The 53586-nt window shown below is 36.3% G+C and carries 56 protein-coding genes, 1 rRNA gene and 2 pseudogenes; 43 read left to right on the top strand and 16 right to left on the bottom strand.

Features of this window, described 5'->3' with window-relative positions:
• Positions 1-94: 94 nt before the first annotated feature.
• Positions 95-250, bottom strand: a pseudogene (locus tag LNTAR_RS26810) (tyrosine-type recombinase/integrase); the annotation flags it as partial.
• A gap of 632 nt (positions 251-882) precedes the next feature.
• On the opposite strand from LNTAR_RS26810, the gene LNTAR_RS21905 reads away from it, so the two are divergent.
• The 13 genes from LNTAR_RS21905 (at position 883) to LNTAR_RS21835 (ending at position 10588) form a co-directional block, all read left to right on the top strand.
• Positions 883-1233, top strand: a complete 351-nt coding sequence (locus tag LNTAR_RS21905) for a hypothetical protein (protein WP_007280952.1) — start codon at positions 883-885, stop codon at positions 1231-1233.
• A gap of 141 nt (positions 1234-1374) precedes the next feature.
• The gene (locus LNTAR_RS21900; protein WP_052607318.1) at positions 1375-2544 is read left to right on the top strand and encodes an IS91 family transposase; all 1170 of its coding nucleotides are present in this window, start codon (positions 1375-1377) and stop codon (positions 2542-2544) included.
• Complete coding sequence (locus tag LNTAR_RS21895) at positions 2537-2755, top strand: hypothetical protein (protein ID WP_007278963.1); 219 nt, start codon at positions 2537-2539, stop codon at positions 2753-2755. The genes LNTAR_RS21900 and LNTAR_RS21895 overlap by 8 nt, the downstream gene beginning before the upstream one ends.
• Positions 2756-2879: 124 nt before the next feature.
• Positions 2880-3377 (top strand): hypothetical protein, encoded by a 498-nt coding sequence (locus tag LNTAR_RS21890; RefSeq protein WP_007279341.1) that lies wholly within the window; start codon positions 2880-2882, stop codon positions 3375-3377.
• 1116 nt (positions 3378-4493) lie between these two features.
• Positions 4494-4862, top strand: a complete 369-nt coding sequence (locus LNTAR_RS21880) for a hypothetical protein (protein ID WP_007280177.1) — start codon at positions 4494-4496, stop codon at positions 4860-4862.
• A 72-nt stretch (positions 4863-4934) separates the two neighbouring features.
• Entirely contained in the window at positions 4935-5297 is a 363-nt protein-coding gene (locus tag LNTAR_RS27670) for a hypothetical protein (RefSeq protein WP_007280951.1), read from the top strand.
• A gap of 80 nt (positions 5298-5377) precedes the next feature.
• Entirely contained in the window at positions 5378-5884 is a 507-nt protein-coding gene (locus tag LNTAR_RS21870; protein ID WP_007279342.1) for a DUF2262 domain-containing protein, read from the top strand.
• A gap of 414 nt (positions 5885-6298) precedes the next feature.
• Complete coding sequence (locus LNTAR_RS21865) at positions 6299-6658, top strand: hypothetical protein (protein ID WP_007280950.1); 360 nt, start codon at positions 6299-6301, stop codon at positions 6656-6658.
• Between the two features lie 421 nt (positions 6659-7079).
• Positions 7080-7706 (top strand): hypothetical protein, encoded by a 627-nt coding sequence (locus LNTAR_RS21855; RefSeq protein ID WP_157473784.1) that lies wholly within the window; start codon positions 7080-7082, stop codon positions 7704-7706.
• 90 nt (positions 7707-7796) lie between these two features.
• Positions 7797-8309: a hypothetical protein gene (locus LNTAR_RS21850; RefSeq protein ID WP_007280949.1), complete on the top strand. Its 513-nt coding sequence runs from the start codon at positions 7797-7799 to the stop codon at positions 8307-8309.
• Positions 8310-8382: 73 nt separating this feature from the next.
• Positions 8383-8664 (top strand): antitoxin Xre/MbcA/ParS toxin-binding domain-containing protein, encoded by a 282-nt coding sequence (locus tag LNTAR_RS21845; protein ID WP_007280948.1) that lies wholly within the window; start codon positions 8383-8385, stop codon positions 8662-8664.
• Between the two features lie 927 nt (positions 8665-9591).
• Positions 9592-9981 (top strand): hypothetical protein, encoded by a 390-nt coding sequence (locus tag LNTAR_RS21840; protein WP_007280947.1) that lies wholly within the window; start codon positions 9592-9594, stop codon positions 9979-9981.
• A gap of 100 nt (positions 9982-10081) precedes the next feature.
• Positions 10082-10588, top strand: a complete 507-nt coding sequence (locus LNTAR_RS21835) for a hypothetical protein (protein WP_162026446.1) — start codon at positions 10082-10084, stop codon at positions 10586-10588.
• 461 nt (positions 10589-11049) lie between these two features.
• On the opposite strand, the pseudogene LNTAR_RS21825 reads toward LNTAR_RS21835, so the two are convergent.
• Positions 11050-12215 (bottom strand): annotated as a pseudogene (locus LNTAR_RS21825) (IS256 family transposase).
• Positions 12216-12586: 371 nt separating this feature from the next.
• Here LNTAR_RS21825 and LNTAR_RS21820 point away from each other — a divergent pair.
• From LNTAR_RS21820 to LNTAR_RS21770, 10 genes are all read left to right on the top strand, one after another.
• The gene (locus tag LNTAR_RS21820; RefSeq protein ID WP_007280942.1) at positions 12587-13075 is read left to right on the top strand and encodes a hypothetical protein; all 489 of its coding nucleotides are present in this window, start codon (positions 12587-12589) and stop codon (positions 13073-13075) included.
• A gap of 87 nt (positions 13076-13162) precedes the next feature.
• Entirely contained in the window at positions 13163-13612 is a 450-nt protein-coding gene (locus tag LNTAR_RS21815) for a hypothetical protein (RefSeq protein WP_007280941.1), read from the top strand.
• 318 nt (positions 13613-13930) lie between these two features.
• Positions 13931-14284 carry a hypothetical protein gene (locus tag LNTAR_RS21810; protein ID WP_007280940.1) on the top strand — a complete coding sequence of 118 codons (354 nt, stop codon included), beginning with the start codon at positions 13931-13933 and terminating at the stop codon, positions 14282-14284.
• 303 nt (positions 14285-14587) lie between these two features.
• Positions 14588-14836, top strand: a complete 249-nt coding sequence (locus tag LNTAR_RS21805; protein ID WP_007280939.1) for a hypothetical protein — start codon at positions 14588-14590, stop codon at positions 14834-14836.
• Positions 14837-15871: 1035 nt separating this feature from the next.
• Entirely contained in the window at positions 15872-16300 is a 429-nt protein-coding gene (locus tag LNTAR_RS21795; protein WP_007280937.1) for a hypothetical protein, read from the top strand.
• 48 nt (positions 16301-16348) lie between these two features.
• Positions 16349-16867, top strand: a complete 519-nt coding sequence (locus LNTAR_RS21790; protein WP_040915576.1) for a hypothetical protein — start codon at positions 16349-16351, stop codon at positions 16865-16867.
• 57 nt (positions 16868-16924) lie between these two features.
• Positions 16925-17212 (top strand): hypothetical protein, encoded by a 288-nt coding sequence (locus LNTAR_RS21785; protein ID WP_007280935.1) that lies wholly within the window; start codon positions 16925-16927, stop codon positions 17210-17212.
• Positions 17213-17289: 77 nt separating this feature from the next.
• Positions 17290-17799, top strand: coding sequence for a hypothetical protein (locus LNTAR_RS21780; protein WP_007280934.1), 510 nt, complete (start codon positions 17290-17292; stop codon positions 17797-17799).
• A gap of 575 nt (positions 17800-18374) precedes the next feature.
• A complete protein-coding gene (locus LNTAR_RS21775) occupies positions 18375-18794 on the top strand; it encodes a hypothetical protein (protein ID WP_157473780.1) in 420 nt (139 codons plus the stop codon).
• Positions 18795-18797: 3 nt separating this feature from the next.
• The gene (locus LNTAR_RS21770) at positions 18798-19376 is read left to right on the top strand and encodes a DUF6940 family protein (protein WP_007280932.1); all 579 of its coding nucleotides are present in this window, start codon (positions 18798-18800) and stop codon (positions 19374-19376) included.
• Positions 19377-19706: 330 nt separating this feature from the next.
• On the opposite strand, the gene LNTAR_RS21765 is transcribed toward LNTAR_RS21770, so the two are convergent.
• Positions 19707-20795 (bottom strand): IS91 family transposase, encoded by a 1089-nt coding sequence (locus LNTAR_RS21765; protein WP_007279325.1) that lies wholly within the window; start codon positions 20793-20795, stop codon positions 19707-19709.
• A complete protein-coding gene (locus LNTAR_RS21760) occupies positions 20792-21679 on the bottom strand; it encodes a tyrosine-type recombinase/integrase (protein WP_040914789.1) in 888 nt (295 codons plus the stop codon). Before LNTAR_RS21760 ends, LNTAR_RS21765 begins: the two co-directional genes overlap by 4 nt.
• 262 nt (positions 21680-21941) lie before the next feature.
• On the opposite strand from LNTAR_RS21760, the gene LNTAR_RS21755 reads away from it, so the two are divergent.
• Both LNTAR_RS21755 and LNTAR_RS21750 read left to right on the top strand, forming a co-directional pair.
• A complete protein-coding gene (locus LNTAR_RS21755) occupies positions 21942-22295 on the top strand; it encodes a ribonuclease E inhibitor RraB (protein ID WP_007280931.1) in 354 nt (117 codons plus the stop codon).
• Positions 22296-22379: 84 nt separating this feature from the next.
• Complete coding sequence (locus tag LNTAR_RS21750) at positions 22380-22865, top strand: hypothetical protein (protein WP_007280930.1); 486 nt, start codon at positions 22380-22382, stop codon at positions 22863-22865.
• Here the strand turns inward: LNTAR_RS21750 and LNTAR_RS21745 are convergent.
• Complete coding sequence (locus tag LNTAR_RS21745) at positions 22862-24028, bottom strand: IS256 family transposase (protein WP_007277098.1); 1167 nt, start codon at positions 24026-24028, stop codon at positions 22862-22864. The genes LNTAR_RS21750 and LNTAR_RS21745 overlap by 4 nt on opposite strands.
• Before the next feature lie 169 nt (positions 24029-24197).
• Between LNTAR_RS21745 and LNTAR_RS28480 the strand changes: the two genes are divergently transcribed.
• From LNTAR_RS28480 to LNTAR_RS21730, 4 genes are all read left to right on the top strand, one after another.
• Entirely contained in the window at positions 24198-24347 is a 150-nt protein-coding gene (locus LNTAR_RS28480) for a T6SS immunity protein Tdi1 domain-containing protein (RefSeq protein ID WP_007280929.1), read from the top strand.
• A gap of 141 nt (positions 24348-24488) precedes the next feature.
• A complete protein-coding gene (locus tag LNTAR_RS21740; RefSeq protein ID WP_007280928.1) occupies positions 24489-24734 on the top strand; it encodes an AbrB/MazE/SpoVT family DNA-binding domain-containing protein in 246 nt (81 codons plus the stop codon).
• Positions 24734-25132 carry a PIN domain-containing protein gene (locus tag LNTAR_RS21735; RefSeq protein WP_007280927.1) on the top strand — a complete coding sequence of 133 codons (399 nt, stop codon included), beginning with the start codon at positions 24734-24736 and terminating at the stop codon, positions 25130-25132. Before LNTAR_RS21740 ends, LNTAR_RS21735 begins: the two co-directional genes overlap by 1 nt.
• Positions 25133-25228: 96 nt before the next feature.
• On the top strand, positions 25229-25501 hold the full coding sequence (locus LNTAR_RS21730) for a hypothetical protein (protein WP_007280926.1): 273 nt from the start codon (positions 25229-25231) through the stop codon (positions 25499-25501).
• A 372-nt stretch (positions 25502-25873) separates the two neighbouring features.
• Here LNTAR_RS21730 and LNTAR_RS21725 read toward each other — a convergent pair whose 3' ends face one another.
• The gene (locus tag LNTAR_RS21725) at positions 25874-27328 is read right to left on the bottom strand and encodes an IS1380-like element ISLar2 family transposase (RefSeq protein WP_007280925.1); all 1455 of its coding nucleotides are present in this window, start codon (positions 27326-27328) and stop codon (positions 25874-25876) included.
• Positions 27329-27437: 109 nt separating this feature from the next.
• Between LNTAR_RS21725 and LNTAR_RS21720 the strand changes: the two genes are divergently transcribed.
• The 7 genes from LNTAR_RS21720 to LNTAR_RS21690 all read left to right on the top strand — a co-directional run bounded on the left by LNTAR_RS21720 (position 27438) and on the right by LNTAR_RS21690 (position 32630).
• A complete protein-coding gene (locus tag LNTAR_RS21720; RefSeq protein ID WP_040915575.1) occupies positions 27438-27938 on the top strand; it encodes a hypothetical protein in 501 nt (166 codons plus the stop codon).
• A 63-nt stretch (positions 27939-28001) separates the two neighbouring features.
• Positions 28002-28211, top strand: a complete 210-nt coding sequence (locus LNTAR_RS21715; RefSeq protein ID WP_007280923.1) for a hypothetical protein — start codon at positions 28002-28004, stop codon at positions 28209-28211.
• A 69-nt stretch (positions 28212-28280) separates the two neighbouring features.
• A complete protein-coding gene (locus tag LNTAR_RS21710; RefSeq protein ID WP_007280922.1) occupies positions 28281-28886 on the top strand; it encodes a hypothetical protein in 606 nt (201 codons plus the stop codon).
• Between the two features lie 225 nt (positions 28887-29111).
• Complete coding sequence (locus LNTAR_RS21705; RefSeq protein ID WP_007280920.1) at positions 29112-29621, top strand: zinc ribbon domain-containing protein; 510 nt, start codon at positions 29112-29114, stop codon at positions 29619-29621.
• 177 nt (positions 29622-29798) lie between these two features.
• Entirely contained in the window at positions 29799-31076 is a 1278-nt protein-coding gene (locus LNTAR_RS21700) for a Gfo/Idh/MocA family protein (RefSeq protein ID WP_007280919.1), read from the top strand.
• A gap of 127 nt (positions 31077-31203) precedes the next feature.
• Positions 31204-32301, top strand: a complete 1098-nt coding sequence (locus LNTAR_RS21695) for a Card1-like endonuclease domain-containing protein (RefSeq protein WP_040915573.1) — start codon at positions 31204-31206, stop codon at positions 32299-32301.
• Positions 32302-32303: 2 nt separating this feature from the next.
• Positions 32304-32630, top strand: coding sequence for a hypothetical protein (locus LNTAR_RS21690; protein WP_007280917.1), 327 nt, complete (start codon positions 32304-32306; stop codon positions 32628-32630).
• Positions 32631-32637: 7 nt separating this feature from the next.
• Here the strand turns inward: LNTAR_RS21690 and LNTAR_RS21685 are convergent, their stop codons facing one another.
• Positions 32638-32955, bottom strand: a complete 318-nt coding sequence (locus LNTAR_RS21685; RefSeq protein ID WP_007280916.1) for an HNH endonuclease — start codon at positions 32953-32955, stop codon at positions 32638-32640.
• A 104-nt stretch (positions 32956-33059) separates the two neighbouring features.
• Here LNTAR_RS21685 and LNTAR_RS21680 point away from each other — a divergent pair, with 104 nt between their 5' ends.
• The 7 genes from LNTAR_RS21680 to LNTAR_RS21650 all read left to right on the top strand — a co-directional run bounded on the left by LNTAR_RS21680 (position 33060) and on the right by LNTAR_RS21650 (position 40144).
• A complete protein-coding gene (locus tag LNTAR_RS21680) occupies positions 33060-33269 on the top strand; it encodes a hypothetical protein (protein WP_007280915.1) in 210 nt (69 codons plus the stop codon).
• Positions 33270-33346: 77 nt separating this feature from the next.
• The gene (locus tag LNTAR_RS21675) at positions 33347-34036 is read left to right on the top strand and encodes a hypothetical protein (RefSeq protein WP_007280914.1); all 690 of its coding nucleotides are present in this window, start codon (positions 33347-33349) and stop codon (positions 34034-34036) included.
• A complete protein-coding gene (recJ, locus tag LNTAR_RS21670) occupies positions 34036-35754 on the top strand; it encodes a single-stranded-DNA-specific exonuclease RecJ (RefSeq protein ID WP_007280913.1) in 1719 nt (572 codons plus the stop codon). The genes LNTAR_RS21675 and recJ overlap by 1 nt, the downstream gene beginning before the upstream one ends.
• Positions 35755-35756: 2 nt before the next feature.
• Positions 35757-36455, top strand: coding sequence for a ribonuclease III (gene rnc, locus LNTAR_RS21665; RefSeq protein ID WP_007280912.1), 699 nt, complete (start codon positions 35757-35759; stop codon positions 36453-36455).
• A complete protein-coding gene (gene rlmN / locus LNTAR_RS21660; RefSeq protein WP_007280911.1) occupies positions 36452-37489 on the top strand; it encodes a dual-specificity RNA methyltransferase RlmN in 1038 nt (345 codons plus the stop codon). Before rnc ends, rlmN begins: the two co-directional genes overlap by 4 nt.
• 63 nt (positions 37490-37552) lie before the next feature.
• Positions 37553-38674, top strand: a complete 1122-nt coding sequence (locus tag LNTAR_RS21655; RefSeq protein ID WP_007280910.1) for a hypothetical protein — start codon at positions 37553-37555, stop codon at positions 38672-38674.
• Between the two features lie 51 nt (positions 38675-38725).
• Positions 38726-40144, top strand: coding sequence for an aldehyde dehydrogenase family protein (locus LNTAR_RS21650; RefSeq protein WP_007280909.1), 1419 nt, complete (start codon positions 38726-38728; stop codon positions 40142-40144).
• Between the two features lie 52 nt (positions 40145-40196).
• Here LNTAR_RS21650 and LNTAR_RS21645 read toward each other — a convergent pair whose 3' ends face one another.
• From LNTAR_RS21645 to LNTAR_RS21605, 9 genes are all read right to left on the bottom strand, one after another.
• The gene (locus LNTAR_RS21645; protein WP_007280908.1) at positions 40197-41147 is read right to left on the bottom strand and encodes a hypothetical protein; all 951 of its coding nucleotides are present in this window, start codon (positions 41145-41147) and stop codon (positions 40197-40199) included.
• A gap of 17 nt (positions 41148-41164) precedes the next feature.
• On the bottom strand, positions 41165-43606 hold the full coding sequence (locus LNTAR_RS21640) for a hypothetical protein (protein WP_007280907.1): 2442 nt from the start codon (positions 43604-43606) through the stop codon (positions 41165-41167).
• A gap of 9 nt (positions 43607-43615) precedes the next feature.
• A complete protein-coding gene (locus LNTAR_RS21635; RefSeq protein WP_007280906.1) occupies positions 43616-46093 on the bottom strand; it encodes a tetratricopeptide repeat protein in 2478 nt (825 codons plus the stop codon).
• 14 nt (positions 46094-46107) lie between these two features.
• The gene (locus LNTAR_RS21630) at positions 46108-48768 is read right to left on the bottom strand and encodes a type II and III secretion system protein (RefSeq protein ID WP_083800115.1); all 2661 of its coding nucleotides are present in this window, start codon (positions 48766-48768) and stop codon (positions 46108-46110) included.
• Between the two features lie 31 nt (positions 48769-48799).
• The gene (locus LNTAR_RS21625; protein WP_007280904.1) at positions 48800-49816 is read right to left on the bottom strand and encodes a thrombospondin type 3 repeat-containing protein; all 1017 of its coding nucleotides are present in this window, start codon (positions 49814-49816) and stop codon (positions 48800-48802) included.
• Between the two features lies 1 nt (position 49817).
• A complete protein-coding gene (locus LNTAR_RS21620) occupies positions 49818-50792 on the bottom strand; it encodes an Amuc_1100 family pilus-like protein (protein WP_007280903.1) in 975 nt (324 codons plus the stop codon).
• Positions 50789-52564 (bottom strand): type IV pilus assembly protein PilM, encoded by a 1776-nt coding sequence (pilM, locus tag LNTAR_RS21615; RefSeq protein ID WP_007280902.1) that lies wholly within the window; start codon positions 52562-52564, stop codon positions 50789-50791. The genes LNTAR_RS21620 and pilM overlap by 4 nt, the downstream gene beginning before the upstream one ends.
• Before the next feature lie 9 nt (positions 52565-52573).
• On the bottom strand, positions 52574-52897 hold the full coding sequence (locus tag LNTAR_RS27410; RefSeq protein ID WP_162026444.1) for a hypothetical protein: 324 nt from the start codon (positions 52895-52897) through the stop codon (positions 52574-52576).
• A 339-nt stretch (positions 52898-53236) separates the two neighbouring features.
• Positions 53237-53586: ribosomal RNA gene (locus LNTAR_RS21605) — 16S ribosomal RNA — on the bottom strand; the annotation flags it as partial.

The raw sequence follows: 53586 nt of genomic DNA, 5'->3' as shown, positions 1-53586 counted from the left end.
CACATTACAGTTTCCCCCTTTCCCACAAAAGTGCTTTAACCACTTTTGATGCGGAGCCTGCCTGTCTTTTAATTTTTAATTCCTGATTCCTCAACTACAAATCATCTAAAGGGCTGCGCGTCCCAGATTGGTTCAAACTCAGCACATGGGTATAAATCTGCGTCGTACTTATATCCTCATGCCCCAACAACTCCTGAATCGTCCTCAAGTCAGTCCCACGCTCCAACAAATGCGTCGCAAAACTATGCCTCCGCCGCATTCCCCGACTTATGCATACTACACATAACCCCCGCATTTCCGGTTTATTCATACTCAATAATGCAATAAAATACAACTACTTTTAAGCCCTTTTTTGGCTCTTCATAATACAACCCCCGACTTATGCATACTACACATAACTCCCGTATTCTCGGGTTATGCGTACTGGCTACCACAGATTACTACTTAGCAAAGACTCACTTATTGACTTTAAACATCGTGAATGCATTACAAAACTCACAACATCACTGCTATCTTAAAACCATGAAAAACTTAACCATCCCCGACAAACTCATCGTACGCACAAAACCATGTTAGATCAGAATAAATTTAAAATATATTTTATCTTATTACGTCATCTACTTAGCAACTCACTTTATTCTTGGAATCACAAAATTAAGCTGAGTAAATGCGAACTCAGCAATTCACCAGAAGTAAACGCAAACTGTGCATCGAATACGATTCCAAGTATATGCGGAATCAGCAAATAAAAAGAAATAAAAATCTAATTATCAACAGTAAAAAAGAAAAGATCTAACAAATCACTGGAGTAGATACTTTCGTTTGGAGTCAAATTTTAAATAGAAAGTACTACTCAGTTCAGACGTTAGATTAGGAACATAAATGGACATACAAATCAAATTTTTTACCTTAGTAGCATACATAGATATTGTACCAATCATCTTACTCTTTTTGATCAGTAAACTCCTTTTACAGAAGTTCAATAATTCAAAAATAAACGTAGCTAAAAACTTACTGATTGTATCGATTGTAACATCAATCATCAGAAAAACATGTGATTTTTTACCAGTTTTCACAGACTCCAATGAAAAATATACAGAACTATTAATGAGTAGTATTTATACAACATTCTGTTTTATAGATTTAACTATTTATCTAGTTGCAATCATTCTTCTCTACAGAGGAGTAAAATCAGAAATTAAAAACGAAAAATCTAACAAGAAACTGGAGTAGATACTTTCGTTATGAGTCACAATTTAAATAGAAAGTACAACTCAGTTTAGACGTTGTACTAAAAAACAATTAAAAAAACATACTAAGAATTGTAAGCTAAGCTCACATGTATTATTTACCTAAATAAGGTAGGTAAAAGGTATGAAACAAAGGACAGAGCATAGTGTAGGAGAGGTTTTTCGACGATTTGGTCAAGCTTACGAAGCCACACACGGATTGCAAAAAGAGCAACGAAAAACATTACAAGATATAGCTATGTGCCGAACTGCCTACCTTGGAGGACATAAGGAAATATGCTGTAAATGCGGAAATGAACGGCCAGTCTATAATTCATGCGGAAACACCAACTGTCCAATGTGTCAGGGTATACGCCGAAGAAGATGGTTAAAAGACCGATTAGATGAATTATTACCCGTATCTTATTTCCATAGTATTTTCACCCTGCCTCATGATCTGAACCCGATAGCAAGATTTAACCAAAGAGAGATTTATAACTTACTCTTCAGAACTGCCGCAGACACACTGCTTTATCTGAGTCAAAAATATCATGATGCGACTCCCGCAATTATCGCCACACTTCATACTTGGGGTCAAGATTTATGTCTCCACCCTCATGTACATATTCTGGTCACAAGTGGGGGAATGAAAAAAGATGGGACATGGAAAGCTGGAAGAAACGACTACTTATTTGACGTTTTTGAAGCCTCAGAAGAATTCAAAAAAAGGTTTCTCCGAAAACTCAAAAATCTCAACAAACATAAGAAGTTAGTGAATGCGCAAGGCTTCCCTGAAATATATAAAATCATCGAAGAGAAACCCTGGGTCGTGAATATTCAAAAACCCTTTTCAGGTGCTGAAGTTGTTGTCGAATACTTGAGTCGTTATGTTTATCGAAGTGCCATCGCTAATGGTAGAATTACAGCAGTTGAAAATTCATTCATAAGTTTTGATATCAAAGATTATAAAGATTTGGACGAGAAAGGAATTCCTCGACATAAAGATATCAGAATGAAACCTCAGGAATTCATCAGAAGATTTATGCAGCATGTACTACCCAAAGGATTTCGAAGATCAAGGTTTTATGGCCTTTTTGCAGGAGCTCAACGAACCACAAGTAAGGAATACTGTAAGATACTCTTTGCTGAACTACTCAAAGAATTCACCGGTAGCGAACGATTCAAAGAAGATGCTTGGCAACCCAAAGTCTGTGATTGCTGTGGCTACAGTGATTTTAAACGCGGCCAGGATATCCAGAATGAGAGACCTCCTCCAATACTCTTTCACTATCAGGGGAGAAGGTTACATGCATAAGAAACGAATCAGAGAGTCAACAATCCCTGACAAGAAGTACTTGATGCCGAAGTCGATAAAAAGAGCTCTTTATAAGGTAATGAAGCCTCTAATAGATGAAAATTTAGAGCCACATAGTTTCGAAGCCCGCCTAGACAGTAAAAAGCACCTGATCACAGCATCAACTACACCCATATTAACTTGTTCAACAAAACAAAAACAGTTAGTTTAGCACCATAGGGAAAGGAAATATGGGATCATCAATAATTGAAATAAAGTACAACAAATCGTTGGAACTGAGGTTCTCGCTTAGGCTCGAACACAGCTCAACTCGAACGTTAGGTGATCAATAATAAATGAATGAAATTAAAATATTAAGAAAGAAGAAATTAAGAATAGGATATTTATTTTTTTCTATAATTGCTCTACTTTTTTTATTCATACCTTTGAAAATTCTGTCTGAAGAAAACATTGAAGAGTTTCATCTAGGTTTGTTAACTTTTTTGTTTATATGGTCACTCATTCCCTTAGGTATTTCTTATTTTAGCTTATCATATGCAGTTCTACCTTTCAGGATAATTGAAAAAGAAAATAATCTTTATAAACAATCATATTTTCATCATTTGATAAAACCTCAACTAATTGGTAAACCCAATCTAGTTTATATCATAAATCTCAATCATTATCGTAAAAACCATATCAATATTTATCCCACATTAATAATTTCTAACACAGAAAATAAGAGATATATAATTGGATCTAAAGAAAGTTTTTTAAACCTTGAAGAAACAATGGAATCGATAACTAAAAGGTTTAATTCTAAAACTAAAATAATAAAAACAATTATTGGGTAGAAACACACCTAACAAATCACTGGAGTAGATACTTTCGTTTGGAGTCAAAATTTAAATAGAAAGTACTACTCAGTTCAGACGTTAGATTGTAATAAAATTAAAAATATATTTTGTCTAAATACGTCATCTACAACGCAAGTATCACTAAGCTCAGAGTCATGTTTTTAAACACAATCTATAACACACAGTCTTAATCTGTGTAAATGCGAAGTCAGCAATTTACCAGAAATAAACGCAAACAGTGCATCAAATATGATTCCGAGTAAATGCGGAATCAGCAATTAATCGAATCAGAATTTGAATCAAAATAAATCTAATTATCAGCAATTAAAAAAAAACACAAAATCTAACAAATCACTGGAGTAGATACTTTCGTTTGGAGTCAAAATTCAAATAGAAAGTACTACTCAGTTCAGACGTTAGATTGTAATAAAATTAAAAATATATTTTGTCTAAATACGTCATCTACAACGCAAGTATCACTAAGCTCAGAGTCATGTTTTTAAACACAATCTATAACACACAGTCTTAATCTGTGTAAATGCGAAGTCAGCAATTTACCAGAAATAAACGCAAACAGTGCATCAAATATGATTCCGAGTAAATGCGGAATCAGCAATTAATCGAATCAGAATTTGAATCAAAATAAATCTAATTATCAGCAATTAAAAAAAAACACAAAATCTAACAAATCACTGGAGTAGATACTTTCGTTTGGAGTCAAAATTCAAATAGAAAGTACTACTCAGTTCAGACGTTATATGGATACAAATGAATAAATATTTAAAAGTAATTTCACTCCTTGGAACACTTTGGATAATTGGGTACAATTTTTTATCTTGTATTGCAATAACTAGAAGGTTTGATCATATCCATTCAGAAACAACTACTTTAGAAGTAATGCATAGTATAGCGAAAAAAAGTTCATATGGAATCTTTGAAATAGCCCTATCCAATTCGGTCTATGCATTAATCATTTTATTCATAATCTTAGTAACAAAATCAAATAAGAAATCGAAAGACATATAACAAGAAACTGGAGTTGATACTTTCGTTGTGAGTCACAATTTAGATAGAAAGTACAAACTCAGTTTAGACGTTCTGTGGTAATAAAAAATGAAATTCAAAGCAATAGACATAACATTCAGTGAAGATATCACCGATGATATCGTTCAATTATACATATCATCACAATATGAAGTACAAGGTGATCTTGAGTATAACTATCCATATATAAACCTTAGTAGGAACTACGAATTCCCAAACTCACCAGCTACTATTCAATGGTATGACTCAAATGACAAAGAACATCACGGAAGTAACTCTATTACAGAAATAATAATTTCTAGAGACTGTATTCTTATAAAATTGAATGACGGAGAAATCATTGAAATCTATATTGACACTTCTTATGAGATATATCTAAAACTCCAAACTTATATTCAAACTATCATTAACGGACATGGAAAATTAATTATAAAATAAACACAGAACCAAGGGTCGCAGTGAATACTCTCGTTCCTCGAGTATCACTAAACCCAGACGTTATACTAAAAAATGAAATACAAAAACATACATTCTGCAATCCATAATTTTGGTGATAGTTTTTTCAGTTTAATGAATTATGTAGATAATAACTATGTAATTGATGATTTAGAAAATATACATAGAAATGGTTATGATATAGAAATTGACTGGATAAACATATCGTTCACTCCCAAAGAAATGGTCACTAAAAGAATATTAGAATCTATTTCATATAGAGCTTCATATCTAAAGGATCATTTTAAAAGTCAAAACGTGGATATTGGTGCAATAAAATCCCTATATTTCAAGTGGCCTGCTAAAGGTAGAAAATATATGGAAGCAACGGATGATAATTCGAAAAAATATAAAATATATGTACAAGAATCAAAATAAATACAAAGTATAACCATTAGATCCACCTGATACTCTCGTACCTCGAGCACAGGTGATCTAGGACGTTATGAGAAAATAAAATGAAACAGACGATAGAAACTAAACACGGTACATTTAAGTACTCAAAAAGCTACAAATGGTTTGAAACCAAAAGACCAAATGAAGATATAAGTGTATCTGAGACATTTATTAAAGAATATTCATTTGAACAATCTACAGAAATCATTGATTATATTCTTCAAAATAAAGATGTCATTTATGCAAAAGTCGCTGATGAAATGCTCGATATTTATAATGATGATTGGAGAAGTGTTGATGTATTTATTAATGGAATACCCGAGTATGAATGGACAGGTGATCAGACAAGTCTTGATGCAGAAATAACTACAAAAGACTCACCTATTTTATCAAAAAGTGAATTCATTGAAAGGTTAAGTATTTTTGATATTGCTTTTGATCATGATGAAGATGATGACTTTTCAGAACCAGTAAATATCTATATCAAAGCAAAAGGTGATTTATTTACAGATCACAGTTTGATAGCGCATATGGATATAAATAAAACAATAAAATATGTAGGACTATAATTCAACTCATAACCAACGGATCGAACTGATGGTTTCGCTACGCGAAACTCATCACTCCGATCCGTACTAAGATCACAGCTCATCCTCAGCGTTAGATCAGAATAAATTTTAAATATATTTTATCTTATTACGTCATCTACTTAGCGACTCACTTTATTCTTGGAATCACAGAATTAAGCTGAGTAAATGCGAAGTCAGCAATTCACCAAAAGTGAACGCAAATTGTGCATCAAATACGATTCCAAGTATATGCGGAATCAGCAAATGAAAAAAAATAAAAGTCTAATTATCAACAATAAAAGAGAAAAGATCTAACAAATCACTGGAGTAGATACTTTCGTTTGGAGTCAAATTTTAAATAGAAAGTACTACTCAGTTCAGACGTTAGTCATCAATAAAACGAGATAAAATCAAATGAAAGAAATAAATTTTATTACAACTGAAAATGGTGATGACATTATTATTTCACTATGTTCACAAGGTACAAACCCTTTAGATGTTTCATCGTTTATAATGATGAGAACTCCAAAATTTGAACCGTTATTAGAACCTCACGAAAGAGGAATATGTCTTTCATGGGAAGATGAAGATGATATTGTTGTTATTGCAGACAGAATTAGTATTAATCGAAATGAAATTCATATAAAAACACGAAATAAAACCGAGAACCATAAATTCAATATAAAACAAATTTCAGACGAAGATTATAAATCACTATTAAAGCAATTAGAAATAATAAACTTTGATAAATCCGCAATAATAATAAAAGACTAACAAATCACTGGAGTAGATACTTTCGTTTGGAGTCAAAATTTAAATAGAAAGTACTACTCAGTTCAGACGTTCTGTTGAAATATGATACGAATTATAGACATTTTTAAAGGAATACTTTTCTCTTCTCTAAGCTTACTATGCCAGTCAATTGGAATTCCTTTATTAATTGGCTTTTTAAGTATTCCTCTTAAATTCATAGAAATTGAATTACAGGGTAACCATTTGGTTATAATTAGTTTTATAACCTTTCTAGCAATAAATTCTATAAGTATTTATTACTACTTTAAAACTGGCTACAAGCCAAAAATAAAAGTAGAAGGTTTAAGAAGGAGTATGACTCCATTATACACCATTTTAAATCCACATGAGTTCATACTATTTATCCTTTTTTTAATACCAAGAAGTATCGAACTAATAATTTTTGGACAAAGAATCAAAAGAAAAAACAGAACCAACGGATCGAACTGATGACTTTGCTACGCAAAGTTCATCATCTCGATCCTCAATCTTACACAGCTCATCCTCAGCGTTATACATTAATAAAATGAACTCACATATATACCAACATAAAATATCCACTTACGATATTGGTCGTAAAGATCTAAAGAAAACTATTACAATATTGGTTCTCATATTAGGCCTTTTTAATTTCTCATTTTGGGAAACTAAAAATACTCACCCAGGATTTTTCTACCCATTTAATTTAGTATCAATGGTTTTTGCTATTTATAATATTTATAAAAATGTGATCCCTAAGATGAAAGGTGATGCAGAGTTTTCATTCACCATTTATCCTGATAAAATATCATGTGTAAGTCCATCTAGATCTACTAAAGAGTCATTTATAATTCCATTATTGGACATCAAATATATTCTTGACATATACATCCCTCCCACAGGCGGCCAAATTAACGATAATAATTTCTATTATATAGTAACCGATAATAAAAAGTTTGAAATAACCCAAAAATATGACAACCCTGCTTATGAAATATGTAAGAAAATAAACAATATCAACCCCAATATTGAGATAAAAAAACAAGTATAACAAACGGATCGATCTGATACTTTCGTTGTGAGTCACAATTTAGATAGAAAGTACAAATCATCCTGGACGTTAGATTAATAAAGGAGAAAAATGAAACAACATTTTATACTTATATTCTTTGTTTTTTCATCAGCAATTGCTAATGAAAAACCCCATGTGAAAGTTGAAGTACTCGATATACTCAAGTCAAATGTTTTAAGTGAACTTACAAAAAAGCACCCTCAACTCAAATCAATGTATACAACATTTCACGAAACAGATTTAGATTTAATCTGTTATCTTGAAGAGAAGAATGGGGCTATATACTCTCCTCTAACAAAAGTCTCTTTACATAGTGGATTTGTTATTAACAAATCCGTAGATAGCAATCACTTTTATATTGAACTTACAGCTGCTCCAGGCAAAAGAAAAGAATATAAAAATAAATTTGGTGACACGTGTATTTTAACAGTTAAATATAAAAGAAAAAATAAAAAAGGTATTCTCATAATTCCTGTATGGGTAGATATAAACCGATCTAACCTTAAAGAGCTATCAATAAACTCATGGCACATAATTGAAGATGAATTATGGCATGTTGAAAAAGAAATAGAAAAAATCTAACCATGAGCTGCAGAGGAATTTCTTCGCTTCGCTCGAAATCCCTAATCTCGGTCGTTATGTAGGAAAATAAAAAATGTCATTAGATAATCATTACTTAGGCGACAGTTCATTCGAGGCATATTCAAAATGTTTCACTAAAGAATGGGATAATTACAACCATAAAGAAGATCTGTTAAAACTGGTTAATAATAACATTGATATTGCCAGACCAATAGCTTACCATTTCAGAGATTCATATAAAAAATGGATGGAAAGTCAAGCTCCTGTTTTAGATATGCAAACACCTCTTGAATGCATGAAAACTGAAAATGGCATCAAAAAATTAAAAACAAGTCTACAACGATTCCCCGGATAAATAAAAAACAATACATAACCATGAGCTGCAGAGGAATTTCTTCGCTTCGCTCGAAATCCCTAATCTCGGTCGTTAGAGTAGAATTAATAAAAAGAGAATTGATGGGAATTCGCATCATAAAAAGCACCCCACTCTATTCTTGGAATCACAGAATTAAGCTGAGTATATGCGAAGTCAGCAATGCAGCAGAAGTAAACGCAAACTTTGCATCAAATACGATTCCAAGTATATGCGAAATCAGCAAATAATTGAATCAAATTTTAGATAAAAATAGTCTTATTATCAACAATAAAATGAAGAACTCTAACCATTAGATGCACCTGATACTCTCGTACCTCGAGCACAGGTGATCTAGGACGTTAGTTTGTAATAAAATTAAAAACAAATTGTAGAAATGAGAGTCCAAATAAATCGCAGATGCACGAAGTTAGAATTATCTGAATTAAGAGAATTTTAGAACAAAATCAGATCTGAATTATTTATCTCAAATGATAGAATTTTATAAATATAGAAATCAGAAATAAAAGACTAAAACTAACAAACGGATCGATCTGATACTTTCGTTGTGAGTCCCAATTTAGATAGAAAGTACAAATCATCCTGGACGTTAGATCAGAATAAATTTAAAATATATTTTATCTTATTACGTCATCTACTTAGCAACTCACTTTATTCTTGGAATCACAGAATTAAGCTGAGTAAATGCGAAGTCAGCAATTCACCAAAAGTGAACGCAAATTGTGCATCAAATACGATTCCAAGTATATGCGGAATCAGCAATAAAAAAGAAAAATTAGTCTTATTATCAACAGTAAAAAAGAAAAGATCTAACAAGAAACTGGAGTTGATACTTTCGTTGTGAGTCACAATTTAGATAGAAAGTACGAACTCAGTTTAGACGTTAGGTAATCAATATAAAACACTCATATGAATAAAATATTAATACTACTTTTAACTATTTCTGCATCATTGCATGCTAATGATGAGTTCATAGATTTTCAAAATTTGAAATATAATCTAATGATTCCATATGCATCACTAAAACTTAATCATTTTGAAATTGTTTATCGCAAAGGTAACGGTACTGGCGAAGTGATTTATCGAACAAAAAATATAAATGAATTAGTAGCTTATATAAAAAAACATAAAAAAATAAATCACCTCCATATTGGTAAACTTGAATCTATAAATCAAGACTATTTTTCTAGACGCTGTGAAACAATTAAGAATGAACTTAAAGGAATCGCAAGAATCACGTATTATACAGAAAACAAAGAAACACCACCTCCACCACCTCCTCCTCCTCCAAAGCAATAAATAACAATACCTAACAAGAAACTGGAGTTGATACTTTCGTTGTGAGTCACAATTTAGATAGAAAGTACGAACTCAGTTTAGACGTTATACAATAAAAAAAATGAATAAACTACCCGCATATATTCCCATCATAATGGCAGATCATATAAGATTAAAAGGTGATCTGTCGATGTTAAAGGGAAATGGAATAAACATAGTATCCATATTTGATGACTGTATGGGAATTAAGTATTCAGAATTAGATTGTCATGATTATCAAAACACAGAACTTCTAGAACTAGTTTTAGAACTCAATAATAAAGGTGTTTTCTTTTCAGAAGATTATAAGCAAACTTGTTCTCCTGCAGAGTTCATGAAAGAGCTACAAGAAAAAGAAATTTTAAAAGGATCATTTACCAGTATTTGTTGGATGAATGGCGAATGGAAACTAAAGAAACACCATACTTACCTAAAGTATAAAAATTTAAAAAAGACTGGAACTGACATTCATAAAATGAGTGCAATAGCTACAGAAGATGGTTTAGATCTAGTAGAAAGGTTTGATATGTTTAAAATTGTTTTTGAATTGAATGCCAATGAAGTTAAATCTGAGCTTAATAAAAATTAAAACCAAGTATAACCAACGGATCGAACTGATACCTAAGCTTGGCACTCAAAATGCGGAGCATTTTTCACGCCAATCTGGTACAGCTCATCCTCGACGTTAGTGCATAATAAAATATGAAATTCACAGCAGATAAAACCCTCTTCCTCAAAGCTAATATAAAGTCAGCGCTTTTTGGTTCTTTTAGCTATATATTCTATTTCTATTTCATAACAGTTAATAACCCATCCATTGACAATATTGATATAGCATTTATGTGTTTCATCTTATCGGGACCAATATTTCTTATACTAGATTTAAACAGAAAACATAAATCTGTTATTTTACCCACAGTTTTGATTAATGATGATTTTATTTCCAAAGGTAAATTTCATACGATAAACATTAATGATATCAACATATTTGATTCTACTATCAATGATAGAGTCCCGTTGTTTCTGTAAATTGGTGTTGACCAATTTTAGTTAAACAGATAGATAAACTCTTTTTGTAGCTATCCAGGTTTCATCTAATTCCATAAGAATAGCGGATGCTAATCTAAGAAGTGAAGCTTCATTTGGGAATATAGATACGGTTCTAGTTCGCCTGAGAATTTCTCGATTCTGTCTTTCAACCATATTGGTCGTTCTCAGTTTTGTCCAACAAGAACGCTCGAGATCGAATACAGAAAAGCCTTCAGGAAGTGCAGATTCCATCCATTCAGATAAATGTGAAGCCTTTTCTTCATACTTTAAGCAAGTAAGCTTTAAAAGCCTTTCAGCCTCAAGCTTTGAAGGTGCATTAAAGATATCTCTAATATCTTGAGCTACTTCTGAGCGCATAGCTTTCTTAGGGACATAAGCACCAGCATTTTGCTGTAAGTGAAATTGACATCTCTGCCATGGGATAGAACCAAATACAGTCTTTAACGCTGCTTTTAGGCCCGAATGACTATCACTGGTAATCATCTTGAGGCCATGGAGTCCTCGAGCATTCAATGACAGAAAAAAGTTCCTCCAATGAACTTCCGCTTCACTTAAAGAAACACTTGTTCCGAGGACTGAACGTTTTCCTGATTCATCTATTCCATAGGCAATAAGTAAAGCACATCTCGAACAGTCTTATCTACTCTAACCTTCTCGTATCTCGCATCCACCAAAAGATAAGAATATTTACCTAAAGGACGGTTGCGCCACTTTTCTAAACTCTCATCTAGCTCAGTTACCACACGGGATACCTGTGATTTACTTACAGATAGACCACACATTTTCTCTAAAAGTTTAGTCACCTTTCTAGTCGATGTCCCCTGAATATAACTCTCTGCCATAGCTGTCATTAAAGCTCGTTCACTTCGCAAGCCTTTCTCCAAAGAACTTGGATAAAAATCAATTTCACCTCTGACTTGAGGGATATTAAGCTTCATTGCTCCAAGTCGAGTGTTTACAGTTTTATTTTTATAGCCATTAGCATAACCCAAGCGACTTTCATTACGTTCATATGGATCAGCTTCAAGAGAATTACTTCTCTCCACTTTCATCGCTTCATTTAATAAAACTCTCATCGCTTCAAGCATTCCGCTTTCGCCGTTTTCTGTAACTTGTTGGATCATTTCTAATAAGACGCTACTGTTTTCTTGTGTAGAGTGGTGCATAATAATTCCTTGTGGGTTGTTTTGGTACAACACCACTCTGCATCTTCTTTACCCCGAGTTACAAACAACTTCCTCAATTTCGCTCCGACGAGAAAGTTCCCATTCTCGCGAAGTCTCGGAAGCTATTCATAACTCTTAAAGTAGAGCAATAGCAGAATTTACAGAAAATTTGGGACACTACCCTATCAATCATAAATCAATTGTTCTAATTCATAAACAAGATACTTGGAAAAACAAAGTGTGTATCGATCCCAAAATTTATAAAGAAAACATATCTGAACTAATAAAAAAACGAATAGAAGATAAGCACTAACCAAGGATCGGAGTTGAGATTCTCGTTCCTCGAATCCAACTCAATCCAGACGTTCTACATGAATAAAAAATTGAACAGAAATAAGATCATATTAATCAGTGTTCTGATTATTACATTATGGACATTTAGACCCTATTCTAAACCGAATATGGAAAAAGTTCATCCCAGTTTATCTTCATTAGAAACTCCATATAAAGACATACAATTTTCATATTGGCAAGATGGAGGAAGTGTTGGTATTTCAATTACAGACTCGAAAGACAAAACTGCACATGCTTGCATTCCAAGACCTATGGGAGAAGAAGATGAATATAAAGACAAAATATATTTGGGAAGTTCTCATTATTCTGATGATAATTCATATGAACTAGAAGGTTATTCAGATACAAAAATATTTTTAACCAACTTATTAAGAAATGCAACAAAACAAAATAGATTCATAGATATAGAATGTGTTAAATCATCTAGAAGATTAAGAGATTGGTTTACTCTTCTGTGGAGAAGATTTACCAAAGATGATTCATATCAATATAATGAAAATTTTTAACAGAAATAAAGTGTAGAACCATTAGATGCACCTGATACTCTCGTACCTCGAGCACAGGTGATCTAGGACGTTAGGTAAAAATAAAAAATGACAATACCTCAAGCCACTAGAGAATTTGAAACTGAAATAGAACCTTTTGAAGTTTTAAAAGAAAAGATCATATCTTTGGGATTAACAATCAAAGTTACAGCAATAACTACTAAAGAAACCTTAGAGAACCAAGAAAAATCACAGTCTTATGATGGTACTATTTCATATAAAAACATTCAAATGCATTTTCAGCATTTAGAAAATGCATTCTATCATGAGGGAGTAAAAACGTCTGTATTCGTTGTCCATGATTATAACAGTAATGATCTATATGTAGATAACGAAATTACTGAACAACTTTCTAAAATAATGACAATTGCTCCAATCGTAGATTTAGAGAATTATACAATATCGTTAAAAGATAAATTATTTTTTATCATATCTGGAATTTTAATATTCTTAATTATTGGTTTTAGTTTATATGGATTATATAAATTTTTTGAATAGAAATTACCTAACCAAGGATCGGAGTTGAGATTCTCGTACCTCGAATCCAACTCAATCCAGACGTTAGTATATAATAAATTTAGATGATAGAAACGAGAATCCCAGAATCGCGGATGCACGAATTTAGAATTATCTGAACCTATGATTTTAGAGCTAAATTGAATCAGAAATAATGATCTGATAATGATCAGAATTTTGAAATAAAAAACAAGAAATAGAAAAAATACTAACAAGAAACTGGAGTTGATACTTTCGTTGTGAGTCACAATTTAGATAGAAAGTACGAACTCAGTTTAGACGTTAGGATATAAAAGAAAAATGACAACTATACAAATTTTCCAATCAGCATTTGGTGCTCTTGGTATCCTAGCATATGTAATATGGGGGAGAAAATTCATCATTCTGAAGCAGGCCAAAAGATTCAACGAAATGTATAAAATAACATCACTGACTATTAAAAAATCTGGTCTAATTGAACAAAATATGCATTTTGATTATATCGCCTTTGATGACAATTATTGTTACACAAACTTTCCAGTTTTTCCATTCTTTATCTATAAATTAGAAATTATAGAAAGAGATGATAAAAATTTAACCCTCACATATAAAGGCGGGACATATAAATTACGGATAATGAGTAAAGAAAATATCCTAACCAACGGATCGAACTGATGACTTTGCTACGCAAAGTTCATCATCTCGATCCTCAATCTTACACAGCTCATCCTCAGCGTTAGTATAGAATAAATTTTAATGGTAGAAACGATTATCCAATAAATCGCGGATGCATGAATTTAGAATTATCTGAACCAAGAATTTGTTAGAACAAATTGAATCTGAAGTTTTAAATAAAAAACAAGAAATAGAAAAAAAATACTAACCAGAAACTGGAGTTGATACTTTCGTTGTGAATCAAATTTTAGATAGAAAGTACGAACTCAGTTTAGACGTTATAGTATTAAAATGGAATGAAAAATGGCCACAATCGTACGAAGTAAACAAACTGATAAAACGTATATCCTTTTAGGGACTGGTTTTGGTTCTTATCAATCAGCAAAACCTCATTGGTTCTTTGGTAATTCAATTCCAGAAACAGATGAAGGTCAAAACACAATGATTTGTGTCTGTGATAATGATGGAAATATTGGGTGGTTAGACTCAGCAGAAGCAATTGTTATCAGTGTTGATGGACAAAAACTAAATGAGATAAACCCTAAACTATAACCATTAGATCCACCTGATACTCTCGTACCTCGAGTACAGGTGATCTAGGTCGTTAGTATATAATAAAATTAGATGATAGAAACGAGAATCCCAGAATCGCGGATGCACGAATTTAGAATTATCTGAACCTATAATTTTAAAGCTAAATTGAATCAGAAATAATGATCTGATAATGATCAGAATTTTTAAATAAAAAACAAGAAAAAGACAAAATACTAACAAGAAACTGGAGTTGATACTTTCGTTATGAATCAAATTTTAGATAGAAAGTACAACTCAGTTTAGACGTTAGTATATAATAAATTTAGATGATAGAAACGAGAATCCCAGAATCGCGGATGCACGAATTTAGAATTATCTGAACCTATAATTTTAGAGCTAAATTGAATCAGAAATGCTGATCTGATAATGATCAGAATTTTTAAATAAAAAACAAGAAAAAGAAAAAATACTAACAAACGGATCGATCTGATACTTTCGTTGTGAGTCACAATTTAGATAGAAAGTACAAATCATCCTGGACGTTCTGTCGAATATAAAAATGAATAAAAAACTCATTCAATTAATCTACCTAATCTCAATACTTTTTTTGGTGCCGTATTTAATTAAGGGTTTTTCAAAACCAATGTTTGATCATTCCAATTTAATTATGGAAGTCCTGCTAACAGGAGGATTTGTTGGGATAGCAGTCATTATATTATCATTCATAAATTGGATTATATATTTCATCCTTAAAAAAGAATTACTCATTCATATTCATTCAATATTTATTTTGTTATATGGTTATCTACAAACACTTCATATATGGTCACGACCTCCACCAGATAAAATTGATTTCAGAACATATGAAACATGGACTACAACAACAAGAGTAAGTGCAGTTCTAATTATAAATCTAATTTTATTCATCATTATGAAATCAAAAAAGAAACAGACAGAACCAACGGATCGAACTGATGACTTTGCTACGCAAAGTTCATCATCTCGATCCACATAATTACACAGCTCATCCTCAGCGTTAGACAAAATATAATTATGAATCATACCAAAATCTTAAAATCACTTGTTGTTTTAGAGTTTATTCTTATAATCCTAGGTCTAATCGTGGGATTCTATTTGGAAAATTCATTACCAAAAGAACTTAAGAATTGGCTAGACTCGCAAACCGCATTACCAATGACGACAAAAGATGAATTTTCACTCTATTGGGGTCTTTCATTCATCATTACTTATTTAATCAGTATGATTGGACTATATTTACTTAAACCATGGAGCAAACGCTTATATATAATTTCGACTGTAGGTTTATTTTGCATATACCCGATTTTAGGCCCAACAGTTGAACATGCTGCATCTACTTTAATTAACGAAATGGCATCAATTTGTTCTGGTTGTATTTTTGCTTTAATATTATTTACTCCTGTTCTATCTAAAATGAAAAAGTCTAACCAAGGATCGGAGTGAATACTCTCGTTCCTCGAGTATCACTCAATCCAGACGTTATGTAATAAAATGAAATTAGTAATACCATCAATATTAATATGCTTAATAGCAGCTTATTTTTTAGTTTTGTACCCAAAGAAAAAAGAATTCACAAAATATAAACATGAAGTAAATAAGATTCATTTTACAGTTCAAAGCATTGACCTTGAAGGCTTTGAAAACCTAACCAAAGACACAGATGAAGTATCTAGTCGAGAACAAGAATCTTTAGTTCAAATTTTGAACTTACTAAAAAGAGATATAAACCTACAAAATATCATATCATTATACACAGAGAACATTCCCGAATTTTCATATTTCGATTTCGATAAAAACTCTAATCAATCTTTAGTTATTTCTTTGAAAAAGATTATGGATCAAATGTCAATAAATAATACCATATATAAAATGGAAAAAGACAATTTAATTTGTTTTAAATTACAAAAAGATGTGATCTTAATTTATAAAATAGATGATCATACAATCATAGAAAAACAGTATTATAAGAAATCATACATAACAAACGGATCGAAGGAAGATCTTCGCTAAGGCTCGATCTCCCTCATCCTCAGCGTTAGATCAAAATAAAATAAGGAGGAAAGAAATATGAGTATATGGAATTACATATTAGACAATGAGTTTTCACAAAGAATTGATATTGAGCACATTCGAAATAACATGGCATATAGCTATGAGCTAGAAAAAATAGACATCAGAAGTCGTAAAGGTGTTAAACATGATAGAAAACAAGATGCTCAATTAGAAGTCATAGAAGAGAAATTAAATGATCTTATTATCTTTCAAAAAGCGTTCATGAAATATATGGATGAAGATAAGTCATTTAATAAAGAAAAGTTTATAAACATCTTATCGGATTTAACGGAAACTGAATAAGATCTAACCAAGGATCGGAGTGAATACTCTCGTTCCTCGAGTATCACTCAATCCAGACGTTCGATTGGAAATAAAAAATGAAAACAAAACACGTATATTTCACAATATTCACACATACACTTATTATCATGACAATAGTGTTCAGTAGTTGCAAAGAACAACAAACTGTAAAAACGCCTGAGAAACAAAAGGAAGCGGTCGACAACCTTAAAGAAGTTGGCGTAAGTATGAAAATGTATTTTAATGACCAGACAACAAGTGACGTACTTTTACCAAAGGAAGCAACTGACATTTCAAAACTAGACCGGAAAAATCTAGATATGTATTTAAATCAAAAAGTTTCTTTTTCAGGAACAATAGAAAGATGGAAGTTGGGAAATGCCATTTCAAATTCTACTTCAACTATTTGGATCGAAGGAGAAATAAATTTTGAAGATATAAAAGTAACTGGAACACTTATTAAAAAATATGATTTACCAGTATTTATCATGGAAAAAGACATGAAGGCAGTACCTGCAGGTATACCAGTAGAACCTGGGACAGATTTAAAAGAAGCCAGTAAACGCTATATAATAATAATTGAATAGAAAAATCGAACCAAGGATCGGAGTTGAGATTCTCGTTCCTCGAATCCAACTCAATCCAGACGTTCTGTTGAATAATAAATGAAAGCAATCAAATACATTCCATTAATCATTTTTTTAATCGGTACTTATTGGGCATCAAGGTTGTCAATCATTGATTCAACTCTTACAGGAGAAATACCCCCATCCATAATTATAATAAACTTATTTACCATATTGGGATATTTAATATGGTTTTCATGGTTAATCATTTTTCTAAATAATAAGTCTCAAAAACTAAATATAATTTTATGGAGTTTCACTCTAGTCTATCATATTGTTTATATAGTGGTCCTATTTCCATTTAGTTTATTATTTTTTTATTTATGGCCAGTAGTCATAGCAGTTATTTCTTTATTTATGCTGTTTTATGAATCTGGAAAATTAATTATCAACAAAACTAATACAAACAAAGCAAATTCACTCAACATTTAAAAACAGAACCAACGGATCGAACTGATGGTTTCGCTACGCGAAACTCATCACTCCGATCCGTACTAAGATCACAGCTCATCCTCAGCGTTAGATTGTAATAAGAAATGAATTATCCACCAGAATTAACATCATTACTAAAGTCCTGTAAATGGCCCCGATATGATTTCACATTAGAAGGAGTTACTACAAAACTAAAACTTTTAAAAATGTTCCCCGAAGAATGCGGAAATTTAATTTTAAATCCAGCTCCATTTGTCACAATGAAAGAGGAAGCAAAAATTCTAGACAACATAAAAAATGAAGATTGGGTAAAACTGTTTTTAAATGTAGACAACCCTAATGAATCTATCATTATTGGTTGGTTTGGTTATGGTGCAGATACTGCATTAATTGTTGACTGTTCTAATGATGACTATGAAGTAAAAAAATATGTATTTAACAGATATTGGAAAAGTTTAGGAACATATTCTGAGTTTCATAATTTATTGAAACTAGATAAAGTTAAATTTAAAAAATTTGAATAACAAATGATTGAATTTGTAAAAGAAAAACAAAATGAAAAAATAGAAATTTATAAAGTTATGAATTTTGGAAAAGCACTTAATTACAAGCTATTTTTTCAAAAATTAAAATCAGATATAAATTTCAGAACTATTTTCATTGAAGTCTTACAAAAATCTAATTTCAGATCATATAGATTTGAAACACCAGTAGTTAATTCATCATCTAATGATAAGCCTTTTGAATTTGTTTTAGTCAATTCTCCTGAGCTCAGTAACTCTCAGGACGAATTACCATTTCATGAACATATGAACATGAATAAAGAAAAAGTCATTTCTTTCCTAAATTTGAGCAAGACCTCTCAACTAATCATACCTAACAAAGTTTCGAGTCAAGATATTCATTCACATATCGCAAACTTTGTTAGAAAAGGACCCCTTAATCAAATTCATGAATTATTTAAAATAGTTGGTAATACTGTACTAAACTCAATAGGCTCTTCAAACATATGGATAAGTACTGCAGGAGGAGGAGTTGATTGGTTACATATAAGAATAGATAAAAGTCCAAAGTATTATAGATACAAGAAATATAAACAAATCTAACGAATAAGATTAGATTTCGCTGATATTAAATGGAACCCAAAGTAGCCGGAATCTTAATCAATGGTTGGACGAGCCCCATGCTCGGACCCCCCCCTATGTATTTAGCTTTTTAGCCTGAGGGAGATGAAGGGGTCAATTTTGCCCCAAAAAAGGCAATGGATACGCCTGTTTGACTAGATGGACTCACTACTTTTGTGAAGGTCGAGTCTTTTCCTAGGATTAATCGCAATCGAAAGATTTTTTGAAGGGCATTTATACTGAAATTCCTCAAATTTGGGCATAGGGGATCTATGACCCAAAGTTTTGTACTGAAAAAATTAATGAATAAACTTAGGAGATTGAAACTATAGGCGGCGAGCGTGCCCCTACTGACACTAAAGATTCTTGCTTGAGACGTCCTTCACTAATGACTCGGCCAATGGGCAGCATAATGCCCTGACAAAGACTGCAGCGTAGCGCAGGTAATTTTGGCGGAGGATCATTGGGAATTTTGACTTCCAGTAAGTTCTGCATAAGAAAGAGTTTTTTCTTGGCTGCAGGAGCGAGAAAACCGTATTCCCGCACGCGATGGAAGCCCCTTGGCAAGACGTGCTGAGCGAGGCGCTGTAAAAACTCCACGGGTCCAAAATCTTTGGAGTCCATCCGCTTGGTCTGCGAATCCTTATACCGCAGTCGAACTTTATCCTCTTTTTCGGACAAGGATTGCTCTGAAACTACACCTCGCATGAGGTAGCGACTAAGGTATTCGAGGGCATGAAGCCCTTGGCCTACACTTCGGCAATCCACATTCCACTTTTTTGCATAAAGCGAGGATTGGAAGCCAATTTTGTGCTCAGTTAAGGCTGCGAGAAATTTACCACGATACAATGCGCCTAAAGCTTTATTGTTGACGAGATAATTTTTCTTGATCACTCGTAAGAGCTTTTCCTGACTATTGAGTACGAGCCCGGGAACGATGTAGTGAATATGAGGATGATAGCACAAGTCTCGCCCATGGGTATGCAGAACGCCAATCATGCCACATTCACCACCAAGACGATCTTTACACATTTCTTTGAGAGCTTGACTTGAGGCCATGAACAAGGCATCAAACATCTCTTTTCGTCGCCATCTTGGAATGGCACGCAAAGAGCTCGACAGAGTAAAGGTCACCATGAAGTAAGGACATGGCAAGAGACGCTGTTTTTGTCGATGAAGCCACTGGCTCGCCCGATGGTTTTGGCAACGGCTGCAGAAGCGGTTTCCGCAAGATCGGCAGTGATAATGAACATGTCCACAACTCGTGCAGGCATAGTAAGATCCACCTGCACTCTGCTGACGGCAATTCATCATAGCCTTAAAAGCGCGTCTCTGATCCTGATCAAGTGTCGAACTCAGCTCGTCCCAATATCTTTCGCTGAGCTCGACTAAATCCATCATCGCAGAGCTCCTAGGCGCTGCATCAATTTGTTGATCATGCCATCGGAGTCCTGTATCACGGGTTTTGATAAATGAGAGTAAATCGCCGTGGTTGCCGGAGAACTATGACCGAGGATTTCTTGAATTACTCGCAAGTTCACTCCCGCTTCCACCAAATGTGTTGCATAGGAATGACGCAGGGAATGCACCGACACCTGTTTGGCGAGGCCACTATCAGCCAAAGCCGCTTTAAAGGCCGACTGCACCCCGCCCTTATCCATGTGCAAAGTCGTTTTGGAATTGCTACGACTTTTCCCGGCATAACGCGGAAATAGCAGTAGCGGATTGCGGTGCATCACCCAGTAATCCCTTAGCATCTGGTAAGTCACTTGGGGCAAGGGAACGAGACGGTCTTTGTAGCCCTTGGAATTGCGCACATGTAAACGCATGCGATCCTTGCAAATGTCGCCTGTTTGAATTCTCACACCCTCGCTGATGCGTAGACCCATGGAATAAATTGCTGTGAGACAAGTTCGATAGCGAGCTTTTTCCAAATGAGACAAAATCAGTAAAGTTTCATCTTGGCTGAGGATATCGGGTAAGGATTTTACTCGGGGGATACGAACAATTTCGAGCCATTTCCACTCGCGCTTGAGCACGTATTGATAAAAAAAACTTAGGGCACAGCGATCCATCTTCACCGTGCTCCAGGAATAAGTATCCACCAATTCAGAAAAGTAGAGCTTGAGCTCCTCTTCTTTAAGTTGATCAAGAGGCGAAGCAATCAAATCATTGACGCGACGCAAAGCTCGCAAGTAGTTGTCCACTGTACTCTTTGCCTTAGCTTGGAGCTTAAGCTCCAATTGCATCGCTCTATAATATTTTTGGAATGAATCATTCATCATTTTTCTCCGTTTAATTAAGCCAGAACACAAAACTGTGTCCTTGATAAGCTACAGAGAAAAACTACCGTAAAAGAAGACCAAACTACAAATTAAAAGGCACCGAGGAAAGTTTTGACAAGAGGAGAAAATGACTTACACAAGCACAGCCTGCCGCAGGGCGGCTTCGTTCAACAAACGGATCGATCTGATACTTTCGTTGTGAGTCACAATTTAGATAGAAAGTACAAATCATCCTAGACGTTAGATAAATAAATAGAAAACAATGAGCATAGTAGAATTATTATTAGACACCGCAAAAAGTGACACAGACTTATTGATCAGTAATGATGAAAAAGGTGACAACTTTGACATACCTAGAATGGTTGATTTTACCCTTGTAACAAATGATAAGCAAAAAGCTGAAACTGCGAGAGACTTCATTTATGATAACAGATATGGTGAAACCACTATTCAAGAAGTAGACCAACAATATCGAGTCAATATCCATATCTTAATGCCAATAAATCAAAACATACTATGTTCAGTTTCAGGATTGGTTGCATGCATAGGAAAAATTTTTGGACTAGAGTATGACGGTTGGGGATCTGAATTACAAAATAAAAAAGAAAATATCTAACAAATCACTGGAGTAGATACTTTCGTTTTGGGTCAAATTTTAAATAGAAAGTACTACTCAGTTCAGACGTTAGGCATTAATAAAATGAAATATACAGATATAATTGGAACCAATCTTAAATCAGATTTTTTAGTCGATTTATTCGAAACATACGATGTAGAAGTCATCTATATGTACGACAGAAATCATGAAGATATGGAAGATGAATATAGGTGTTCAATAGAAGAAATGGGTTTAGAATTCATTTTTGATAATAATCAGAATTTAAAAACTCTATTTCTAAATATTGTCAATCACTCTGGTTATAATCCTTTTGAAGGAGAGGACCCAAGGAACTCAAATTTCACTTCCATAAACGAAGTAATTGAATATGCTAAAAATAATTCTCTGAAATATAAATTTAGAGAAGCAGGAACCGAATTTATATTTGGCAAAATTCCTGAATGGGCAAAAGTGTTTTATGGTAATTATTCAGTACATTATAAATTTGAAAACAAAACTCTATTTGGAGTAACAATTCAGATAGAGTCCCGTTGTTTCTGTAAATTGGTGTTGACCAATTTTAGTTAAACAGATAGATAAACTCTTTTTGTAGCTATCCAGGTTTCATCTAATTCCATAAGAATAGCGGATGCTAATCTAAGAAGTGAAGCTTCATTTGGGAATATAGATACGGTTCTAGTTCGCCTGAGAATTTCTCGATTCTGTCTTTCAACCATATTGGTCGTTCTCAGTTTTGTCCAACAAGAACGCTCGAGATCGAATACAGAAAAGCCTTCAGGAAGTGCAGATTCCATCCATTCAGATAAATGTGAAGCCTTTTCTTCATACTTTAAGCAAGTAAGCTTTAAAAGCCTTTCAGCCTCAAGCTTTGAAGGTGCATTAAAGATATCTCTAATATCTTGAGCTACTTCTGAGCGCATAGCTTTCTTAGGGACATAAGCACCAGCATTTTGCTGTAAGTGAAATTGACATCTCTGCCATGGGATAGAACCAAATACAGTCTTTAACGCTGCTTTTAGGCCCGAATGACTATCACTGGTAATCATCTTGAGGCCATGGAGTCCTCGAGCATTCAATGACAGAAAAAAGTTCCTCCAATGAACTTCCGCTTCACTTAAAGAAACACTTGTTCCGAGGACTGAACGTTTTCCTGATTCATCTATTCCATAGGCAATAAGTAAAGCACAATCTCGAACAGTCTTATCTACTCTAACCTTCTCGTATCTCGCATCCACCAAAAGATAAGAATATTTACCTAAAGGACGGTTGCGCCACTTTTCTAAACTCTCATCTAGCTCAGTTACCACACGGGATACCTGTGATTTACTTACAGATAGACCACACATTTTCTCTAAAAGTTTAGTCACCTTTCTAGTCGATGTCCCCTGAATATAACTCTCTGCCATAGCTGTCATTAAAGCTCGTTCACTTCGCAAGCCTTTCTCCAAAGAACTTGGATAAAAATCAATTTCACCTCTGACTTGAGGGATATTAAGCTTCATTGCTCCAAGTCGAGTGTTTACAGTTTTATTTTTATAGCCATTAGCATAACCCAAGCGACTTTCATTACGTTCATATGGATCAGCTTCAAGAGAATTACTTCTCTCCACTTTCATCGCTTCATTTAATAAAACTCTCATCGCTTCAAGCATTCCGCTTTCGCCGTTTTCTGTAACTTGTTGGATCATTTCTAATAAGACGCTACTGTTTTCTTGTGTAGAGTGGTGCATAATAATTCCTTGTGGGTTGTTTTGGTACAACACCACTCTGCATCTTCTTTACCCCGAGTTACAAACAACTTCCTCAATTTCGCTCCGACGAGAAAGTTCCCATTCTCGCGAAGTCTCGGAAGCTATTCATAACTCTTAAAGTAGAGCAATAGCAGAATTTACAGAAAATTTGGGACACTACCAAGATTGGATTCACCAATCACAGATTGAACCCGATTATGAATTTATTATTGGATATCAAGTTCCACCATATTTAGGTGGAAAAGACGAATTACACAATTTAGAAAAAATTGATATGGAAGTTTATTGGGAATTATAACACGCAATATGCATAACCATTAGATCCACCTGATACTCTCGTACCTCGAGCACAGGTGATCTAGGGCGTTCTGCAAAAACATTGCTAAAATACGAAACATGCATTACCTTAAAGTAAGAAATTCAAACAAAGGTAAGAATTATGGCATTAGCTACAATCACTACAAAGGGACAAGTGACAATCCCGAAAGATATCAGAGACTACCTACACCTTCATCAAGGTGACAAAATTGAAATTGTTGCAAACGATAAAGGTGAAGCAATCATTAGACCTATCTCAAAAAAAGTGGATGACTTATACGGAATTTTGAAAAGACCAAAACAAAAAGCTGTATCTGTAGAAGAAATGAACCAAGTAATTAAAAATAGGTTTAAAAACAAGTTTTAATGATCGCTGTTGATACAAACATACTTGTTCGATTTCTAGTTGGTGATGATCAAAAGCAATCAGAACAAGTATATAAAATATTTAAAGATACAGAATCTAAGAATGATGAAATACATGTACCTATTTTAGTTATAATTGAACTATTGTGGGTTCTAGATTCTGTATATGAGATAGAACGAAAAGATATAATAAACTCTTTAGATCAACTAATCCTCATGCCCATTTTAAACTTTGAGCATTTATCTGCAATACAAGAATTTGTTGTTGATTCAAAAAATAATAATTATGATTTATCGGATTTATTGATCGCTCATACAGCACAAAATAACAAATGTAGTTTCATTATCACATTTGATAAAAAAGCATCTAAACACGAGCTATTTAAACTTCTGAAATAAAAAGCAGAACAAGAAACTGGAGTTGATACTTTCGTTGTGAATCACAAATTAAATAGAAAGTACGAACTCAGTTTAGACGTTAGTCCAGAATAAAAAATGAAAATGAATCCAACTCTTTATATAGGCTATTTCTTTTTAATATCAGCAATAATTCTTGTATTAATCGTGGTGATTAGTTCAGCAAAAGGAATTATTTACCATGATATAAATTTCAATGGATTCATCTCTTCTATTGAAACCTATATTTGTATCATATTTTCTATTGCATTCATATTTCTAAGTTTTGGATTTCATAAAAAAGAAAAATTAGAAAGACAAGAAATAATGGAACAAATTAAAAAAGAAGAAATGGAACTGAAAAAGGACTAACCAAGGATCGGAGTGAATACTCTCGTACCTCGAGTATCACTCAATCCAGACGTTATGAAATAAAAAAATAATAGATATAAAAATGATAAAAACATCCGCATTAATTATTACTACATTCTTACCTAAATCGTACGATTTTATTTCCCAAAGGTCGTGATACGCGTGTATAGACTATTTTAGGCATTACAAAAGGGATGATTTTTCTCCTTGAAGTCCATCTCGTTTATCAATTTGACTCCATTGCTCCAGAGATCAGTTTATGGAGTTTTTCGATCTTCAGATTGTGATTTCTGTGTATTTCATCCATTATTTGGGCGTGAGGATCCTGGCGCTTATTGAAAAGCACCCGTTTTTAAAATGTATATTCAGCAACTAAAGAACAGGAAGAACCCAAGGCGTAAGTGATTTCTCCCATATTTGATCAAATTTCAACTCCCTCATTTTCCATGGGGTAATTTTGAGTGTCAATGAGCGTCCTTTATTAATGATTTTTCCTGCTAAATCAAAAAGTTTACGACGTACCGTAGTGGGGTAGCAGTTCCAAGAAAAACCCGCAATGTTGCGTTTGAAAATCTGAAAGAGATTGAAGGATACAATACCCATTGAGTACCAAAGGGAGTTAGCGTGAAAGTCGAGACATGGCATCCTCTCACTTGCGAAATATTTAGCTGCACGGTGAGTGAGTTCATCAGCTCCGCGGGAATGATCATAATCAATTATTTCTTGATCGGAGCAAGATTTTACGTCAAGATTTGTAAGGATAATACGACTTTCTAAACCTAATAAAGCTTCGCCATTCTCTTCTGTAGGCCGTAAAAACAAAGCTCGATACGCCATCTCTTTGGGCCAAGATTTACGACGTTCTTGAAAAGTAAGGTAATGCCAAGTACAAGCTTTTTTACGATAGACGCCATCGAAGTTTTCGAGTTTTGTATTGGCATGAATTTTGTGATCTGAATAGCGTTTCCCTGCACAAATAAAGTTGATTTTAAGCGCGTCGCAAGCAGCAAAAATCTTTTGATCGTAATAACCACCATCCATTCGAACGATGACCTGAATGTCTTCTCCAAGATTTTCACGAATCATTGGTACGATTTCTTGTAACATCTCAATAGCAACCCCATCGTGATTTGTTGAGCAATGACCCGATTGGAAATAAGTATCGATATACATGCCGTCCCATATGAGGTTGATTGGGTGATAGCCTTCTTTTTTCTTGTAGGTACATTTTACTCCCGCGCGGCATTTAGCGCCGTCGTTATCGTAGACACTGGAGTCTAGAAAGAGAATGACTTTATTCGGATTTTTAGCTTTGAGCGCACTAAGAAAAACCCTGCGGATTAAAGGACGAATCATCTCAACATCTACTGTATAAGCTTTGTGAAGGATTCTTTTTAATGCAGCCGTACCTAGAGCAACTTCACAGCCTAAAAGTTTTTGCCAAGCTTCGTTTTCCTTCAGCGTATCAAAGGTGTTTAAACTACTTTCACGACCGTCCGCAAAAAAGAGTACAAGCTGTAAAAAAGCTTCTTCAAGCTCTATGCCTTTCTTGCTTTTTCTTAGATCTTTAAATACCTGTGCGAGCTCATCACAAATACCTGTGCCATTAATGAAATTAACAAAAGGTGCTAATCCTGCTTGAGAACTTAAGCAGTTTGTGGTGATTCCAATTTTTTTGATTTTTCTTCGACATTCTTTCTTGGATTTTCTAGTTTTTTTGATTTTCTTGGGCATCGTAAGTACGTGGTTTTTGGGTTGAGGTTTTTTGGTCGAAGCTAATTTAACCCAAACTCCACTTTTCACCCACCCAGTGAAGCTTTTATACACAATTCGTACTTCTTAGGTCTTATGTAGTTGCGTCAGTAAACAAGATTTTGAAAATGAAAATCACAAAATCAATAACGAATTACAAACTCTAAAATCTCAAACAAAAGAATTGAATAATGAATTGACGCTTTTAAAGGAACAAACCAAAAAGTTAAATAATCAGTTAAACCCCATAGACGATATTTCCACAAATTTTAGAAATAGAAGTCTTACTACTGAAGAAATACAAAAAACTATGAACATAAATAGTTGGAGTATTAAACTTGATAACAAAGCTCAGTACGATATTCAAATTGGAGTTATTGAAAAGAACGGGTCTTTCAAACCCATTATAGCAAACTATAAAAATAAATCAGGCGAATCACTTACTCTTATAATGCAAAAAAGTAATACGGAATACTCATTTAATTGTTTAATTAACAATTCAGGAAGATCTGTAAATTACATTCTAAAAAAATTCACAAAACCTAAAGTTAACAGAACCAACAGTTATTTAGGCAGTAATTCTCGATTCAGAATAGAAGGTTTAACAACTTTTTATACAGTTGAAGATAAAAATAAAAATCATCTATATACATTTGGGATAAAACTAATAAAGAAAAAATCATAACCAAGAGATTGAAGTGAGGGGAAATTGAAAGATAAAATTATTTATTGGCTAAGCATAGTGTTCATGGGAATAATCTTGGGCACAGTTGCCGGCGTCTATAGTCTTTACGATTCTGATCGTTCTTATCAACGACAAATATTTAATAAAGATTGGGATACAATTAAACTCTATTTCAACTTTAGTTTTTGGGTAGGGTTTGGAGCTACCGTACTGCTTGGTTTCAAGTTCTATAAATCATTTACAGATTTCTTGAAAATGGATGAAGGAAAATGATGTATAAATCAAGTCATTGCTTCTCACCTAAACGTGAATTAAAACTCAGTAAATAAAGGATTAAGCTCTATGGATTCATATTACCATAAATGTCTACATTGCCATGACGAGATCATTGTTAAGGAGGATCAACTAGGCATCAAAATCAATTGTACAAATTGTGATAACTTTTTAAAAATTCCTAGCTTTTTCAAAAAGGATAAGCTAGTCACTGCTGATACAAATACGCCTAATATGGACTCAGATAATGCCAGCAAAAAAGAATCAAACACCACTCCCGAGGTATTTCTAGAGGTACATAAAAAAATCAACTGCACAAATTGTGATGAAAGCATTTTTGATAATCAAATTATTTGTCCTAGCTGCAATTGGAATCACAACAAGAAAGAATTTGCGTTTACAGAAACTAATGTGGGCGAGGCAGAAGAAGATAATTCCGCAGTTATATTTCATACTGGTACAGGTAACATCCCTTTATTTATTGGAGTGATTTTTGCTGTATTAGGCGTGTGGTTTTACATGACCTTCCGTGATTTAGAACGTCATGGGGGTGAGTTAGTTACTTATCAGTTTATCATTACACTTTATCAGTCAGTAGGATTAGGCTTCACAACATTTATCACTTTTTCTATTGCTTTTGTGTTTATTTTTTATAGCCTATTTAAAAAATTCTAGGTCAGCATCAAGACACTCATTCGGGATACAAAATATTTCACGATTACCCACAGGCATGATGCGATCCATACGAGAAGGAAGCTGTCCCTCTCGAGCTATACCTGCAAGATACTGCCGTATGGGCAAATGCTTTTTATCCACCTCTGGCAAGATCCTTGACCAGGCGACTAAGGGGCGTTGCCCCTCTTTATGAATAATTATAAAACATTTAAATCGAGATAAAACATGAACTATCTATGCCCCCATTGTGGCTCACAAACAAATGAAGGCTTTAATTACTGCCCTGCTTGCACAAGAATGGCAAAAGATTTTCAAACCTGTGAAAAATGTATCGAACCCTATGCAAATAGCGCAGAACATTGCCCCCACTGTCAACACAAGCCTGCGTCCCAAAAAGAGCAATTAGCCATTTCCTTGGAGTTAGAGGTCCAAGCAACACGTATGGGTGCCTTTTTAACTGGTGGCAGTCTTACTTCACTTTTCTTCCCACCCATAATCAAAATCTCTAATGGACGCATCAATGTGAAAAAGTGGAGTTTCTTTGGCCTACGAACCGACTATCAAGAAATCCAAGTAACACGAGTCGCATCTGTCAGGTATACAAAAGGTATTATCTGGGGCGGCTTACTCGTAGAAACTTTTGGTGGGGCCTCCGAAGACCTGACAGAAAAAGGTTTACACCAAGAAGACGCCAGGCAAATGGCAGAACAGCTCAAAGACTGTCTTAAAGATTAGACCCGCAAATCCCCCAATGAAGCCGTAATTATTCCAATTTGCTTTGGAAAATACATACACACTCCTTAGCAAAGTTAAAAATAAAGTTAAAAAATTCTATTTTTGTCGCAAGATCCGTAAGTTTTTGCTAATTATATACATAAGAACTCTTTAATTTAATAAACAAAAGGAACGCTTATGGATTCATTAAACCGCAGAAATTTCGTAAAAGGTGCCACTATTTTAGGGGCCGCATCTTCAGTCAATGCATTTGAGATCAACAAAAATGTCGGTAATGACAAACCATTAAAAATTGCCCTTATTGGTTGCGGTGGTCGCGGAACTGGTGCGGCAATGCAAGCCTTGAAAGTTCGTAAAGGCGTTCAACTTGTCGCAGTTGCCGATGCTTTCCAAGATAAAGCAGAAGCCGTATTTAAGCGTTTAAGTCGCCACCCCCAATCAAAAGTAACTAAAGAAAACGTCTTTCACGGCTTTGATGCCTACAAGAAAGCGATTGATAGTGATTGTGACCTCGTTATCTTAACAACCCCTCCTCACTTTCGTCCGATCCATTTAGAGTATGCCGTTGGTAAAAATAAGCATATTTTCATGGAGAAACCCGTGGCCGTTGACGGCCCTGGCATTCGTTCAGTTATTAAATCCTCTAAACTGGCTAAAGAAAAAGGTCTGATGTTAGCTTGCGGATTACAACGCCACCACCAGTTCGATTACCGCGAATCAATTCAACGCTGTCAAAACGGCGACATCGGCAATTTCCAATATGCCAAAGTTTACTGGAATAGCGGTGGTGTATGGACTCGTAAACGCCAAGAAGGCATGAGCGAGATGGAATACCAAATGAAGAACTGGTATTACTTCAACTGGCTCTGCGGCGATCACATTGTTGAGCAGCACATCCACAATCTCGATGTCATTAACTGGCTGAAGGGCACTCACCCTGTTTCATGCAGTGGCATGGGAGGACGCCAAGTCCGTACAGGGAATGAACACGGGGAAATCTACGACCACTTCTGTACGGAATACCAATATGAAGATGGCACACAAATGTTTAGCCAGGCCCGCCACATCAAAGGCTGTAACAATGCGGTAGAAGAAATCGCGTATGGCGACAAAGGAACATGCGAATTCAAAAGGCACCAGATCACGGGAGCTACTGACTGGAAATTTAAAGGCAAACGCGTCAGTGGCCACCAGCAAGAATGGTATCACCTTATCGAAGCACTGGATAAAGGACAAGTTTACAACGAAGGTATCACTGGAGCTGAAGCTACTTTAACAGCCATCATGGGGCGCATGGCTAACTACTCTGGTAAAACAGTCACTTGGGAGCAAGCCCTCAACTCCAAAGAAACTCTCGCACCTGATGCTTATACTTGGACAGGTACGCCTCCGACAGTACCAAATGCTGACGGCAGCTATAAGATCCCAACCCCGGGACGTTATAAAGTCATTTAAAAAGCACTTCATCATTCAAAAAGCCCTCTTAAAACGAGGGCTTTTTTCTTGCTTTGACAAGATCCCTCCGAGTGAGTACTTGAACTTAAGCTGAGACACTGGTAATTTCAAAAAAACTGGAGGATGAGTGAAAAAATTTAAAATACATATTTGCCTGGTGAATGAAAATGCCATGGAAAATATTCTACCTTTATTAGACCCGAAAATTGCCCCTGAAAAAGTTATCTTATGCTATTCACCAAGCCATGAAGATGATGCTAACATGCAAAGAGACTTTTGCCTCAACAAAGGTTTGGAAGTCGAAATGCTTGCTCTCTCACAAAAACACCAACTCGGCTGCTTACAGGAAAGATTCCTCCATCTTGACGTCAAGCCAAGTGAATGCGCCCTCAATCTTTCCTGTGGTAGTAAACTCATGTGCTTAGCTGCTTACGAATTTTTAGATGATGATATCTTTCGCTTTTGCGTTGAAAAAGATCATCTTTTTCCGATTAGCGAACCCGGGGCTTTTGACTATTACGATCTAGATAACCAAATCAAACTGGAAGATTACTTTGCCTTACACGGCTGGGAAGTTCAAAGTTTAGTTCGGACAAAAACGGTCCATCATGATGAACTTATGGATGAACTTTTTGAGCGAGTCGATGATTTTGAAAAAGCGATTGGTCTGCTTAACAAGTTAGCGAACGATGCAGACGATGATGGCGTCTTAAACATGCGCCATCGCAGGAAGTTTAACGAACAGCAACTCGAGCTCATGGGCAAACTTTATACCGCTAACTTACTCACTTACTACGATTCAAATTCAGTCACTTTTAGCGACCAAGAAGCTGTAGATTTTTGCCGAGGCTTTTGGATTGAAGATGCCGCTTATCTAGCGATGAAACAACTCAATGTACAAGATTGTGCCATATCAGTAGAAATCCGCAATGAGCAAGGCATCAAAAATGAAATCGATGCGGCATTTCTCCACGAAAACCAACTCTACCTTATGGAATGTAAAACGGCTCACTTAGCCCGTGAAGGCAAAGGCACTCAAACACTCTACAAGATGGATACTTTAGTCGATTATGCGGGGTTACATACCAAGGGAATCCTTGCCTCCTACCGACCTTTAGAAGATTTCGACATTCGCAGAGCACATGATTTGGGTATCACGATTATTCAGGGCACTGCCCTCAAAAACTTCGCGAGTCACCTCAATAAAATAATCGAGGTTTCATAAGCATGAGCGAATTTAAAAACATATCTAATCACCAAGGCCAAGTTATAAAAGATAGCGACGCAGCGCAAAATAAGCCCGCTAAAGTTATCTTTGCCATCGTCATTGCGATCATCGCAGACATCCTCAGTATTGTCTTATCTTTTGCACCTGAGTTTGCAATCCCCGCAAATATGCTTTTGGTCGCGATCCTAAGTTTTTTACTCGGCTTTAAGTTTCTGTACTTACCCGCGGCTTTAATCGAAACTTTTCCGTTCTTATCTGCGATGCCTTTTTGGACTGCGGCAACTCTCTACTCAATTTACAAAAACAAGCAGGACTCAAAGAAATAAATTTTACTTACTTTTTATCGTCTTGAGGCTTATTTAAATTTTGTAAATACTCCTGCCATTCTATTGGCAAGTGATATTTTTTCTGACTATTACATTCCTGGCAGCAAGGCACGCAATTATTTTTAGTCGTCTTGCCACCGCGCACAATTGGGACTAAGTGATCCATGGTCAATTCAGAAGGATGAAATTCCTGCTTGCAATAATAACATAACCCCTTGCCTTTCTGATTCTTCCACCATTGCGACTGCCGCAATTCGCGCGCTTTATTTTTTTCGCGCTTGCGATGTTGATCATCCGCAGATGAAAAGCCATCAAAAGAAAACATATTTTTGCTCCGTAAAATTCGAATTACCCAAATTTAGCTCCCCTGCAGAGGTTGCATAGTCAAATTTAGAGGCTTTTTTATTATAAATAAAAAGGAATTATAAGATGAAACTAAAAGCAAAGTATTTTGGCTTTTGCCTGCTAGGAGCACTCACACTGCTTTCCTGCAAGGAAGCTGCAGAAGGTGTCGACCAAACTGCAGACCAACTCACGGGTAAGAATCAGGTGAAACAAATGAAGAAAGCTGAGGCTGATCTCAATAATATTAACAAGCAACACAACCAACAACTCGAAGAAGCCACAAAAGAAAATTAATCTTTTTGCTTTTGAGTACAAATGCCGACCCCCGTCGTCTTTGTGTTTGCTTAACATAATATATATGAGTATCCGTCATGTCCGATTCACCTACCCCTCCGCCGAAACCGGAGATCAAAGGGGCTAGTCGCTCTTTTATCATCGGTGCCAGTGCGTCATTCGTCCTCTTAGTGCTAGCCATTGCATTAGGCTGGATTTCTGTTGCATCTGGAATTAGGCATATAAAAAAATACAGCTCTACAGAAGCGCTCACTTTTTCCTTTCCCGAAAGTAAAGAGCAGTATCAAGCGACCTTAGAAAAAATTGCTAAGTCAATTAGCATGGCCTCTAAAGGGCAAGAGAGCGAACTTCGCCTCAATGCCATTGAGCTCAATAGCCTCATGGCCCACGACACGAGTTTTGATGATTTTCGTCAGTATTGTCGCCTCAGTAAAATCACTGAGGAAGCCCTCTTTGTCGACATCAGTTTCCCTATAAATAAGCTGCGATTTGCCGAGTGGACTGATGTGGAAGGCCAGTACCTTAATGGTCAAGTCCTACTGACGGGTCGCTTAAAAAAAGATCACTTCTACCTCGAAATCAACCAGGTCCAGCACGACGGTAAAAAAATCATGCTCGATACTTTTGAGTCGCTCAAAGAACATAATGCCATCACCTTTTGGCCTGCCGCAGAGGACTACCAGAAAGAATTAAAACTCATAAGAGCCTTCAATTTAGAAGCGAACGAATTGGTTTTGACCATCGCACCATTTCCGGAGGATGACTAATGCCTTCATCCACTTGTTTAGAAGATTGGTACCCAAAAGAAGTTGAAAACGAAGATTTAAGCGACATCCAAGGGAGATTCCAACTTTCCCTACCAGCAGCCACTGTTTTAGCCAATCGCAGTTTACTTAAAAAGAATGCTGATTGCTTTAATGCCTCCCTCGCGAGTTTGAGTGATCCTTTTCGATTTCCTGATATGCAAAAAACAGTTGAAAGAATTTTTGAATCGATTCAAAAAAATGAAAAGATTATTGTTCACGGTGATTATGATACCGATGGCGTAACTTCATCCACTTTGCTCAACTGGGTGATCAAATCCTACGGGGCTGATAGTAGCGTTTTTATCTCTAACCGCTTACATGATGGTTATGGCCCGACTCCTACAACCATGCAAAATCAAATTGAGGCTGGTGCTTCTTTAGTCATCTCAACAGATTGTGGCATCACCTCTTTTGAAGCTGCTGATTATGCCCATGAAAACGGATTAGATTTCATCATCACTGATCATCATAACCCTGCTGATCAGTTACCAAAAGCATATGCGATAATCAACCCAAGAATTACAACTGAACTCATCGACCTGTATTCCTTGGCTGGCGTGGGCGTCTCCTTCAAACTTTGTCATGCCTTGTTAAAATTTGGAAGCAAAATTGGCAAAAAAGCTACTATCGACCTCCGTAATGGACTTGATTTAGTTGCTCTGGGAACAATTGCAGATTCTTGCCCTCTGATTGGCGAAAATCGTGCCCTCGTCAAAAATGGTCTCAAACTCCTCAATGTGAACCCTCGACCGGGTGTACGCGCGCTCTATGAAGCAACCACTCTCGACACTCACATCACGGCAGCTGACATCAGTCGAAAAATCTCACCAAAAATAAATGCTGCGGGCCGCGTTGGCGACCCAATGGTTTCCGCTAAGCTTTTAGCCTCTAATAGCATACATGAATCACGTCAACTCGTGGGGCAGCTCAAAAATTTCAACCGCATTCGACGTAATGCAGAAAAATCCGCTTACATGGAAGCTCTTCAGATTGCCAAAGAACAAGCTAAAAGCTCACCTCCCCTACTCTTGGTTGTTGGCCCTGATTGGCACCCTGGCGTCATTGGCTTAATTTCGACTAAACTTACGAAACATTTTGGTTTACCTTCAGTTGTTTTATCAAAAGATAAAAACCCTGATGAACTTCTTGGTTCTGGAAGAAGTTGCGATGGTATTAATTTACTCGAAGGGCTTAAGCACTGCAGTGATTTACTAAATAATTTTGGTGGTCACCCCATGGCCGCAGGACTTTCCTTAGCAGTCAATAACTTAGAAGCTTTCAGAGAAAAAATCATTGAGCTTTTAGAGAGTGATGTTTTAGATAAAGTCGAAAAGAAACGCAAGCATCAGTATTATGATGGTGAATTTTCTTTCCAAGATCTAAACGAGCAATTCATTGGTGATCTCGAACGCATGGAACCATTTGGTAATGGTAATGACGCCCCTGTCTTTTTGTTTAAAAACGTACAGATTCGAGATACCCACCACCCCATAAGCGCAGTCCTCTCTGGTTTTGTCATGGATAAATTTGGCACAAAAATTGCCTTCACCTACTACACACCTTTTGACTATAGTGAGTTTGAACCTGGTAAGCTCTATAGTATCATTGCGACTCCCTACCGAAACTTTGAAAATAAAACTTGCCGATTGTTACTTCACGAAGTTTTCGTCAGCCAATAAAAATGAGCATCTCTTTTAAAGTTCTTGAAGATAATCTAAAGTGTAAATTTAATCAACCTACACTTTTGCGAGAAGCCTTGACTCACCGTTCTTATAAGTTTGAGAGCAAAGAGCCATTAAACGATAATCAACGTTTAGAATTCCTCGGAGATGCCGTTATTGAACTGATTGTCTCACGCTATCTTTTTGATCGTTATCCAGATGCGCCCGAGGGTGACTTAACTAAGTATCGAGCGGCCTTAGTCAAAGAATCGGCTCTCTTTGAATGTGCTAAGAGCATTAAGCTCGGAAAGTATTTACTTTTGGGAAAAAGCGAACTTAAAAGTCAGGGCAATGAACGTCCTTCTAATTTATCTGATGCTTACGAAGCTCTCATGGCTGCCATCTATCTAGATCAAGGTTATGAAACTGCGCAAAGTTTTCATATTAACATTTTAGAAAAATTATGGGACGAACCCGCCGATTTACTCCTCGTGCAAAACCCAAAAGGGACTCTCCAAGAACTCACTCAAAAAAATCACGGCTCGCCACCTAAGTATATCACCATTTCTAAAACGGGACCTGAACATGACCCCTTATACAAGGTTGAGTGTATCTTAAATAAAGAACTCATCTCTAAGGGCCAAGGTAAAACATTAAAGGCTGCACAAGAAAATGCCGCAAGAAAGGCTATTCATTGCCTTAAAGAGGAAAAATCATGAATCGCGAACGAATTCAGACTATTGTTGATGAATATAAACTTCCAAAATTTAGAGCTAAACAACTCAAAGAGGCCTTTTTTGAGCACCACTACAGTTCTTTTGATCAACTCACAAACTTTCCAAAAGACCTTAGAAATAAGTTGACCGAAGAGAACCAAGTTCTTTGCTTAACCGTGAATAAAGTTTTTGCCTCATCCGACCAAGTCACTTACAAGGCCTTATTAGAACTTCACGATGGATTAAAAATTGAATCTGTCCTCATGAGCCCTAAGCCAGGTTTATGGACCGCTTGCATAAGCTCTCAAGTTGGCTGTGCAATGAAATGTAGTTTTTGTGCAACGGGAACCATGGGATTGACACGAAACTTAACATCTGAAGAGATCTCAGACCAAGTTCTCTTTTGGCGTCAATTTATTGCCAAAAATGACATCGACACCGATCGACTTAATAATGTTGTCTATATGGGTATGGGCGAGCCTTTGCACAATACCAAAGAGGTATTTAGTAGCATAGAAGAACTTACTGCAGAAGATAGTTTCAAGATTGGCTCACGCCATATTTCAGTCTCGACTTCAGGTTTACTAAAGGGCGTGAAAGAAATGGCCGAAAAATTCCCGCAGGTCAATCTTGCACTTTCACTTCATGCTGCAAAAGATGAGCTACGCTCTTCTATCATGCCGATTAACAAGGCTTTTGATTTAGAAAAGATTCGCACTTGTCTCGATGAATACATCGATAGCACACACAGAAAAGTTTTTATTGAATATGTTCTTTTAGAAGGTGAAAATAATGAATTAAGTCATGCGGTTGAACTCAGTAAGTTCCTGAAATCACTCAAACGCCCAGAATTGACACACACAAACCTCATTGTCTATAACGAAACTGATAGTGAACACAAAGGCTCCACAAAACAAAAAGCCGATCAATTTCGTAATCATTTAAAATCCAAAGGCCTCAGTGTAACCATTCGCAAAAACCTTGGACGTGATATTGATGGTGCCTGTGGTCAACTCGCAGTAAAAGAAGAGAATTAAAGCTACTCAAATGGAAAGTTAGTCACGCTAGATTATCTTTAAAAATCAATATTCGGAGAACCCATGTCAAAAATTATTTTAAGCCTCATTAGCTGTTGTTTTCTTTTTTCCTGTGCCAATCACGATGGCCCTTATACACAAAAAGATATTGGTGAAAAAGAAAACACCTTTCGTAGATCTTATCTAACAACAGCATCAGATCTCTACCAAGATCTCTACTTCTCACATCAAGCGTTCTCTGCCGACTTAAAACTACTCTTGGAACAGACAAACACGGATCAAATAGATAAAACTCTGAACAGCCTGCAAGCATTACGGAGTACATATAACAAAACCATCCCCTTTCGCAATATTCATGGTCCTTTAGACTACCCGTATTTAGAAACTGAAAAAAGTTTAGCCGAGCTCATTTTTGCTGAGAGCGCAAAGTTTAACGGCGACAAAACTATTCTGAACTTTATTAAAGGTGAAGAAGAAGTAAAAGCTGAGCTTCTTTATGAGAAACATTTAGCTGAATCTACAGATGATATCTACCTTGGTTTGCCTGCAATTGAATATGCTTTAAATCAACAAGATTTACTCTTGGAAAAGAATAAACGCCTCCAAACTTATTTAAAAACCTGTGACAAAGCGCTGGAAGTACAAATCAAAGCTTTATTAGATGACTGGTCTCCCTACATAGCAGCTAACTTTCATCACCTTTTAAAAACTCGAAAACAAGATCAGTTCCTTGGCTGGACCTACACATCTTTTTTAATCAACCAACAGGATGTCTTAGGTAAAATTAAAACCAAAAACCAAGAACTTAGTGAGCCAGATTTAAATGAACGTCTAAACGCACTCATGAATCTTTGGGAGGGTCAATACATTCTTAATGATGGTCGCCAATACCTCCGCATGGGCTTAAAGAATTTAATTCAAAGCCCTGAAATCGATAATTATTTCAAAACTTTAGAAATTTCAAAAACTAAAAATGACCAAGACATGCAAGTCACCACTATGCTCGCTCTTCAAAATGGCATTTTAAGAGAAATCTCTAAATCTCCCTATGATAAAACAGTACAGTCACTGCCATACATCATACCGAACCCAAAGCTCCATACATTGAGTAAATCCAAAAAACATTCGAAAGACACTCCATTTGGGGAGGCAAAAACTCCCTACTCTAATCAAGTTACATTCTAGGTCTATTATCGTTTACAACAATCACATCATTTAGATTCGAGGATGTAGTTAATGAAACATTACCCCATATATATTGGTGGAAGAGAATACTCCAGCGATATTGTAACTGAATCTACTTGTGTCTATTCCCAAAAGAAATTTGCAGAAGTTTCCTTAGCAAATCCTGAGCATATAGAGCAGGCGATAGAAATTGGCCATAAAGCTAAAAATTCTATGAAAAACTTATCTGCTCATCAAAAGCGGAAAGTTTTGCTTGAGTGTAGAGATCTATTTGAAGTGAATTTTGAAGATTTAGCCGAAACAATCACTCTAGAAAGCGGCAAGACAATCAATGAATCTCGTGCGGAAATGCAACGAGTGATCAGTACCTTTGATTATGCATCTATAGAAGTCATGAAAATGGATGGCGAAGTACTCGCCATGGATACACACGCGAATTCTGAAGAATTCGAATGCTTAATTAAACGCTTCCCCAAAGGTCTCTGTACTTTTATCACTCCTTTTAATTTTCCTATCAATCTCATTGCACATAAAGTTGCGCCTGCTATCGCCGCAGGATGTCCATTTATTATTAAACCATCTGATAAAACGCCAATTTGTGCATTAAAATTTGCAGAAATTCTTAAACAAACTTCACTTCCAAAGGAAGCGTTTTCAGTATTGCCATGCTCTAACGAAGATTCTTTAAAACTCGTGAAAGATGAACGCATTAGTTTTTTAAGCTTTACTGGCTCAGAAAAGGTTGGATGGATGCTAAAAGGTTTGGCCGGTAAAAAATCTGTATGCCTAGAATTAGGCGGCATAGCGTCTTGTGCCGTGTACCCTGATACTGACTTAGCAAATGCAAGCAAGAACATTTTAACGGCTGCATTTGGACAAGCAGGCCAAAGCTGTATCAGTCTTCAAAAACTTTATATCCACAATGAGGTTAAAGAATCACTCATAAAACTCCTTGTCGACGGCTGCAAAGACATTGTGTTAGGGGACCCTAGTGATCAAAAAACTAAATTGGGACCATTAATCAATGAAGATAGCCTTCAACGCGTTCAGAAATTAATTAATCAAAGTGTTAAGACTGGAACCGAAATCATTACAGGAGGCAAGAGGAGAAACAACTCCTTTGAACCCACTATACTTACTAAACTCGATATAAATGACCCCATTTCTACTCAAGAGGTATTTGCTCCATTATTTATAGTCGAAGAGTTTAATAATTCAGATGAACTCTTTCAAATAATAAATAAATCTCCATATGGTATCCACGTAGGCATATACTCAAGCAACATAAAGCTGGCAATGAGAGCCTGGAATGAATTAGAATGTACGAGTGTGGTATTTGGCCATGTCCCAACCTGGCGCTCAGATAAAATGCCCTATGGGGGGATAAAAAATAGTGGTTGTGGTCGAGAGGGCCTAAAATATGCTATTGAAGAAATGACTGAGCTTAAATCATTAGTCATTAAAAAATAAAAAAACGCTGAAACATAAGTTTCAGCGTTTTTTATTGATCTGTAAGTTAGCTTTAACTACCAGCTATTTTGAACATTTCCATGTATTGATCAATATTTTTAAATACTGTAAAACCCAACACACCTGAAGCAGCAAGTCCAACTAAGATCGTCACAATACCAGGCTTGCCTTTAGTATCTTCTTCAAGTAATGCTTCATCACTTGATGCACTTTGAGCTCTTTTTTGAGTCTTGGCTTGAGGCGCAGTAGCTGTTTGTGTACCTGCAGTTTTAAGCTTAAGGGTACCGCCACCGGCATTAGGGTCTACTTTGAGTGTTTCATCTGCTGCAACAGGCGCTTTAATTTTGAGTGTTCCAGAGGCACCTTGAGTTGGACCAGAAGCTTTAATCTTAAGTGTTCCACCACCATCAGGTGTTTTAATCTTAAGTGTTCCACCACCATCATCAGGAGATTTAACTTTAAGTGTTCCACCAGTATTCGCTTGCTCAGTTACTGGAGCTTGAATCTTAAGTGTCCCCGCTGAAGAAGGTTCTGCGGCAACAGGCGCTTTAACACGTAATGTCCCTGCCGAAGCTGGTCCTGAAACTTTAATTGTCCCCGTATCAGTTGAAGCTGGGTCAGCAACTTTAAGTGTAGAAGCTGCATCTTTTTGAGGAGGTAATTTAAGTTCTTGAGTCATCACTGTAGAATCAGTATTGCGAACTTCTGGGCTCTTAGTACCAGCTGAAGGGGGTCTTAAACGAATTGTTTGACTCGCAGTCAAAATACCCGAAAGCTGCTTTTTACGCTCTTTAATAACTTTTAGGTGAACTGTATCAGTATAATTTTCACCATCTAAATTAATATTCTGTGTACTTGGTGATACACGCTTTAATTTAGTGGTATCTGTATCACGAATCATTAAAGGATCGGTTTCAGCCGTTTCTATCTGTGGAGATTGACCAGTTTGAGAACCTAAGTTTACTGTCTCTGTATTTTCTATATCACTTTTATTATCAGACATTTTTATTTCTCCTAAATCTACAGTTGCTTGAAGTCAGGAAGACCTCGGACTGTCATTTTTTTATAAGGTGTACCAACTGGACTAATCAATCTACCCGTTACGAAAATCAAAAGATTGGTTTTTTCTGATCTTTCACCTTTGTTTTGGAAGAATCTTCCCAAATAAGGTATATCAGAAACATAAGGTATTGAGTCGTCAACAGAATATACTGTCTCTTTTACTAAACCACCAATTAAAAGTGTTTCACCGTCCCAAATCTGAGCTCGAGTTTCTACTTGGCGTATGGATACAATTGGCATCGCGTAGTTAAAAAAGTTCGGGTAAGTAATACTATCTGTAAAGTTAGTTAAATCAGAGTTCAACTCAGTATCATAACCAAGAAGCTCAACTTGCTGGGGATTTAAATCCATACTAATTGTATTGTTATCTGCTGATACTTCTGGGGTTACTTCAAGGATAACGCCTATATCACGAGCTTCACCAAATGTTGGAGTCGTTGGAATAATTGCATCCGCGTCTAATTGAGCCTCTTCCCATTCTTCTGGGAGGAAACGCTCCTCAACAACACGTAAGACAACTGTATTACCACTTTGGGTCACTGCATTAGGAGAGCTAAGAACTTCAGAAGTATCTGATTGATCTAGAGCTCGAACCATCATTTGCAGTTCTTGATTACCAAAAACTAAATCAGCTGCTAACTGAACGGGGCCTTCTTGTGAAGTCACAATTTCATTTATACCGCGAATGTTGTTATCAAACCTTTCTGCAGCAGTCGCACCATCATTTGATTGTGCAAAAATCCTATCACCTGTCAGAGTATGATTTGGTGTTCTTGGTCCTGTCCAACGCCACATAAAGCCCAATTCTTGAGTTGTATTAAAATCAACATCAATGAATTTAGTTTCAACTGAAATTTGGGCACTTGGTCGACCTAATTCATCAATAATACGTTTTATCAACTGAATGTTAGCTGCGGTATTTGTAACTACTAAACGATTGACGTTACTCACAAAAGAGATTTTTGCTCCAGCAGGAAAAGTAACACCTGATTTCTGGAAGTAATCTTGCCAATTTGTTTCTCCAGAATCACGTACTAAGCCATCATCGGTTAAGCCGTCTCCAGCATCTCCAACCACTTCAATCATAGACAAAGGCACATCAAAGAAGACTGTCTCTGTTTCTTCTAGTGGATAGTCTGGATCAGCAATGTAAACAGCATGATTGTCAATCTTAACTTTAAGACCAAGGATTTCAGTAATTTGATTAATTAATTCTCCTAATTGCATATCTTCAACATTTAGGAATAAACGTGCTTCTTTATTTTGATTATCAGTTGAAGTAATAGCTTCAGGTTCATCAAAGCCACCATCATCAAAGCCACCATCATCAAAGCCACCATCATCAAAGCCATCATCGACCGCTTGGTCTACTGAAGGAGCTTGGGCGGCCTTAGCTTTTGAGGCGAAGTAAACTATATTGATCCCTTTACCTTCAGGATCGGGATCAAATTCTTTCGATTTGCGAATTAAATCTTCAACTATTTCACTTATACCTTGTCCATCATAACTAACTGAAGGTATATATATTCGTCTTAAACGATCGTGAATAGATGTTTTATTTTCAGCATCAACATTAATACTTGTAGAATTTAATAACTCCGCATTTAAATCTGCGCTCACACGAATTTTATCTTCCCATTTCCAAGAAGTTTCAGCTAACAAATCCGCTTGACTAACTCTATTTCTTTGCTTACCTAGGATTTTGATTTCTTCGTATGCACGAAACATAAGATGACTCGCAGGGATATTGAACTTATCAATAATCAACAAATCTTCTAACTCTTCTCTACATCTTTCGTATTCACCTTGGTCAAAATAAATTTGGGCTCTTTGCATTTTAACATCAATTGATTCTTTTTTAGCAAGCTCCTCTTGAGTGATTTGTTCTTCACCAACAAGTTGCTTATACTCTTCTTGAAGGATGAGTTCATCAATTTCAGCTAGTTTCGCCTGATAGAGTTTCTTATTATCAGGATCAATTTCAATAAGCTCTTTTAAGTATGATTGAGCTAATTCAAATGACTTATTTTCTTTGGCATTATTTGAATTGGAAAGTTTTTCAGAAACTAAATTTTTATAGACTAGAACTTTTAGTTTTTCAACATTTTCTAATTTATTGATTAATCTGTTAGAAGAACTCTGTGCACTTTTGTACACTTCTTTTGCTTTCGCCAAAAACTTTAATGCGGCATGGTTTGATGAATCTTCTACTGCAGCCATCGCCTTGTAGTAAAAGCCATCTGCCTCAAGCTCTAATTGCTGTTTTCTAATTTGCTCATTGTTAACAAGAGTTGTTGTGTCAACAGTTTCTTTTTCACTATTTTCTTGTGCAATGACACTGGTAGAAAATAGAGATGTAAGAAAGAATAGAGTCTTGGCATAGTTATTAATTTTATCCATAATTATCACCTAAATTTTCTTGAAGTCAGGAAGCCCTGGCACTTGATTTATTCTTAATGGCAGGCCACTCTCAGTTATCAAACGAGCCGTTATAAACATGAGTAAAGAGCGTTTTTCTGAAGCCTCACCCTTATTTTGGAATAATCTACCCACAAATGGAATGGCTGATATATAGGGAATTGAATCATCTACAGTCCAAACATTCTCTCTAATTAAGCCACCAAGAGTAAAAGTTTGTCCATCCCATAATTTGACTCTTGTCTCAATCGATCTGACTTCAAAAATCGGCATTGAGTATATAAATTCAGCTTGATAAGTAAAAGGGGATCCATTTATATCAAAAAGCTGAAGTTCTGTGGAAGTATTCAAATCTGTATCATAGCCTAAAAACTCGATAAACTCGGGATTAACTTCCATGGTAATTACTGTGTTATTTGGGTCAACTTCAGGAGTTACACTTAAAACAAAGCCGATATCTTTTTCTTCACCAAAAGTAGGTGTACTAGGCACAATTTCAGTACTGTTACTAAATTCACCTTCTTCCCATTCTTCAACAAACTGTTGTGAGGTAACGACGCGAATCACCGCAGTTTCTCCGCTTTTTGTAAGCACATTTGGGGCCATGAGAATTTCATTGGTATCGGATTGATCCAATGCTCGAATCATCATCTGTAATTCTTGGTTACCAAATATTAAGTCAGCGGCCAGCTGAACCGGGCCTTCCTGACTAGTTACAACCTCATTAATGCCTCTGATATTGTTATCGAATCTTTCACCACCACTTGCAGGAGTATTCGATTGTGCAAAAATCCTATCTCCAGTTAATGTGTGATTAGGTGTACGTGGACCCGTCCAACGCCATAAGAAGCCCAATTCTTGCATCGCATTCCAGGTGATATCTACCACTTTTGCTTCCACATTTACTTGGGCAGCACCGGTATTTAAGTTATTAATTATATCTTGAATTAATTGATTATTATTAACTGTGTTGGTTACGACTAAACGATTAACACTTGCGACATAAGACAACTTTGCTCCTGCAGGAAAAGTAACACCCATGTTTTTAAAGTAATCTGACCAATTTTGACCTGCTCCATCACCGCCTCGTTCACCAAGACCTGAATCAACTAAATCTAAACTATCTGAAGTCGGTATTATCTCTAACATCCCTGCTGGTACATTAAAGAATTTCGTCTCCATCAATTCAAGCTTAACGTTAGGTTCAGCTATGATAACAGTGTGCTCCTCAATCTTCATATTAAGCCCCTGAGATTGAACTATAAGTTCAAGTAATTTGCCCATGGGAACTTTTTCTACATTGAGGCGTACGGGATAGTTATTGACCGTTTGAGGGGCACTATCTTGAACTACAGCTTCATCTTCGAAGCCTGCATCATCAAAACCGCCATCATCAAACCCGCCATCATCAAAACCATCGTCTAAGTCATCAATCGCCGCTTCTTGTGGAGCGCTAGAAGCCTTGGTTTCACGTAAAAAGACAATATTTACACCCTTACCTTCAATATCTTGCTGCTTACTAATCTCTATAAGCTGTTCAATAACTTCCGCAAGAGGCTCACCTTCATAATTGACTACAGGGATTTCAATTTCTAGTTTTTTATAAATCTCACCAAAATTATCGTCGTCTCTTTCTACATTACTTACGAGCACGTTGGCTTTATCTGCCGATTTGACAATTGGATCCACCCATTTCCATGAATTTTCAGCAGAAAGTTCCTCAGATAATGAATCCTGTCTTTCAGCGCCTTTCTCTTTGACAATTTTTGCTAACTGAAATTTTAAATGACTCGCATCAACATTAAAGGGATCTAAAGTTAATATTTTATCTAATACCTCTAATGACTTGATATAATCGCCAGTACTTTTTAGTATCTTAGCTTTCTCATAATAGACTCTAACTTCATCGTTGACGTCTTGGACCTCAGTGTTAATTGCATCAGCATTAACCGATTCAACGTACTCAAGTTCTTTAAAACGATTATTTAAATCCTCTTGTAAGGCTAAGTATTTTTTCTTGTTTTCTGGATCTAATTCAATGGCATGATCAAGGAGGTCTTTTGCTTTTTGAATTTGTCTGGTGCTATTAGCTCTCTCAACAGTATTCAAAATTTCGTCTATTTGGTACACCAAGTAATCGACTTCTATACTCTTCAGCTCATTTTCCAAAGCCACCACAGCATCTGATGACGAAGCTAAAGTTGCTAAACTTGCAAAAGCTTGTGTAATACCAGTGTCTAAACCATCGACAAAACCAGCATTTAAACTTTTTCTTAATTTTGATACCTTAATTTTTAGTTCTAAATATAGCTGTTGCTTGCGCACAACTTCATTACTTTTGACAACTGAAGAAGAGACATCATCCTTTTCATTTGATAAAATCTTATCTGCAACTGAATCTGCATCTTGGGCTTGCAGTGAAGCTACACAAAGGATTTGGTATATAAAAGTTTTCCCAAACTTGATCATATTAGTAACCCCTACTAAAGCCTTTTGAAATCAGGCAAACCACTTAAGGTGCCAGGACTAACAGGAAGGCCTGATGGGTCAATTAATCTAGCTGTAACGAAGATAATTAAGTTTTGTTTTACAGATCTCTCACCATTTGAAGTGAAAAATCTTCCTAAGAATGGAATATCACCTAGGTAGGGAATTTTATCTTCATAAGTTGTTTTATTTTCACTAATCATCCCACCAAGCGCTAGTGTTTCGCCATCCCATACACGCACTGTTGTATCCACTGTACGAGATTCGAAAATTGGCATACTAAACTTCTGTTCAAAAGCGGTATACACTGTGACTGTAAAAGGGTTGCCAATGATGGGAATGAAAGTCACTTCTTGGCCAACTAACATATCCACATTAAATGTATTATCATATTCTACGAACTCAATAACTTCTGGCTTGAGTTGTAATTCAATGACACGTTGATCGGGATCGATTTGTGGAGTTACTGTTAATACTGCACCAATATCACGAGGCTCACCAAACACTGGTTTCGAGGGCGTCACAGTTGAAGCACTACCACCATCACCTTGTGAGTTTTGTTCTACTTCTGGCTCCTCCCATTCTTCTGGGAAATAACGCTCTTGTACAACACGGATCTTTGCTGTATGACCATTTTGAGTTGTTACTTTAGGCGCATTAAGAACATCTTCACCACTTCTTTGTTGGATAGCACTAACAAGGGTATTAAATGTTGTATCACCTAAGATTGAAGCGAATTTAAATGTGCCTTGACTAAGGCCAGGGGCACCTAGTACAGACCCTAGACTTCTCACTGCAGACTCCAAACCATCGCCACCTGCACTTGTCAGATCACCACTTTTATCAAGGCTAAAACCATCACTCAAAAAATCATTTAGTGAACCATTTGGATCGCCATTCACACCACCGACATAACTTGGATCTCTACCAATGTAACCAGCATTCGGATCTGTAAATCCAGAACCGTCTTCAATACGGGCTATTGACCACTCAAATGCAAGCTCATCAATGTCATCTTGGTTGATCTCATAAAACTTTGATTCGATAATTATTTGGTTTTCAGCCGGAGCCAATTCCTTAATAATGCGATCAATCTTACCATGCTCAGCAGGTGTATTTTTAACAACAAGTCGATTTACAGATTGAACAAAAGAAATTTCTGAGCCCGCATCAAACTTTACACCAAATTCATCAAAATATTGACGAACATCTTTAGCTGTACCATCACCTGCACCTCCACCAACGTCATCAATAAGGCTTGCACCTGCAGTATCTAAGTTTGGCTCAATCAAATCTAGGAAACCTGCAGGAACATCGTAGAAACGCACTTCCATTGTATCGAGAGGAATACTTTTGTCAGCAATAATTACTGCATGCTCAGTGACTTTATATTTTAAATCTTGCTGCAGACAAATGAGCTCAATTATCTTTAAAATTGGCACATCACTTAATCTTAAGGAAACACCATTTTGTGCTGGTGCACTTGCAGCTACTTCTGCACCTTCTTCAAAGCCACCTTCTTCACCAAAAGCACCTTCTTCACCAAAAGCATCTTCTTCACCAAAGGCATCTTCAGCTGGCGCTGAGGCTTCAGCTTTTTCATTAATACGTAAAATAATATTAACACCGCGCTTCACTGGATCAGGGTCATAGTCTTTAGACATCTGTTTTAAGCGGGCAACAATTGAATCTAATGAGTCATTATCAAAAACAACACTTGGGATCTTTATGCCGTTCAACTTATCAAAAACATCTTTAACTCTTGCATCGTCATTACGTATACGTCCATCGGTAGCAACATTGACCGCCGTGCCAATCTGTGTACTTGGTCTTAATGGCTGATTCCATTCCCACTCGACTTGAGCCAAGCGCTCTTCTCTTGTGGCTTTTCTTCTAGTTCTACCAAGCTCTTCTACTCGCACATTGACTCGACGCAATAGGGCCATTGCATCTGAATCAAAGGGGTTTGCCACTAAAATTTGCTCTAGTACATCTTTTGCATCCATGTATCTTCTGTTTGCAAATAAAATTTCTGCCTGTTCAAACTTAATAGCATTGGGTCTATCGACTTCCTCTTCTCTTATTTCACGAATACCCTCTTCGTCGACTTTGCGTACAAAAAGCAATTCTTCTTCAATAGCCATATAATCTTTGATCTTCGCATCAATCTCATCTTCTCTTTGCGGAGCAACTACCTTAGCTGCATTAAGAGTTGAAACTGCCTCAGAATATAAATCAGCATCCACTTCTTGCTGAGCTCTGGTCATTAGCTGACCTGCTTTGAGAACCATTGCCTCAGCTTTATTCTTTTTCGCTAACTCAACCTTCTCAAGAACATCTGCACGAGTTTTTGAAACACTAATAAATCCTGCTATAGCCATATCATAATTATCTATAGCTTTGTCATAATCACCAATAGCAAAACTTTTCATTGCTTTGTTCAATTTCAACTCAGACTCAATCAATCTTTGTTGACGGCGAATCTCTTCACTTCTTGTAACAGCAGAACGTTCTGGTGCTACTTTTATATCTTCGTTTTTATTTTCACTTAAAATCTCTTCTGAAACTTTCGACGCTTCATCTTGCGACATCGTCGACAGTGTCAGTGACATAGCCACAACTGCCGTCAATTTAGTAAACAATGACGTATTGTTCATATTTAAAAGTCCTCGTTCTCTATTGATAAAATTATTTAACAGGAGTTAATATCGATTTCCTACTATCGATTTCAAACTCTTCATTTGTTTTTCTACTGAATATAATGGCTTTCAAGACCTTTTCTTCGCCAATTCTGCGCCATCCCCTAAAGTCTACAACCTCCTTAACTCCATCTAGACCAATGAGCTCATGCTTTGAATCGTCCGCCACAAAAGACGTTTTACCATCAAGATTATTGTAAATCAGGACGCCACTACTATTAGGAGGATAGATGTATTTACCCTTTTTAACAGACAATACATTTCCTTCATCCTTCTTTACTGATAGGACGACCTTTCCATCTACTTTTTCAATATCAACTAAACTATAGCCACTATCGAATATAGACCCGCCGATCCGAACCCATCTAGTTTTCTTGCGCCTGTCTACAAACTGAATTTCCCACCTGCCCTTATCAGCACCGTTGATCTGATCAGATTTGTAAATAAAATCCAAGGGCCTAGCTTTCTTTGGCTTTGCCTGGATGTAGTTCAGTAAAGATGGATAACTTGATGGATCGTCAATTAATGTGGGCACTCCATTGATACCAACCATGATCTCATCATAATTACTAAAAGCATCCTTATCCCTATCTTCTAAAGCATCCTCTGGATTATTGGGATCCATGTTATGTTCTGCTTCAACAGTATCTGGTATACCATCACCATCGCTATCGCCAGCAACATCCCCATCTTTCTTGACTTTTACTTGAGTTTTACACCATGGACATTTCCTAAAATCATCGTGAAAAACTCTTTCACACTCTTCATTCCTACACACGAGATACTGACCATTCTCAAAAACTGTCTCCAATCTCGTAGCTTTTACAGGCTTTGGCTTCTCAATATCTCCAGAAGCCACTACTACCGGCTTATTACCACTCAGCTTAATCAATTCAATGGGATTAACATCAACAGTTGCAACAACAAACACTGCAACAACAACTAAAGCTGCCATCACAATGATCAACAATACCTTTTCAACATTAGCTTTAATAAAATCTTTCATACTATTTTTCCAGGTAAGTTTCTTTAAATTGAATCCAATCCAAACTAATCGTAACAGTTTGTAGCGGTGCTTCAAAAGCTTTTATATTAACTCGCTCTTTAGGCTTTTCTTCCACCTCTACCTCTTCCTCTAAAGGAAGTCCTGTATCAACACCCGTCAATAGATCATCAATACTCTGAGCAACTGGCTTCTTATCTTCCTCCTCAACTTCAACTTTCTTGGAAAGATTCAACGGGTTAAGGTCTTTATCTACCTGAGCATCTGTAACTAAACGCACACTATTAACACGATAATAAAACTGCTTATCGTTACTAATCTTATTTAATAAGCTCCCAAAACTATTTGGCTCCATCTGCAAAACTAATGAAAAGGTGTAAACTTTGGCATAACTCTCTTTCACGACAGTCTCTGCTAAAATATTTGGACGCCCTATACTCGTAATAGATTTTACAGAACTACTGGCAATAATTTTAACCAAGTTCTCCACAGCCATCAGCTGCTCCATAACCTTAACTTTATCCCTAGGCTCCATTTTAAAGATTCTAGAAACCTCGTCATCAAAAGAAAATTTAAATTCTTCTGCTAATTCGACATTTGAGCTACTACATATATTGCGCAAAGACTCCAAAGACTCCAAAAACTTATCTTGTACATCTTCTGCGCGCATCTGCGCAACTGCTGATTGATCATGATTAAAAGATTCAATTAGCTCACCATAGTACTCATTGAAACCCGCTTTCAAAACCTCATCATTTTTCTTGGCCAATGTATCATTAGACCCATCCAAACGAAACTGTGTAGCATTAATTTGCTGAGTATCATTACCCAGGCGAACTTTATCTTCCTGTAGCTTCTTAGTTTCTGCCTTATAAACGAAAGACAACTTAAACAACACAACACTCACCACAATAACCACAAGCAATAAACTAACATTTGCTTTGTTATCTTTTATAATTCCTAAAATTTTATCTTTCATTGATCAACTCTACCAATATTCTTTACACCCAACTGAGCTTTAAAGTACGCGAAGGCCTTATTTTTACTTTGTCGCTTTTCTAAAGGACCCGTTATACCAGGAGGATCCACTAACACATATGGAGAAATGGCAATATCCTCTAACATCTTAGACAAAACTTTCTGTTTTTTACCTGTAAAATCCAATGCTGGATACTGAACATAATACCCTTCAATAATCACAGAACCCACATCGGTTAATTGAGTTTGACTATGCAAGGCTTTATCCCTTTCAGCTTTCTTCGCGGCAAACTTACTAAGTTCTTTCGTTTCTTGCTTAATCTGCCCCTGCTGAACACTAAGGGCTTTACCTGCCTGCGGAGTGATCGAAGTAATCCACAAAGGCTTTGGCTTATACTTCCTTAAATCATTCAGAAAGCTCACCCATTCATAACGCTCTTCATTTAAAAGCTCCAATGCAGCAATTTTCGCCTCAACTGCAGTCTTTCTTTTTGTTTGCGCAGTGATTTTATCTAAGATTTTCTTATAACCATCAATTTTAACTGCTTTACCATCAATTTGACCATGGTAATGCAAACGCTCTCTAAAAGAGCCGGCTAAAATTATTAAGGGGATTAAAATCGCCACCGCAGCTGAAGCATAATTATAAGGCATTTTACCTTTTTTCATAATCTGCTTCTTAAGCGACTCTGGCGTCAGTGAGATCTCAACAGGACATTCACTAATCCTTAGAACTAGACCTATAACTTCACTAAATAAATGTGCTAGCTCCGCCAACTCCTGCCTATCGACGTCAGCGCCTAATGTGACACCATTTTGAAAGGGGTTAAAATACTTCACATCAATTTTCATCTTTTCTTGAAAGAAAGTCTCTGTAAATAACATAGTTGAACTACCTCCAGATAAATGCATAATCTCTGGCTTAGCACCTTTCTGCTGGTTTTTAAATATGTTAATAGAACGACTGACCTCACCATGTAAACGCGTCATCACGTTTCTTACAATCTTAGAAATTGTAGCAGCCACTTCAGATTCAGGTTCTTCATAAGCCCCACCCAATGCAACAAAACCGTGACGCCTCTTCAACTCTTCAGCTTCTTCTAAACCAATACCAAATTCTTTTGCCACTTGTTGCGTAACTGCATGCCCCGCAATTGGTATGTTTCTCGAAAAGAAACTTGTGCCGTCAGAAAAAATCAAGTTAGACACTCTGGACCCAATATTCAGAACCATCGCACACTTATCAAAACCAATGCGATTGACGCGGATAGCATTATAAGAACTTGATGTTGCAATATCGACAATTTCTACTTTTAGGCCGCACTCTTCAACTGCCGAGACTAATTCTTCAACAATCTCATTTTTGATTGCCACAAACATCACTTCCACTTCTTCAGCATCTGGCGATGAAATTAATTGATAATCCCATATGACTTCATTCATTTCAAAAGGAACATTCTGCCTAGCTTCAAACTCAACCACTTGACGGATCTTTTGAGCATCATCACCAACAGGAGGTAACTTTACAAATTTAGTGAATGCCATTTGCGCTGACAGACTGATATAAGCCTTCTTTGCTTGAACCCCACGCTCTTGCATCACTTTGGATAAAGTTGATTTTAATAAAGCTGAGCGATTACTCTCTGTTTGGACTTCATCGTATTCACGATGCCCAAACCTCTCGAGCGTAATAACCTTATGATCGACCTTGAACTCACCAAGCTTTACACTTGATGCACCAACATCAATTGTGACTACTGATTCTGAAGCCATGAATTAGACCTATTTTTGTTTAGAAATTTTTGGAAATACCTGCCACTGTGTCCCAGCCCACGGACTCTCATCCTTAGACATAAAGACACCATCAACAGAATCTAAGTTTTCACTGTCGAATACTCGCTCAGTAAACCCAGTAGCTAAAGCTTTCTGTCTTTTCCCGTTTTGTACATAAATTTTAGTATCTAATTGAGTTTTACCATCAACTTTAAATACCGCATAAACACTCAAATCTTTAGCGCCTTTTACGCCACCCAAATAGCGATTAACCGAGGATTTTCGCAGCTTAACGCGTCCTTCATCGCCTGTTAGTGCCAAGGCATCCATCATACACCCTTACTAGCTTGTCCACCAAAAATATTAAAAATAATATCTTCAGCGACACACCTAATCTCTACTAAGTCTTTCTTTGTCTTGTATTCTTTTGGTTTGCGATCTTGGTATAAATTGTTTTTTGGTTGGTTCCTTTAACTTATAAAAGTTAAAAGACCTCAATTATACTTTGACTCTTTCATTCTATTGTTTTCTTCCTTTCAAAGATCTTATATCGAAGTGCTGTTCTCAGCGCTTGATATTTGAATTATACGATAGTAACGGGGTAATAAGTCTTGTAAAAAGCACTCTATAAAGACCGAAGTCTTAAAGAGGTTAGTCTTTTTCATTCCTTAAAAAGGAGGTGATCCAGCCGCTGGTTCCCCAACGGCTACCTTGTTACGACTTCATCCCAGTCACTAAGCCCACCTTCGGCGTCTGCCTCCTGCAAGCAGGTTGGCGCAACGACTTCGGGTGAACTCAGCTCCCATGATGTGACGGGCGGTGTGTACAAGGCCCGGGAACGTATTCAATGAGCCGTAGCTGATGCCCATTTACTAGCGATTCCATCTTCATGGAGTCGAGTTGCAGACTCCAATCCGTACTGAGACCGGTTTTGGGGATTCGCTCCATATCACTATGTCGCTGCCCTTTGTACCGGCCATTGTAGCACGTGTGCAGCCCCGGGTGTAAGGGCCATACTGACT

This window comes from Lentisphaera araneosa HTCC2155 (genome assembly GCF_000170755.1).
Lineage (GTDB): Bacteria > Verrucomicrobiota > Lentisphaeria > Lentisphaerales > Lentisphaeraceae > Lentisphaera > Lentisphaera araneosa.
Note: the sequence above shows the minus strand (reverse complement) of the source record. Positions and strands in the feature narration are given on the sequence as shown.

Bases quoted from the DNA above. Each gene is read 5' to 3' on its own strand.
- LNTAR_RS21905 (WP_007280952.1), top strand. From the start codon at position 883: ATGGACATACAAATCAAATTTTTTACCTTAGTAGCATACATAGATATT.
- LNTAR_RS21900 (WP_052607318.1), top strand. From the start codon at position 1,375: ATGAAACAAAGGACAGAGCATAGTGTAGGAGAGGTTTTTCGACGATTT.
- LNTAR_RS21895 (WP_007278963.1), top strand. From the start codon at position 2,537: ATGCATAAGAAACGAATCAGAGAGTCAACAATCCCTGACAAGAAGTAC.
- LNTAR_RS21890 (WP_007279341.1), top strand. From the start codon at position 2,880: ATGAATGAAATTAAAATATTAAGAAAGAAGAAATTAAGAATAGGATAT.
- LNTAR_RS21880 (WP_007280177.1), top strand. From the start codon at position 4,494: ATGAAATTCAAAGCAATAGACATAACATTCAGTGAAGATATCACCGAT.
- LNTAR_RS27670 (WP_007280951.1), top strand. From the start codon at position 4,935: ATGAAATACAAAAACATACATTCTGCAATCCATAATTTTGGTGATAGT.
- LNTAR_RS21870 (WP_007279342.1), top strand. From the start codon at position 5,378: ATGAAACAGACGATAGAAACTAAACACGGTACATTTAAGTACTCAAAA.
- LNTAR_RS21865 (WP_007280950.1), top strand. From the start codon at position 6,299: ATGAAAGAAATAAATTTTATTACAACTGAAAATGGTGATGACATTATT.
- LNTAR_RS21850 (WP_007280949.1), top strand. From the start codon at position 7,797: ATGAAACAACATTTTATACTTATATTCTTTGTTTTTTCATCAGCAATT.
- LNTAR_RS21845 (WP_007280948.1), top strand. From the start codon at position 8,383: ATGTCATTAGATAATCATTACTTAGGCGACAGTTCATTCGAGGCATAT.
- LNTAR_RS21840 (WP_007280947.1), top strand. From the start codon at position 9,592: ATGAATAAAATATTAATACTACTTTTAACTATTTCTGCATCATTGCAT.
- LNTAR_RS21835 (WP_162026446.1), top strand. From the start codon at position 10,082: ATGAATAAACTACCCGCATATATTCCCATCATAATGGCAGATCATATA.
- LNTAR_RS21820 (WP_007280942.1), top strand. From the start codon at position 12,587: ATGAATAAAAAATTGAACAGAAATAAGATCATATTAATCAGTGTTCTG.
- LNTAR_RS21815 (WP_007280941.1), top strand. From the start codon at position 13,163: ATGACAATACCTCAAGCCACTAGAGAATTTGAAACTGAAATAGAACCT.
- LNTAR_RS21810 (WP_007280940.1), top strand. From the start codon at position 13,931: ATGACAACTATACAAATTTTCCAATCAGCATTTGGTGCTCTTGGTATC.
- LNTAR_RS21805 (WP_007280939.1), top strand. From the start codon at position 14,588: ATGGCCACAATCGTACGAAGTAAACAAACTGATAAAACGTATATCCTT.
- LNTAR_RS21795 (WP_007280937.1), top strand. From the start codon at position 15,872: ATGAATCATACCAAAATCTTAAAATCACTTGTTGTTTTAGAGTTTATT.
- LNTAR_RS21790 (WP_040915576.1), top strand. From the start codon at position 16,349: ATGAAATTAGTAATACCATCAATATTAATATGCTTAATAGCAGCTTAT.
- LNTAR_RS21785 (WP_007280935.1), top strand. From the start codon at position 16,925: ATGAGTATATGGAATTACATATTAGACAATGAGTTTTCACAAAGAATT.
- LNTAR_RS21780 (WP_007280934.1), top strand. From the start codon at position 17,290: ATGAAAACAAAACACGTATATTTCACAATATTCACACATACACTTATT.
- LNTAR_RS21775 (WP_157473780.1), top strand. From the start codon at position 18,375: ATGAATTATCCACCAGAATTAACATCATTACTAAAGTCCTGTAAATGG.
- LNTAR_RS21770 (WP_007280932.1), top strand. From the start codon at position 18,798: ATGATTGAATTTGTAAAAGAAAAACAAAATGAAAAAATAGAAATTTAT.
- LNTAR_RS21765 (WP_007279325.1), bottom strand. From the start codon at position 20,795: ATGATGGATTTAGTCGAGCTCAGCGAAAGATATTGGGACGAGCTGAGT.
- LNTAR_RS21760 (WP_040914789.1), bottom strand. From the start codon at position 21,679: ATGATGAATGATTCATTCCAAAAATATTATAGAGCGATGCAATTGGAG.
- LNTAR_RS21755 (WP_007280931.1), top strand. From the start codon at position 21,942: ATGAGCATAGTAGAATTATTATTAGACACCGCAAAAAGTGACACAGAC.
- LNTAR_RS21750 (WP_007280930.1), top strand. From the start codon at position 22,380: ATGAAATATACAGATATAATTGGAACCAATCTTAAATCAGATTTTTTA.
- LNTAR_RS21745 (WP_007277098.1), bottom strand. From the start codon at position 24,028: ATGCACCACTCTACACAAGAAAACAGTAGCGTCTTATTAGAAATGATC.
- LNTAR_RS21740 (WP_007280928.1), top strand. From the start codon at position 24,489: ATGGCATTAGCTACAATCACTACAAAGGGACAAGTGACAATCCCGAAA.
- LNTAR_RS21735 (WP_007280927.1), top strand. From the start codon at position 24,734: ATGATCGCTGTTGATACAAACATACTTGTTCGATTTCTAGTTGGTGAT.
- LNTAR_RS21730 (WP_007280926.1), top strand. From the start codon at position 25,229: ATGAAAATGAATCCAACTCTTTATATAGGCTATTTCTTTTTAATATCA.
- LNTAR_RS21715 (WP_007280923.1), top strand. From the start codon at position 28,002: ATGGGAATAATCTTGGGCACAGTTGCCGGCGTCTATAGTCTTTACGAT.
- LNTAR_RS21710 (WP_007280922.1), top strand. From the start codon at position 28,281: ATGGATTCATATTACCATAAATGTCTACATTGCCATGACGAGATCATT.
- LNTAR_RS21705 (WP_007280920.1), top strand. From the start codon at position 29,112: ATGAACTATCTATGCCCCCATTGTGGCTCACAAACAAATGAAGGCTTT.
- LNTAR_RS21700 (WP_007280919.1), top strand. From the start codon at position 29,799: ATGGATTCATTAAACCGCAGAAATTTCGTAAAAGGTGCCACTATTTTA.
- LNTAR_RS21690 (WP_007280917.1), top strand. From the start codon at position 32,304: ATGAGCGAATTTAAAAACATATCTAATCACCAAGGCCAAGTTATAAAA.
- LNTAR_RS21685 (WP_007280916.1), bottom strand. From the start codon at position 32,955: ATGTTTTCTTTTGATGGCTTTTCATCTGCGGATGATCAACATCGCAAG.
- LNTAR_RS21680 (WP_007280915.1), top strand. From the start codon at position 33,060: ATGAAACTAAAAGCAAAGTATTTTGGCTTTTGCCTGCTAGGAGCACTC.
- LNTAR_RS21675 (WP_007280914.1), top strand. From the start codon at position 33,347: ATGTCCGATTCACCTACCCCTCCGCCGAAACCGGAGATCAAAGGGGCT.
- recJ (WP_007280913.1), top strand. From the start codon at position 34,036: ATGCCTTCATCCACTTGTTTAGAAGATTGGTACCCAAAAGAAGTTGAA.
- rnc (WP_007280912.1), top strand. From the start codon at position 35,757: ATGAGCATCTCTTTTAAAGTTCTTGAAGATAATCTAAAGTGTAAATTT.
- rlmN (WP_007280911.1), top strand. From the start codon at position 36,452: ATGAATCGCGAACGAATTCAGACTATTGTTGATGAATATAAACTTCCA.
- LNTAR_RS21655 (WP_007280910.1), top strand. From the start codon at position 37,553: ATGTCAAAAATTATTTTAAGCCTCATTAGCTGTTGTTTTCTTTTTTCC.
- LNTAR_RS21650 (WP_007280909.1), top strand. From the start codon at position 38,726: ATGAAACATTACCCCATATATATTGGTGGAAGAGAATACTCCAGCGAT.
- LNTAR_RS21645 (WP_007280908.1), bottom strand. From the start codon at position 41,147: ATGTCTGATAATAAAAGTGATATAGAAAATACAGAGACAGTAAACTTA.
- LNTAR_RS21640 (WP_007280907.1), bottom strand. From the start codon at position 43,606: ATGGATAAAATTAATAACTATGCCAAGACTCTATTCTTTCTTACATCT.
- LNTAR_RS21635 (WP_007280906.1), bottom strand. From the start codon at position 46,093: ATGATCAAGTTTGGGAAAACTTTTATATACCAAATCCTTTGTGTAGCT.
- LNTAR_RS21630 (WP_083800115.1), bottom strand. From the start codon at position 48,768: ATGAACAATACGTCATTGTTTACTAAATTGACGGCAGTTGTGGCTATG.
- LNTAR_RS21625 (WP_007280904.1), bottom strand. From the start codon at position 49,816: ATGAAAGATTTTATTAAAGCTAATGTTGAAAAGGTATTGTTGATCATT.
- LNTAR_RS21620 (WP_007280903.1), bottom strand. From the start codon at position 50,792: ATGAAAGATAAAATTTTAGGAATTATAAAAGATAACAAAGCAAATGTT.
- pilM (WP_007280902.1), bottom strand. From the start codon at position 52,564: ATGGCTTCAGAATCAGTAGTCACAATTGATGTTGGTGCATCAAGTGTA.
- LNTAR_RS27410 (WP_162026444.1), bottom strand. From the start codon at position 52,897: ATGATGGATGCCTTGGCACTAACAGGCGATGAAGGACGCGTTAAGCTG.